The following is a 57671-nucleotide window of genomic DNA, read 5'->3' as shown; positions in this document are numbered from 1 at the left end:
GAACTAGGAATTTGCAAATTTGATTATACCAAAACGTCATGCTTTCACATGATGAGTAATCTTAAAAAAAAAATAAACGTATTCGGTTTCTTTTACAAAAGATGTTTCTCTTGTTGGTCAACGTAAATTTAATGAATTTTTTTAAAAATGCAAATTTATTTTTTATCTCTATAAAAAACATTCCAGGCGACCTGATCTGTTTTAAAAGTTAGGCTCATTTCTTGTAAATCATCGATTTTTACCCAACGGAACGATTGTGCTTTACCGTCTTCATATTCCTGTCCTTCAAAATCAAATTCTTGGCTTGTCGTTCGGATCGCGATGGGGCTGGTATTCTTAATTAAATAGTAAATGGATATAATTTGACTTTCATTGAAACTTGATTTTTCGTAAAAATCGGTCGTATAAATATGTGATATGACTTCAATATCAAAGTTACACTCTTCTTGATACTCTCTTTTTAAAGCATCAAGTAATCCTTCTCCATATTCTAAACCTCCTCCGGGAAATTTGGTAAAAGATACGTTTTCAGTTTTCTCATCGCTGATGAGCACTTCATTATTATCATTGATCAAAATTCCGTACACTCTTACATTAAAAGGAAACATGCGTTATTGTTTTATTTTTTTGATAAATCTTTCAGGTAAATATTTCTAAACTCGACAGGTTGGCCTTCACTTTGCAATGCGATAAAGCCTTGCTTCAGCTTTTTGCCGTCTATTTTTATTCTAGGGTCGTATCGGTTTGCCACTCCACCTCCTATGGTCGGTTCGCTATATTGAAGTACAGTATCGCCATTGATGATATGGGTAATCAACGAATCACCAAGGACAATTAATTCAGCCTTCACCCATTGATCTCCATCATATGTTTTAGATGATGAATCGAGGCAATGTGATTCCAGTTTTTTGCCTTGATACACAATATCTGTCCCTGGGGAACACATATTGCCCGTTGGCCTTGGCTGACCGTCACTTAGCCCTCCTAGAAATTGCATTTCAACCGATATTGGCCAATCCTGCTCTTTGGGCATAGTCTTTGGATCTTGTGAATGAAACATCAGACCACTATTGCGCAAGGTGTAAGAGGGTGCTCCTTTTTGCAGATCGCCGTAAAACCTATATTCCAATTTGACATGATAATGGGAGTAGGGGGTATCGTAATAAAGATGACCATACTGCTCATTGAAATCGCCATAACCATCGTAATTGACTTGGATGACCTTGTCTTTTACACGAAAAGTATGGGCAAAGTTTTCTCCGACCTCATGATGATGGATTTTGACTGTCCAGTTATCCAGATTTTTGCCATTAAATAAACTGATCCACTCCTTCTTTTGCTGTTTTGCGGGACTTGACTGTGTCGTACATGCAGCAGTGAACATGCAGAGGCCAATGGGTAATATATGTTTTAGTTTCATTGTTATAAAGGCATAAAACCATTTTCTACGGTATGTTCATCGATCCCCATATAAGAGTAATGTCTCGGTAAAAACCAAGATATAGACGACATAATCTGTTTAAAATCTTGTTCGGTTTGAAACATATCGGGCGTAATATTGAACACTAAATCTTGGCTTACCAAATTTTCATCTTCATAATTTCTAGCAATCAGCATCACCTTAGGATCTTTTATCCCCATGTTGACTAAATATTCCCTGAGGTTATGACGTAAGTCTTGGGGAAGAATGGTATCCGATGGTTGACCGACTAAGATTTTTTCATCTTTATCAATATGTGGCTCTTCCGTTTTTTGGGAGAATATCGTCTCATCGGTATAAAATTCTTCATTTAAGAAATAATTGACAAGGTCGCCATAGGAGAAGATCCAATCGGGCTGTTCTTGATGCGTATTGATGGCAAGTCCCATTCCTTTTTTCAACAGGAAGCTTTTCAATTTATGTTTGATCACAAATGCTTGGAAATTTTGATCTTTAGGTGCATTTTCCAATTGGAAGTATGGATAGCCATCGGGACCAATAATCAATTCTGATGGGGCCAATTGGAAGGTTGCTTCATCAATGTTCGCTAAGAAGTCCGCCACCCATTTTTCATCACGCTCTTGAAAAGGAACTTCTAGTAAAGAGTTAATGTTAATCGTCTTTGACAAGTTTCCCAATAGATTTTCGTTGGAATCCTCACTGTCGTTAAATAAATGTATCGTGCTCATATAAAATTTGAATCCTTGTAATGGTGAGTAAAAATAGTCAATTTATTAGGAATGGGGTACACGGAATGCTTAACAATTTGAATTTCTTATTTTTTTCGTCTATTTCCTTTTTTCAGTTCACTGGTTGAAATCATTTGATCCCAGCTTAATACGTACGGATGTTGGTCGTCGATTTTGATTTGTTTATGCAATGCCAATTGAAGTTGAATCCATTTATGATTATCCTCGGCATCACAAAAGGTGTAAGCTTTACCTGAAACCCCATTTCGGCCAGTTCGCCCGATGCGATGTAGGTATAGGGCCCCTTGGTCTGGGACTTCATAATTGATCACCATGGGGAGATTTTCAATATCGACTCCGCGAGCCAGCAGGTCGGTTGCCACCAAGACCTGAATGTCCTTGGCTTTGAAGGCATTCAATACGTGGGTTCTATTTTTTTGTGACTTATCGCCATATAGTGCTTCTGCCAGGATACCGTCTTTTCTTAACTCTTGAACAATGCGCTCTACGCCATGAGTAGTGCGGCTGAAAATCAACATCTGCTCCTGCGGATTTAAGTCAATTAAATATTTGATCAACTTTTTTTTATTGCTTTTATCCACATAAAATACCCGTTCTTCGATAGCTGTATTTTTGATTTCTTTTTTGATCTCAATTTTAAGCGGATTTTTGAGTGTTTTATTTGCGATGCGTAAAATATCGTTTGGAAGCGTGGCTGAGAAAAAGAGGTTTTGTCTTTCGCTTGGTAATGCTTGCAGAATTTGATTGACTTCTTTCATAAAACCGAGTTCCAGCATTTGATCAAATTCATCAATAACAAGGGTCTTGATCGAATGAAAGGAAATGATGCCTTGAGCGAATAGATCCAACAGGCGACCGGGTGTAGCTATGATCAGGGTTGGATGCTGTGATAGCGCTTCGATCTGCTGATCATAAGCTTGACCGCCACAGATGGAGACGGTGGAGATGTGGTTTCCTTGGGTGAGTGCTGTTATTCTTGCTTGTGTCTGTAGGGCCAGTTCGCGTGTAGGGTTTAAAATTAAGGTTTGATCTTGAAGCGATGCTTCCTGTGTGTGATACCGATGTAAGATCGGTATGGCAAAAGCTTCGGTTTTCCCTGTGCCGGTGGGGGCGATACTGATGAGATCTTGTCGACGTAATATCTGTGGAATAGCAAGCTCCTGAATGGGGGTCAGATCGGTAAAACCCGACTGCGTTAAAATAGATAAAAGATGGGAGTGAATGTGAAGATCTTGAAATTTCAATTTTTTATGCGTTGATTTTATCAAAGATATGATTTCGAGATTAAATTATTAAAAATCTTTAGAAGAGTAACTACAAGCGAATTGTAAGTGCTAATTCGTTAATACAAATATTTATATGGTATAAATAGATATCTTCAATTTTTTATTAAAGTTAATAATGATTATTTTAGAATATTATTTTTATTAAATTTGTTGGAAACTGAAAATATAATATGTTGGAAACCACATTAGACCAAGGCAGTGATTTAAGTTCGAAACTAAGTTTTGATGACTTTAGAAAGATCATTGTTGAAGATTATAGGGTTGCAGTAGAGAGCAGATATGTTAGTCTATTGGGGCGTAAGGAAGTCTTAACCGGGAAAGCAAAATTTGGCATTTTTGGAGATGGCAAAGAGCTGGCACAGATTGCCGTTTCTAAAGTCTTTCAAAAAGGCGATTGGCGCTCGGGGTATTATCGAGATCAGACACTCGCTTTTGCAAGTGGGATGACCACTATCTACCAGTTTTTCTCTCAATTGTATGCACATCCAGATGTCGAGAAGGATCCTTCTTCTGCTGGCCGTCAGATGAATTGCCATTTTTCAGTTCGTGTGATCGATGAAGATGGTAATTGGCTGGATCAAACGCAGCAAAAAAATACCTTTTCGGATATTTCAACGACTGGTGGTCAAATGGCGCGTATCCTAGGGCTTGGGCTGGCTTCAAAATTATATCGCGAAAATCCGAATCTATCTTATTTGAAGTATTTTTCAAATGGAGGAAATGAAGTGGTTTTTTGTTCTATCGGAAATGCGTCCACTTCTGAAGGTGTATTCTTCGAAGTGGTCAATGCAGTAGGAGTAAAACAAATACCTGTCGTGATCTCCGTATGGGATGATGGATATGGGATTTCAGTTCCTAATGAGGTACAAACGACCAAAGGTGATATATCTGAAATATTAAAAGGATTTCAAAAAGAAAATGGATCTAATGGTTTTGAAATATTTAAGGTAAAGGGCTGGGACTATCCTGGACTTTGCCAAACCTATGAACGTGCTGCAAAATATGCGCGTGAAAATCATACGCCTTGTATCGTACACGTGATCGAATTGACCCAACCGCAAGGTCATTCTTCTTCAGGCTCGCATGAGCGCTATAAATCAAAAGAACGTCTGGATTGGGAATTGGAAAACGATTGTATTGTAAAAATGCAAAAGTGGTTGATCGATTCGGATATTGCCACGGCAGAACAATTGAAAGTGATCGAAGAAGAGGCGAAGGAATTTGTTCGCAAGGAGCAGCGCCGTGCCTGGTCGGATTACAATAAGGCCTTGGCCGTAGATGCTTCTCAGGCGATCGCATTATTGAGTCAAATCGATGATGAAGCGGTCGAATTGCCGCTCAAGCAATTGCAGTCTCTAACCGAACCTTCGCTAAAAGAGGTGTACAGCACTGTACGTAAGGTGATTCGCGAATTGAAAGGGAAAGATATTGATGGTAAGGCGACTTTGTTGGCTTGGTATAAGCAGCAGCAGCAGGTCAATGAAAAAAGATATAACTCAAAATTGTTTACCACTGGTCATCAGGGACCGGACCACGTTGAAGTGGTCGAACCGTTTTATTCGGACGACGCCAAGATCATCGATGGACGGGAGATCCTGAACATTTGTTTTGAACAGAATTTTCTTCGTGATGAACGATTGATCGCCTTTGGTGAGGATGTGGGTAAAATTGGTGATGTGAACCAAGGTTTTGCAGGGCTACAAGAAAAGTTTGGTGAACATCGGGTATTTGATACCGGAATTAGGGAGAATTCGATTATTGGGAAAGGAATAGGATTGGCTATTAGAGGTCTTAAACCTATTGCTGAGATTCAGTATTTAGATTACCTGCTATACGGCATTACGGTAGCGAGTGATGATCTCGCGAGCTTAAGTTACCGCACGTTTGGTGGTCAAAAAGCACCTGTGATCATTCGTACACGTGGCCATCGTTTGGAAGGTATCTGGCATTCGGGATCACCGATGTCCATGATCTTGGGCACATTGAGAGGTCTGCATATCTGTGTGCCACGCAATATGACGCAAGCGGCAGGGATGTACAATACCTTATTTAGATCGGATGAACCTGCATTGGTGATCGAGTGTTTAAATGGATACCGATTAAAAGAACGTTTACCTCATAATATCGGTGATTTTACGGTACCCATCGGTTATGCTGAACGTATTAGAGAGGGGCAGGATATCACCATCGTATCTTATGGGTCTACTTTGCGTGTGGTGGAAGAAGCAGCGATGGAACTGGATCGATTGGGGATAAGTGTGGAAATCATTGACGCACAAACTTTGCAACCTTTTGATCGAGCGCATTTAAGTGCAGAATCTTTAAAAAAGACAAATAAATTATTGGTTGTAGATGAGGATGTACCTGGTGGTGCGTCGGCGTTTATAATGCAACAGATATTGGAAGAACAAAATGGCTATTATTTATTAGATAGCCAACCTCGTACATTAAGTGCCCGAGCACATCGTCCTCCGTATGGTTCTGATGGAGATTATTTTACGAAACCTTCGAGCGATGATATTGTAGAAGTGGTTTTTGAAATGATGAATGAGGGTAATCCAGATAAATATCCCGCACTGTTTTAAACAGCGTGGGATATTTAGTTTTTAGGAGAACTGTGCTGCTGCTCCAATAATAGCAGCTTCTTCTCCTAGAATTGCTGTCTTGATATGGAATGCTTCAATTTCATTTTTCTTGCTTGCCATTAATAGAGGCAAGGCTTTGGCAATATTTCCTCCGATGACAAAATCGGTACAATGATATTTTTTACTAAAAAAATCAAGAAAATCAATCAAATGGGTGCTGTATTCATCACATATGATGTTGAATGCAGGTTTATCTTGATGTTCGGTGATTATTTGTTTTAGACCTGTGACTTCAATATTGGTCAGTTCTTTAAATCTTCTTATAAACCATCTGGTCACCAAGAATTCTTCAAAGATCAAACCCTGATACGGTGTATTCCAAAGATCTGCATCAAATGATTTTTCTCCCTTATTCCAAACGGCTGAACCTAATCCTGTTCCTAGGGTGATCCCCAGTACTCTTTCTTTTGTATGGAGATGTTGAGCAAAAACTTCTCCTTGGAGAAATGCAGCGGCATCGTTGATAAAGTGTATGTTTTGTTCCGGTATTCCGATCAATGTGGATAGAGGTGCTTTGATATTCATGTTGTACAGGTCGTCGTATTTACTCTGTCCTGTCATCATAGAAACGCCATTTTCATAATCAAAAGGTCCTGGCATAGCAATACCAATATGTTTGACATTTGAACCACCTGCTGCCACACAACTGTTGATTGTGTTTGCCCAAGTAAGGAAAATCGATTTAGCATTTTCTTGTGAAAAAACGTGGTTTCTAACCACGTTTTCTGAAATAATTTTCCAATCTAATTTATTCACTATGGCGACGCTGATGTGTGTGCCGCCAATATCCACTCCTAAAATGAATTCACTTTTATCTGACATTTTTGTAACTAGATTGTTTTAATAAATGATCAGCAATAACCAATGCAGCCATTGCTTCAACAATAATAACGGCACGTGAGACGACACAAGGATCATGTCTTCCTTTTCCTTGTACTGTAGCTTCATTACCATTTGAGTCTATGGTTTGTTGATCTCTCATGATGGTCGCAACAGGCTTGAATGCGGTTTTAAACGTGATATCCATTCCATTTGAAATACCACCTTGTATTCCTCCGGAAAAATTAGTGTGCGTTTTAGTCTGATTAATATCGTGCTCGTCGGAAATAAAAAGATCGTTATGTTGTGATCCTAATAATTCTGAACCTGCAAAACCAGACCCATATTCGAATCCGTGGACGGCATTGATGCTCATCATGGCTTTTGCCAGGTCTGCATGTAGTTTATCAAATACAGGTTCACCCAGTCCAACGGGCACATTTCTGATAATCGTCGAGATGCGGCCACCTACTGTATCACCTGATTTACGGACAGCATCGATGTATTCAATCATTTCTTTTGCTGTTGCGGGATCAGCACATCGTGCAATATTAGATTCTCTCAGATCTAACAAGGCGTTTAAGTCTTTTGTATCGAGATTTGGAGATTCAATTTTGCCGACGCCAGACACGTGTGCAAAAATTTCTATTCCATGCTGCTTTAAGAAAGATTTTGCAATGGCACCGGCCGCTACTCGAGCAGCGGTTTCTCTTGCCGAAGAACGTCCTCCACCTCTATAGTCACGATGACCATATTTCATCTGGTAGGTGTAATCTGCATGTGAGGGTCTAAAAATATCTTTTATATGTGAGTAATCTTTCGATCGTTGATCTTCATTCGGAATGAGTATGGCAATGGGTGTTCCTGTTGACTTTCCCTCAAATACACCTGAAAGAATTTGAGCGGTATCACTCTCTTTTCTTTGTGTTGTTATTTTGGATTGACCAGGCTTGCGTTTATCCAGTTCTGATTGTATAAACTCCTCATCAATAGCGATATTTGGAGGACAACCATCTAAAATAACACCAATCGCTTTTCCGTGAGATTCCCCAAACGTGCTTATTCTAAATAAATCGCCAAATGAATTTCCTGCCATGATTTAATATAATTTCTATAAATATAGGTAAAACCGCAATAATAGGAGCATTATTGCGGTTTTTTTTGCTAAGTAATGATAAATTTATGCTCAGCTAAATGTTTCCAAAAATCTGGATAAGATTTTTCCACAACATGCGGCTCCTCAATTTGAATGCTTTTGAAAATTAAAGCAAGAGGGGCAAATGCCATTGCCATTCTATGATCTTCATAGGTGGCAAAAGAAACCGCTGTGGGTTCGAAGACTCCATCCGTTTTGATGTGATACGTTGTTCCGTCTTCTATTAATTTTGCACCGAATTTAGCAATTTCAGTTTTCAGAGCTAAAATACGATCTGTTTCTTTGATTTTTAACGTTTCAAGACCAGTTAAAGAGATGTCGCGTCGTAATGCCGCAGCGACCACCACTACGGTCTGGGCCAAATCTGGACATTCTTTCATATCGAAAAATGTCTTTCCAGAAGGTTCACTTATTTTGGTGAGGTGCAATCCATCTTTTTCAAATGCGGATGCCACACCAAAATGGCTCATGATTTCTACGATAGCGATATCGCCTTGTAGACTATTTTTTTTGAGACCAGGAAGCCTGATCGATCCAGAATTGGACAGAGCTACGATCGCATACCAATAAGATGCGGCACTCCAATCTGGTTCCACATATATCGTTGCCTCTTTTGTTTCTTGATGAGGGATGTGAATGGTATTGTTGATCCATTCGTTTTTAATGCCAACTTCTTTGAGCATATTTAAGGTCATCGTCACATAAGGTCTTGAAGTCAGCTCGCCTTCAATTTCTAGCGTTAGACCTTTTTTCAAGGATGCTGCGATGAGTAGTAAAGCCGATAGGTATTGACTACTGATATTTCCTTTGATCGCAATTTTATCCTTACCTTGAAACATGCCACCTTCTATTTTAAGAGGAGGGAAGCCTGATTTTGCTTCATAGTGGACATCAGCACCAATGGTTTTTAACGCATCTACCAAAATTCCAATGGGTCTTTGCTGCATGCGTTCGGAACCTGTTAGAATAAAATTTCCTTTGATCAAATTGAGGTAAGCCGTCAAGAAACGCATCGCTGTTCCTGCAGGGCCAATATCGATTTTAGTTACACCAGATGTTGCATGAGCAGCGGTTTGAAGCGCCTCTCTTAATGTGACCGTATCAAAAGCCTGCGAAAGATTTTCTATTTGTACTTTCCCTTTTCCCAATGCTTGAATAATAAGGGCACGGTTGCTTTCTGATTTTGAACCAGTTAGTTGAACCGTACCATTAATACTTTTGGATGGGTGAGTAAGTGTAATCACCTGTTGACTCATTATGCCTCCGCAGTAGGTTGAGTATTCATAATTGCATTTTGCTTACGAATCGATTCGTTGTGTAGTAATTCTAAGAACTTTACTGCAAAATCATTGCTCAACGTTAATGCCTCAGCAAGCTGGGTACGTTTTTGAACGATTTCATCCCAACGGTTTACTTGTAGGATCGTGACACTATTATCACGTTTATATTCACCGATTTTTTCAGCGATTTTCATACGTTCACCAATTTTTTGAATGATGAGATCATCTAATTTATCAATATTGGTACGCAACTCTGCAAGTTTATCTTCAAAAGCTGGATTGTCTGAATCTGCTTTACGTAAGTTTAAATGATCGATCAAATCAGCAAGAGCAGCTGGTGTTACTTGTTGTTTGGCATCAGTCCAAGCTACTGAAGGATCGATATGCGATTCAATAATCAAACCTTGTAAGTCCATATCCATTGCTTTTTGAGAAATGTATGGCAACAGTTCACGGTTACCACAGATGTGACTTGGGTCATTGATAATAGGTAAATCTGGGCATAAAGATTTTAACTGGATGGCAAGATCCCACATCGGTTCATTACGGAAAGCCGATTTTTCGTAAGATGAGAAGCCTCTGTGAATAGCACCTAATCTTTTGATCCCCGCACGGTTGATACGCTCTAAAGCACCAAACCATAATGATAAATCAGGGTTGACTGGGTTTTTAACAAATACAGGGATATCAACTCCAACTAATGCATCAGCGATTTCTTGAACTGTAAAAGGATTTGCCGTAGAACGTGCACCGATCCATAATACATCTACACCAGCAGCTAAAGCTTCTTCTACGTGCTTGGCAGTCGCTACTTCTGTTGCTGTCAATAGACCAGTTTCAGCTTTTGCTCTTTTCAACCATTCTAAACCAATAGAACCAATACCTTCAAATTCTCCTGGACGAGTACGTGGTTTCCATATACCTGCACGTAAAATGTTTACTTTACCGGTATTTGCTAATAAATGTGCTGTTGATACCAATTGATCTTCTGTTTCAGCACTACAAGGGCCTGCGATAATTAATGGCTTGTCTCCTGTATCTAACCAAGATTTTAAAGGGACGATATCTAATGTGTTTTTCATTGCTATGTAATTTTATTTTTGAGTGGTTATGAAACGATCATAATCATTATTTCTTACTTTTCGAGAGCTTTTGATGATGATGGTTTCAGCGCTATTTTGAGTTTTACTTTTTTAATTTATTTACGATTTAGATGCGGTCATTTTTGACATATTCGCCCATAATATTAAAATTGATACTATGTTTTAATACTTTACGGATAGCGGCATCATAATCCGACTGTTTTTTCCATTCGACATCAACGAAAAAATCATATTCGTTTCTTTTCCCGATGACAGGCATGGACTGAATCTTGCTCAGATTAATATTTTGATCAGCAAAGCATTGTAGAATAGAGGCTAAAGACCCTACTGAATTGCCCGTCTGAAAAGATAATGATGCTTTATTGGCATTGGCCTGCTCCTCTACATCATTGGATAATACCAAAAATCGGGTACTATTCTTTTTGTTGGTTTCAATCTTGGCTTCTAATATATTGAGGCCATATGTTTTTGCGGCAAGAGTACCTGCAATAGCAGCTGTATCGGTCAATTTTTGATTGGCTACTTTGGCTGCCGAAGCGGCAGTATCTGAACTTTCTGAAATCTTTACATCTGGCAATTCTTGTAAGAACTCTTCGCATTGACGAATAGCCATTTGATGTGACTCGATAAATTTGATGTCAGCAAGTTTAACGCCGGGTAGGGCTAGTAAATTTTGATGAATACTTAAAGCAATTTCACCCACAATATTGAATTTATAATCTCTTAACAGATTATAATTGGGCAATATGCTTCCTGCAATTGAATTTTCAATGGCCATGACAACATAATCAACTTTTTTCTGCTTTAATAATTCGCAGGTCTTTTTGAAAGTATCGCATTCTATCGTTTCGATGTCTTCACCAAAATACTTCAGTGATGCTTCCTCATGAAAGGAAGCTTTTACTCCCTGTATTGCAATTTTTAAACCCATTGTCTGTTTTATATGTTCTTAGAAAAAGCAAAAGTTCCGATTGTTGACCGGAACTTTTGCTTTTTAATATCTTGTGATGATTACAAATTCGTTCCAGCTCTTATTGTCTAAAATAAAAGTAATTAAAAAAATATGTAGTCGTCATTTTCATTATTTGTTCGTTTCGATGTTTCAAATATACGCATGTTTTTTAATAATACAAGAGAAAAAACAAATATTTTTCATCTATTTATTTTATTCAATTTTTGATATAAAAATACGTTTTATTTTAATCGAATTTTAGGTTAATTTTTTAATCATTTATTTTGTTAAATAATGTGTTTAAATATATTTAAACACATTATCGATGGTTTTTTAACCTTTAAAAAACATTATTTTTACCATTTTTATATGGCATTTTTTATTAATTTTTTAGTTGTTTTTACCATTAAAAATGGTATATTTTTAAGGTTATTATATCTGTTTTAAGTCAAAAATTGTTATCATAATTCGTATTTTTGTCTACTATATATCGCAATTTATACAACAATGTTTAAGCTCATAATCGCTCATTTCCTAATTTTTATCTTTTCATACAGCTTCGTAATCGGAAGCGTTAAGGATGATCCCCGCTATTTTAAAGTAAAAAGAGTCATCGATGGCGACACTTTTGTCATTGTCGATCGGCAGCATCAGGATGTAAAAGTTCGTTTAATTGGTGTAGATGCTCCTGAAACACGTAAAACGAGAAAAAAGCCCGTAGGCTACTATGGTCAAGAGTCAAAAGCATACCTTAAAAAACTGATTGATCAAAAAACTGTCCAATTGGTATTTGACGTGGGTAAAAAGGATCAATACGGCAGATGGCTTGCTTATGTGTATGTCAATCGCACATTTGTCAATGCTGATCTGGTGAAAAAAGGTTATGCGGTGACGTATACGGTGCCGCCTAATGTGAAATATGCGGAATATTTCGTAAAATTGGAACAAAAGGCCCGAATACAGGAAATGGGGCTTTGGAAATATAAGAATTTATGATTTTTGTCCTTTTAAGTGTTCTGTGTAGTGTTGCTGTTGCCGTACTGCTCAAGTATGCAAAACTCCAGCAGATCAGTACAAAGCAAATGATTGTCTGGAACTATCCGGTAGCAGCAATACTGACGTATTTTGTGTTGCAACCCAGGCTCGCAGATATTCACGTCGAGCAGATGCCTTGGCAGTTGTATATTCCTCTAGCGATTTTATTGCCGACTCTTTTTATTTTTATAGCACTGACTATTCAGTATACAGGATTGGTCAAGGCAGAGATCGCACAGCGGCTGTCTTTGTTTATTCCTTTAATGGCTTCTTTTATTCTTTTTTCTGAAGTGATTTCGTGGAATAAAGGAATCGGTATTTTAGTCGGTTTAGCAGCCATTGTCTGTTCCATTGGCTGGCAAAAGGGGAATGTAAAGCAAAGGAATAAAGTGGGAAGTATAGCCTATCCTTTACTTGTTTTTGTTGGGATGGGTGTTATCGATATTCTTTTTAAACAGATCGCGCTTCATCAATCTGTACCTTATATTACGGCGATGTTTATGGTGTTTCTAATCGCGATGTTTGTCGCCTTTTTATTCATGATTTATTTTTTGGCAGTTGAAAAGCAAGCATTTTCTGTTAAATCTCTGGTTTTGGGAATTGTACTCGGTTTTTTCAACTTTGGGAATATTTTATTTTATATGAAAGCACACCGCGCAATTCCAGAAAATCCTTCTATTGTATTTACAGGTATGAATATTGGCGTGATTTCAGTAGGAGCGGTAGTCGGTGTTTTATTATTTAAAGAAAGGCTAAGTGTGATCAATAAAATTGGTTTGGCACTGGCTATTATATCGGTTTTAATTATAACATATTTGTGAGTTTATTTGAAGATACATATCGTACTATTGAAAAAAGTACAGAGGGAATATTTCGGGATAAGGGAAGTAAATTTATTGCTTATGCATATCCTTTCACCCATGAAGAGCAGCTCAAGGAAATTATTGTGGAGTTGAAAGCGCTGCATCCTAAGGCGCGCCACCATTGCTGGGCATACCGGATGAGCCCGGATCGTACGGTCTTTCGATTGAATGATGATGGTGAACCTTCGGGGACAGCAGGCAGGCCTATTTTAAATGTGCTGCTCTCACAGGATGTAACCAATATTATTGTGGTGGTCGTCCGTTATTTTGGAGGAACACTCTTGGGGGTACCTGGTTTGATCAATGCTTATAAAACAGCGACACAGGAGGTCTTGTCCGTGGCCGAAATTGTAGAGAAAACAGTCAACGATATTTATAAGATTGAGTTCGATTATTTAGCGATGAATGATGTGATGCGTGTGGTCAAAGAAGAAAATATCGATATCAGTAAACAAGTTTTTGATAATACCTGTTATATGGAGGTGGAAGTGCGAAAAATGCAGGTCAATTCGGTCGTTTCACGTTTTGATAAAATTGAAAATTGTAAACTCTCTTATTTGCGAACGATATGATAAATGATTCAGAATTAATATTGAACAAAGATGGTAGTATCTACCACCTCAATCTGATGCCGGAAGACATTGCCGATACGATTATTACAGTCGGCGATCCCGATCGTGTGGCGAAAGTATCTCAGTATTTTGACCGTATCGAATTGCAAAAAGGGAAGCGGGAGTTTATCACCCATACCGGATATATTGGTCATAAACGTATTTCTGTGATCTCGACAGGGATAGGGACCGATAATATTGACATTGTCTTTAATGAGCTCGATGCCTTGGTCAATATAGATTTTGTTTCTAAAGGATTGAAATCAAAATTAACCAGTCTAAATATTATTCGGATCGGAACTTCTGGTGCCGTTCAGTCGGATATTGAGATGGGAACAATTTTGGCTTCTTCGTTTGGGGTAGGTTTTGATGCGCTTATGCAATATTATATCAAACCTTATTCGGCTTCGGAGAAAAAACTGGAAAAGGCCGTATGGGATGCTTTTCCTAATTTATACCTCAAACCTTATGTTGCAGAGGCCAGCGCATCTTTATTAGCGCAGTATGCGCATGATTTACCTCAAGGTGTGACGATGACCGCTCCGGGATTTTATGCACCTCAGGGGCGGAATGTACGTTCGGAAAATACCTTTCCCAATTTAATTCAATTGGCAAATACATTCCAGTCTGAAGATTTACGGATTACAAATTTAGAAATGGAGACCGCAGGAATCTATGCGTTGTCGCGTATGTTTGGACATCATGCCTTATCCATTAATGCCATTTTAGCGAGCCGAGTGGCGGGACATTTTAGTGCTGAACCCGAAAAAGTAGTCGATCGCGCCATAAAATTGGTCTTGGAACGCTTTTAATCCAATAGAAAAGGAGTGGTTTTAAACGACTCCTTTTCTATTGGAATCAAATTTTAGCATAATGAAGAGCAAGATGGTGAAACTCCATAAGGACGATCCTCCATAGCTAATGAACGGTAAAGGAATACCAATAACAGGTACTATCCCGATGGTCATGCCGATATTGATAAAGAAGTGGAAAAAGAGGATGGAAGCCACACCATATGCATAAATACGGGCAAAGGCCGAACGCTGTCGTTCTGCAATATGAATGATGCGGAGCAACAATGTCAGATAAATGCCGATCAGAAATAAGGAGCCTACAAATCCCCATTCCTCGCCCACCGTACAGAAAATAAAATCAGTACTCTGCTCGGGAACGAAGTTATATTTGGTCTGTGTACCTTGCAGATATCCTTTTCCCCAAAGCTGACCGGAACCAATTGCTATCTTAGATTGATTTAAATTATAACCCTGTCCTCTTGGATCATCCATTTTTCCCAGGATGATATCGATACGATTTCTTTGATGTGACTGTAAAACATGATTATAGACCAGATCCACGGATAATATAAATACCGCAGACGCAGCAAAAATAATCCCGATATTGATTAAGTTTTTCCGCTTTTTTCTAAATGTCCACATAAAGAATCCTGCCAGTACAGCGAGTATGCCAATTAAGATCCAGGCATTGACCAAAAGCGCCATGACAAACAACACAATACACAGGCCTCCGAAAATAAGCAAACTGTTATTGACATATCCTTCGCGATAGAATACAAAGATAAGGGAAAAGAAGGCGAGGGCAGAACCTGTATCGGGCTGGAGCATAACCAGGAATACCGGAAATAATACAATACCAGCACCAATGGCTAACGTATGCATATTTGGATTTTTATTGCTCTGAGAACTCAAATAATTGGCCAGCAATAGACAGGTCGCTAGTTTTCCAAATTCGGAGGGTTGAAGCCTGAAACTCCCGATAGGGATCCATGCTTGATTTCCTCCAACATTTCTACCGATGACCAGTACGGCAATTAGGAGTAAAACAACTACTGCATAGATAACTGGAGATGCAGAACTGAAAAATTTGGCATCTATAATTAATATGGTAATGCCAATGATCAATGCAGAAGCAATATACATGGATTGCTTACCATAGTTGGTGGCCATATTAAACAAGCCCGGATTTTCTGGATCATATACTGCTGCATGAATATTGAACCAACCGATCAAACATAAAGCCAACCAGAGCGAAATGGTTAACCAGTCTATTTTTCCGAAAAAACTGTTTTTTTGGTTATTCATGACTTCTATTTACGGCACTATGATGAACGATTGTCTCCCTTGTTGTTACTGCAGCAATGCGGTTGACACTTTTTGTGGTATCTTTTTTGGATTTAGTTGAATCCGTTGTTTTTTTTATTTCCGCTTTTTTAGGATCTGCTTTTGGAGCAGGCATAAAATTAGCATTGTAAATACGGTCTTGTATATGTTTCGGCATCGTAATGGTATCCTTGATGTATTTTTCAACCATCATACTGGCGATGGGGCCTGCCCATACACCACCATAGCCTGCATTTTCAACAAATACCGCAATGGCTATTTTAGGATTATCGCGTGGAGCGAAAGCGAAAAATACAGCGTGATCTTTACCATGTGGGTTTTGTGCTGTCCCTGTCTTTCCACACATTTCAAGACCTGCAATTCGATTGGCAAAAGCAGTTCCCTCGCCCATGTTGACAGCTCGGCTCAATCCTTCGATTACCGGCGTATAATATTTAGCATCGACGCCTGCTGATATTTTTTCTGTAAACTCTTTTTTGACGATCTTTTTATCCCCGATAGCTTTAATGAGATGCGGACGGTAATAAAACCCTCTGTTGGCTACAATAGCCATGATATTGGCCATTTGAAGAGGAGTGACACCCATTTCACCTTGGCCGATGGATAGGGAGATATTAAATGCCGAACGCCATTTGTCATTTCTGTAGCTTTTAGTGAAATGATCAGATTTATATAACAAACCTGCGTTTTCTCCCGGTAAATCAATGCCTAAGCGATGACCGATACCAAATTTGGAAATGGCTTCATACCAAAGATCGTAAGCCTTTGGTCCTGATAAACCTCTGGAATCTATCATTTTAGCGTAAGTATACCCATAATAGGTATTACAAGACACTTGTATGGATCTGATCAAAGAAGTCGCTCCGTGGTAATGGGTACAACGCATAAAACCTCTTCCGCCGCCATAGCTATAACCGTGAGGACAAAAGAACGTGGTGTTTTCATCAATCACGCCAGCCTGTTGAGCCGTTAGGGCAGCGACGACTTTAAATACGGACCCAGGAGGGTAGGATGCCTGAATAGGACGATTAAATAAAGGTTTACTTTCATCGTTTAATAATTTCATGTAATTATTGCCTGTTTCACGCCCCACCATATCATTCGGGTTGTAACTTGGGCTGCTGACATAGGTAAGGACTTCACCCGTTGAAGGTTCTATGGCCACAATGGATCCTAACTTATTTTTCATCAGTTTCTCACCCAAGATCTGCAGTTCTTTGTCCAATGAAGAAACCAATCCTTCTCCCGAAACAGCTAAGGTATCGTACCGGCCCTCCATAAATACGCCTTTGGGTCTATTGAGCGCATCGACCATCAGATTTTTGACGCCTCTTTTTCCTCTTAAGAGGTCTTCATACGAGCGCTCGACACCACTTCTGCCTATATAATCTCCAGGACGGTAAAAACCGTTTGATTTTTCAATATCTTTTTCTGTTACTTCATTGACATAACCCAAAAACTGGGCAGCAATACTATCCGGATAACTACGGACGGTTCTATTTTGCACATAAAATCCTCTAAAGCGGTAGAGGTATTCTTGCAAATGTGCATAGGTACGGGAAGATAATTGTTTTTCAAATATAGAAGCACGATAAGGCGAATGGGCTCGTGCTTTATCCATGCGTTTAATAAAACCTTCCTTATCAATTTCGATGAGTTGACATAATAATGCCGTATCTATATCTTTTGCTTCTCTCGGCGTAACCATGAGGTCATATACGGGTTCATTTTGCACCAGAACTTGTCCGGTACGATCTAAAATAACTCCGCGAGCCGGATAGACAACAACCTTACGCATAACATTGCTATTGGCCGAATGAATGTAAGAATCGTCAATGATCTGGAGATAAAATAGTCGAGCGATTATTAATAATGCAATACTAATAATAATGCCTTGAATGACAAATTTACGTGCGAAAAAACTGTTCATAGACTCTTTATCCTTTGTTTAGCAATGGAACTCTTAAATTCTGCTCTTTCTTTTATAGAAAAGAAAACTGAAAATGAGCAGAATAGCCATTGTAAAGATACAACTTAAACCAATAGTTGCTAATGTGTATTGAAACTGTTTGAAACTAAATGTTTCTAATAAAACCAGAACAAAGTGGTGAATCAGTGTTCCAAAAAAGGTATAGGATAGGAACCATTTAAAATTCATTTCACCCAATAATGGGGTAATGAATGTATCCATATCATTTTCAATCGTAATTTTCATGAAGAATACCCGATAAGCTGCCAGTGCTACACAAGCTGCGGCATTGACACCAAGTGTATCATAAAAAGCATCAACTGTCAAACCCGTTAAAAATGCAATTGTAAAGAGTAGAAAATTGGATATTCCAGTAGGAAGCAAAAAAATAAATAGAATGTACGGGAAAGGGCTTGCCAGATTATAATAGCCTATATTTTTGAATAAAAATACTTGCATGGCAATAAGTACCAAAAATCGAATGATATTAAATAGTAATATTCTAGCCATTATCCTGATTCGTTTCTTCTAATTGTTTTAATTCTTTTGCAAATAAATCTTTTACTACGTAGACATGGTGTAGGTTGGAGAAATTGGTACTTAACAGGATGCGTAAATCCAGAAAAGAATCTCCTGATGATATTCCAGTCTCGACCACAGCTCCAACAAGAATGCCTTTTGGAAAGTGCCCCGAATAGCCTGATGTATAAACTTTTTCAGCTGTCTTCACTTTGACATGATTGGGGATTTCTTTGACCATTGCAAAACGATAATCGACATTACTTCCCCACACCAAAGAACCAAACACCTCGGTGTTGGCTAATGTTACAGATATTTTGGTGTCCGGATGTAAGAGTGACTGTACTGTTGAAAAGTGTGGGGTCACATTGAGCACAATGCCGACTACGCCATTTGGAGCCAGTACACCCATTCCTTTTTCGATGCCGGCTAGGGAACCTTTGTTGATAGTCAGGTAATTGCTTTTTTGATGAATACTATTGTTCGTTACACTTGCAATGATAAATTCATATCGACCAAATTCGCTACTGTCAATAACAGGGCTTTTTGCCATCGCGACGGTATCTGTGGTTAAGTAATTCTCCAGCTGCGTTCTTAGACTTGCATTTTCTTTGACCAATTGATCATTGGTTTCGGTAAGTGATAAGTAGCTTTTCCATGAATTTACTTTTTCATAGATATGCCCAATAATATGATTGGATGAATTGAGCGCACTAGCACGCTGGAAAGTATTGTTAGTAACAACCAGAAACACTGAAAATCCAAAAAATAGGATAAACCAAAAAAATGCGTTATAACGTCTCAGAAATAACCAGAGGTTTCTCATTGTTTATTAATTATTACTTTGCTATTTAATAAAGAAGCGATATAGTGAAAAATCAACTATATCGCATATAAAATTTTATGTTGTGGCAATTATGATTGCATTAAGAATTTAAATCTTCCGATATTCTTTAATGCGATGCCTGTACCGCGGACTACTGCACGAAGAGGATCTTCTGCAATATGAACTGGTAATTTTGTTTTGGCTTGAATTCTACGATCTAATCCTCTTAAAAGTGCTCCACCACCTGTCAGGTAAATACCTGTCTGGTAAATATCTGCGGACAATTCCGGAGGAGTGATTTCTAAAGCTTTTAAAATTGCTTCTTCAATTTTCGAAATGGATTTATCTAAACAATGGGCAATTTCTGTATAGGAAACTGTAATTTGTTTGGGGATACCAGTCATCAGATCACGACCTTGAACGGCGAAATCTTCAGGTGGATCTTGCAATTCTGGAAGTGCGGCTCCAACTTCGATTTTAATCTTCTCAGCTGTACGCTCACCGATCATGATATTGTGCTGTCTACGGATATATTGTACGATATCAGAATCGAAGTTATCTCCTGCAACGCGGATCGACTGGTCACAAACAATACCGGAAAGGGCAATCACGGCAATCTCTGTGGTTCCACCACCGATATCAATAATCATGTTACCCATGGGCTCTTCCACATCAATCCCAATACCTACTGCGGCTGCCATCGGTTCGTGGATCAGATATACTTCTTTTGCTCCTGCAATTTCTGCAGAATCGCGTACGGCACGTTTCTCTACTTCAGTAATTCCTGAGGGGATACAGACCACCATTCTTAGAGAAGGAAAGAACCAGCTTTTTCCATTATTGACCAATTTTACCATTCCGCGAATCAAGTGCTCTGCGGCTGTAAAATCTGCAATAACACCATCACGAAGCGGACGTACTGTTTTTATATTATCGTGTGTCTTTCCCTCCATTTGCATTGCCTGACGTCCGATTGCAATTACTTTGTTTGTCGTACGATCAAAAGCCACAATTGAAGGTTCATCAACTACTACTTTGTCATTATAAATGATTAAGGTATTTGCGGTACCTAAATCGATGGCAACTTCTTGTGTAAACCAGTTAAATAAACCCATTTGCTGTATTGTAAACTACTTTTTATGAATATGCAAACCTACTAAAAATTATTAGTTTTTGAAGGTAAGTCTTGATTTTTTTTATTGATAAATTAGAACTCTTTTGAGGAGCTGTAAGATGATAACAAGTAAACGTTTAATAAGGCATTTTCTTATGTTTTTACTTCGAAATTAATTTTTCTGTACGTCAATGTAGTAATTAAAAGTGTCAATCTTTACATTTTTTTTTGTTAGATTGGGAATATCTAATGTTTGATCGTCGTTAGTGATATTAATTGCTTTTAAAGTATTATCTGAAGTCCCGATATAGATCGGCATCTGAAAATTGGCGACTGTATTTTTCCATTTAGCTTGAACTTTTCCATCTTTTGTCTCTGAAATGTACAGCACAGGAATGGAAGTAGTCTTGACATATTGCTCAAAAATAGAACTGAAATTTATACCCGATTCTTGATTGATGTAATGCACAATATCATCATAATTAACTTGTTGATGATAAAACTTAGCGTTTAATCCTCTCAGAATAGCTCGCCATTTATCATCATCTGCTATGATGGTTCTAATCATGTTGTGCAGGACACCGCCTTTATTGTACATATCTCCGGAGCCTTCGTTATTGACATGATATTGACCTTGTATGGGTTTATCATTTTGAATGGCTCTTCGATTGCCATAAATATATTGCTGCCCCGCTTTTTTACCGAAATAATAATCGATATACAGGGATTCGGAATAATTGGTGAAACTTTCATGAATCCACATATCAGCAATATCTGCTGCTGTTATATTATTGCCAAACCACTCGTGCCCAGCTTCATGGATAATGATAAAATCCCATTTCAACCCCCATCCTGTACCCGAACCATCTCTGCCCAGATAACCATTCAAAAATCGGTTGCCGTAGGCAATGCCGCTTTGGTGCTCCATGCCGAGGTGCGATGTTTCGATCAGTTTGAAGCTGTCTTCATAAAAAGGGTAGGGGCCAAACCAGTATTCAAATGCTTTTAACATCGGTTTTACATTGGCCTCAAAATGCGGTTTTGCCCGATCTATATTTTCGCGCAATACATAATAATCGATATCCAATTTTCCCTTTTCGCCCTGATAGCTATCTTGAAAATGAACATAGTCACCGATATTGATGGCGATATTGTAATTGTTAATGGGGTTGGAAACAAACCAGTTGAATTTAGATTTTTTCTTACCGATGCTTTCCATATTTCGTAATCGACCATTAGAGATATTCATCAGTCCTTTGGGTACTGTTACCGAGATCAACACGCTATCCGGTTCATCCGACTGATGATCTTTATTGGGCCACCATAGACTCGCTCCAATACCTTGGTTTGCGCTCGCTACCCAAGGCTTATTATTGCTGTCTTTCTTCCAATCAAATCCGCCGTCCCATGGGGCACGATTGGCTTGATGTGGCGTGCCCGAGAAATATACTTGGATAGAATCTAAGGTATTGGCTTTTATGGGCATAGGGAAATCGATAAACACGGCATTAAATTCGCGGGAATACCTTAACTTTTTGCCCCGATAAATAATTTTTTCAATGGCCATATTATCAAAGAGATCAATCTGTATGCGATTGAAATCCTGTATGGTTTTAAATTTAATGAGATTGCTGCCAGAAATGCTTCGTGTGGGGATGTCGACATCAACATCGAGGTGATAATAGGTGACATCATAGCAGGTCCTTAAAGGGGTCAATTGGCCTCTTAAAGAATCTTTACGAGAAAATTCAGTTTTGTTTGATAATAATTGCCCGTTGACTAGACAAGGATAGAAAAAAAATAGTGCAATTAAATAGAATAGATTTTTCAACGCTTTTGATATTGATATAAACGTTAAATATAAGAGAATTTACCTAGTTTAAAAAATACGAACACTTTTTAAACCTAGGTATCGTCTATCTTTTTTTGTTAAAAAAGCTTTCAATTTCGGCTAAAGTAAAGCTATTAAGACAGTTTTTGGCGCTTAATCCACCTTTTCTTGCCACAAATATTCCATAATGCATATCCAATAAACCTTCGGTACGGTGCGCATCTGGATTGATGGATAATAGTACGCCTTTTTCTAAGGCATAGCGATGCCATCGCCAATCTAAATCCAGGCGTAATGGATTGGCATTGATTTCAATCACAACGTTGTGGGCAGCACAGGCATCAATTATTTTTTTATAATCCAATGGATAGCCTGATCTGCTTAATAAAAGGCGTCCGGTAGGATGTCCCAATATCGTGGTATAGGGATTTTCTATGGCTTTTAACAAACGGGCGGTTGCTTTTTCTTCGTCCATTTTGAGATTGGAGTGGACAGAAGCGACGACAAAATCAAAACCGGCAAGAATCTCATCGGGATAATCTAAGGAACCATCGGCTAAAATATCGGACTCAATGCCTTTAAATATTTTAAAGGGCGCCAGTTGCTGATTGAGCTGATCAATTTCTTCCCATTGTTTTTGTACACGGTCTATCGGCAGACCATTGGCATATACAGCAGTTTTGGAGTGGTCACAGATTCCGAAATAGCTAAGCCCTAATTCTTCTTTCGCGTAACGAGCCATTTCAGCTAAGGTATGTACCCCGTCGCTGTAGGTAGAGTGGTTATGCAAAGTGCCTTTCAGATCATCGAAATTGATCAATCTGGGTAGTTGATGGTTTTTGGCCAAAAACACCTCATCCAGACCTTCTCGAAGTTCGGGTTCAATATAATCCAAGCCTTGTACCGCATAGAGCTCTTCTTCCGAATTTAAAGCCGTTATCAACTTTTCATCTAATAGTTCCAAGTGTTTTTTGGAACCTGTAGTTAAGATCAGATGTTGGTAAAATTCTGTTGTTGTGGAGAGGTAGAGGTGAAAGGAAAACCCAAGTTCATCTCGGAATGAGATATACTCCAGCTCTTCATTTACCTGATCAGGATAATGCGCATGTAGATAGGCCAAGGTGCTATCTCGATCTGCGCTTAATAGGATATCGACCGAACTTAATACTTCACATTTTCTACGGAATTCTCCAGTAAAGGAAATGAGGGCAGGAGATAGGCTGTTTTCAAGTGCTGTAATGACGGCTTCTGCACTCTTCAGCACTCTTGCATATAAAAACCATCCTTGGTTGGATATGGAAAATTCAATGGATTTTTTAATATCCTCTTGTGTTTTCAGTCCAAAACCTTTGGCTTCTATCAGTCGATTTTCGTTGCAGGCATATAAAAGCTCACCCACACTCTCAATCTGAAGGTCTGTCCAGATAATTTGTATTTTTTTGGGACCTAAGCCTTTTATGTTAAGCATTTCCAGAATTCCTTCTGGGGTAATGCTTAACATCGCATCTAACTCATCGAATGAGCCAGTTTCGGCTAATTTTTTAACCTTTTCTGCCGTGCTTTTTCCGATTCCGGGTTGGCTGCTGATCTCTTCTAAAGAAGCGGTTTCAAGCAGAAAGGGTAGCTTATCTAACTTAAAGGATGCACTGGCAATTGCTTTTATTCGGAAAGGATTTTCATTATGCAATTCCATCAGCTGGCTACATAATTTGAATTTTTTAGCAATTGTCTTGTTATCCATTTTAGTTGTTTTCTATGACTTGATTATCGTTTTTTACTTCTGGAGCAGGTTGATTGTACTTGTAAAAGATTAATCGAACACCTGAGTTTTTAGTGAAAAATTTCACTGTCCAGTTGATAAAGGTAATGACTTTGTTTCTAAAACCAAAAATAGACATTAAGTGAACAAACATCCAAACGATCCAGCCGAAGAATCCGTTAAAATGGATTTTACCCATATCCACCACCGCTTTGGCACGGCCAATAGTCGCCATGGAACCTTTGTCGAAGTAGGAGAATTTCTCATTTGAACGTTGGCCCATCACATTGCTAATGTGCTGTGCAACGTATTTACCTTGTTGCTGTGCTACAGGGGCTACACCTGGCAATCCACGAGGTAGATCATCGGTAATAAATGCGGATACGTCGCCAATTGCATAAACATTTTCCATATCTAAGACACGGCATTGATCATCTGTCTGGATACGATTACCACGTTGGATATTTTCTTTTTTGAAGCCTTCTGGAAATTGACCTGCAACTCCAGCACCCCAGATCACTGTCTTTGTCTCGATCGCGCTACCATCACCAAAAGAGATTGCAGTGCCATCAAATCCTGTTACAGAAACATTTAATAATATTTTAACACCTAATGCTTTTAGGTATTTTTCCGAATCTTCGGAAGATTTTTCAGACAAATTAGCTAAAACTTTACTTTGGCCTTCGACCAAGTAAACGTTCATTTCTTCTTTGCGTAATTCGGGATAATCTTTTTCTAAGATGTTATTTCTGATCTCAGCAATTGCACCGGAAAGCTCAACACCTGTGGGACCTCCACCGACAATGACAAAGTTTAAAAATGGTTTACGCTCCTCTGGATTTGAAATTTGAACTGCTTTTTCCAGATTTTGTAACACATAGCTACGGATATTCAATGCTTCCTGAATGCTTTTCATCGGTAAGGCATATTTTGCGATTTGCTGATTACCAAAGAAATTGGTCGTAGCTCCTGTGGCAACGACTAAAAAATCATATTCAAAATCACCAATATTGGTTTGAACCGTTTTGTTGATCGCATCGATATGATTGACTTCTGCAATTCGGAAACTAAAATTCTCCTGAGATTTGAACATCTTACGGATAGGGAATGAGATCGAATCTGCAGACAATGTACCTGTAGCTACTTGATACATTAAGGGTTGGAAAGTATGAAAATTATTTCGATCTAATAATAGTACTTCTACTTCCTTATTTTTTAACTTTTTAGCAACTTCAATTCCACCAAAACCAGCACCAATAATGACCACTCTTGGGAATTTTCTATCTGAACGATTGCTTAGCATATTATTTGAAATTTATATAAAATATTCGGAAACGTGTAATCCTTCTGCAAATATCTTAATTTTTCATTCAAAAAACTAAAATATCTTTATATATACTTGCTTTTTATTGTCATATTTATGGAGAACAAGCTGTTTTTTTATTTTGTTTATTTTATTACTACTTGTTAATCAGTGTCTTGCAAACAGAATTAATTGCATAGTTCATTAATTCTGTTTGCGTGGATATTTTAAAAATTGGGTGTAAAAAGTACACTTTGAATAATTTCTTATTGTAATGCGCCTTTTATTTTAATACTTAAGCCTTCATTTTCGTTGGTTAATCTCAGTTGGCAAGCGAGTCGGCTATCGTCGTCGGCATCTGGTAAAGTATCTAGCATATCGAGCTCCTGGTCTTGGGGTTCTGATAAATGTTCTCCTCCTGATTTGATCTGTACATGGCAGGTGGCGCAAAGAGCCATTCCTCCACAAGTGGCTAACACCTCATACTCGGATGCTTTTAACAATTCCATTAAAGATAAGTTGACATCTGTAGGAACTTCAATTTTTTGAACGGTACCATCCCGATCTTCAATTTCTATTTCAATAATATTGTCCATAACTAAAAAGTATTGATGCCATTTACAGTGGTATATTTGAAACTTAGTTTTTGTTCGGGATACACATATTTAAAAGCACTTTGTGCCATTAATGCCGCTTCATGGTATCCGCATAAAATCAATTTTAATTTACCTGGATAGGTATTGATATCTCCAATGGCATAGATACGTTCGATATTGGTTGAGTAATCATATGTATTGACCTCAATCGCATTTTTTTCAATCTGTAGACCCCAGTCCGCAATCGGTCCCAGTTTTGGTGTTAAACCAAATAACGGTATAAAATAATCGGCCTCCATGCGGACTTCTTCTTTCTGTTTATTGATCGCGATTACATGCGATAGACGATCTGAGCCATGCACATCTGCCAGATTGTGGGACAATAACAGATTGATCGCTCCTTTTTGAGCAAGCTCGAAAACCTTGTCGGCAGAGTCTGGTGCTCCTCGGAAAGAATCACTGCGATGTATTAATGTCAATTCTTTTGCGATATCAGCTAAATAGATCGCCCAGTCTAAGGCAGAGTCTCCACCACCGGCGATGATAATCTTTTTATCGCGATAAGTCTCTGGATTTTTGACCATATAATCAACACCTTTTCTTTCGTATTGGGCTAAATGGGGCAACTCGGGCTTACGAGGCTCAAAACATCCTAAACCACCTGCTATAACGACAACTTGACAATGTATGCGTGTTCCTTCGGAGCTAATAACGATATATGAACCATCATCTTGTTTTTCGAGACCTTCCACACGTTCTCCAAGTGTAAATGTGGGATGGAATGGCTCGATTTGTTTCATTTGATTGTCAATCAGTTCCTGTGCTCGTATCGTGGGATACCCCGGTATATCGTATATCGGCTTATGTGGATAGATTTCGGAGAGCTGACCACCGACTTGAGGTAAAACATCAATAAGATGACATCTCATCTTTAACAAACCTGCTTCAAATACAGCAAATAGACCTACTGGTCCAGCTCCTATAATACAAATGTCCGTTGTAATCATATCAAATTTTATTACTTAAGTTGTTATAAATTTTATCCAGTATACGCGTGAATGCAGTAAAGTCATCATCGGTTAAATTTTCCCAAGCCTTCATGCGGATGTTTGCAACGATTGGAGAGTAGGCTTCTACTTTTTTTCGACCTTCATCTGTCAAATGCAAATAGATACTGCGGCGATCAGAGGGATGAATGACACGTTCTGTCAATCCTTTTTTTATTAATAGGTCAACAATACGGGTCAGGGTAGGCTGATCTTTACAACACTTTTCAGCGAGTTCTTTTTGCAATAGATCATCATTTTCATAAAGTGTTTTCATGATGGTCCATTGATCTACCGTGATGTCAAAGTCATTTTCAGTAAAAGAATTTTGTGCAAATTGTTTTACTTTTTTTGCTGTTCTTTCTAAAATGAAAGAGTATCGGTTGAATTTTTCGTCTTGCATTTAAATATTTGTATACTAATATTTAGTACAACAAATATAATCAATAAATACTTCGTGCAACAAGTATTATGTGAATATATTGTAAAATAAAAAAGGCTTTCAGTTATATCTGAAAGCCTTTTACAATTTATGATAAATTTAAATTATGGAGTCACCGGTTCAGCTTTTTTAGGAGCGTCTGCCAAGTGTTTTCCTTTACTCAAATCGTATACTGCTGGTGCAGCTAAGAATATCGATGAATAAGTACCTACAATAATACCAATTAAGATAGCGAAAGAGAATCCTCTGATCACTTCACCACCGAAAATGAATAATACGGCTAATACGAATACAATAGTCAACGACGTAATCACTGTTCTACTTAATGTGGTATTGATCGCGTGGTTGATCGTTTCACCAAAATCTTTATTTAAAGCATTTGGTTTATTCAAATCTTCACGGATACGGTCAAATACAACTACTGTATCATTGACAGAATACCCTAATACCGTTAAAATAGCGGCAATAAAATGCTGGTCAATATCTAATGAAAATGGAACGATACCATCTAAAATAGAGAACAAGCCCAATACAATAATGGCATCATGAATGGTTGCGATAGCAGCCCCTGCTGAATATTGCCATTTACGGAAACGTACTAAAATATAGACTGCGATGATCAATAAGGCAAAGATAGTGGCATAAATTGATCTTGCTTTCATATCTGTAGCGATACTCGGTCCAACTTTCTGAGAAGAAAGAATCTCATGTTTGTTGCTCGCATCTACTTTAGATAATCCTTGATTCAATTTAGTCAATACTTCTTTATCTGCTTCGTCAGAGGTCTCATCAATATGATAAGTCGTGGTGATACGAAGTTGGTTTGCTGCTCCAAATACTTTAACCTCAGTTGTTTTTTGGAAGATATTATCTAAGTTTTCACGTACAGCTTCTAGATCTACAGGTTTGTCGTAACGAATGGTATAGGTACGTCCTCCTTGGAAATCGACCCCTTGACTAAATCCTTTAATGAAGATCGATGCAAAACAAGCGATAACGACAACAATAGAAACGATGTAAAGTCCTTTTCTTTTCTTGATGAATTGGAAATTGGCATTTTGCAATGTTTTCGCAGACCAAGGGAAGGAAACTTTAATTTTCATGTCACGCTCCAACATCCACTCAAAAATAATACGAGTCAGGAAGATGCCGGTGAATAATGAGGTGATGATACCCACCATTAATGTGGTTGCAAATCCTAAAATCGGACCTGTTCCGAAGAAGAATAATACTAAACCAACTAAGAAGGTTGTAATCTGTGAATCTAAGATCGAAGGTAATGCGTGTTTGTAACCATCGGCAACAGCTTGACGGATTGACTTGCCGCCCGCTAATTCCTCACGTATACGTTCGTAAATCAGTACGTTGGCATCCACCGCGGTACCCATTGTCAATACGATACCCGCGATACCAGGTAACGTCAGTACAGCATTTAATGATGCTAATACCCCCATGATAAAGAATACGTTTACAAGAACAGCAACGTTTGCTACCAAACCTGCAGTATTGTAATAGGCGATCATGAATACAAGAACCAATACGATACCGATCACTGCTGAATTTACACCCGAATCAATTGCCGACTGTCCTAAAGTTGGACCTACAATTGCCTCTTCAACGATTTTAGCAGTTGTTGGTAAACGACCAGCCTTTAATACGTTTGCTAAATCTTTTGTGTCTTCAACGGTAAATGAACCTGAGATGGATGAATTACCACCAGCGATCTCTTCATTCACACCGGGTGCTGAATATACGACATTATCAAGCACGATAGCGATCGATTGGTGACCTTGTGCTGCTTTAGCGGTAATTTTTTTCCATTCACGAGCACCTTCGCTGTTCATTTGCATGGAAACAACAGGTTCGTTTCTTTCATTAAATTCGTCACGAGCATTGGTAATAACGTCACCTGTTAAAACAGGGCCATTATCCGCACCTGCAGGTCTGATGGCATATAAAGAAAGGATATTGGGTGTTTTAGCTTCTGGTTTTACCGACCATAGCAATTTTAAATTTCCTGGAATAATCGATTTAACCTCAGGTCTGTTTAAAAAAGCATTTACTTTTGCGGTATCTTTTAGATCTGCACTACCCACCATTGCTCCAGGCATCAAAGCCATTTGTTGATTCTCGCCCATGTAAACAGCAGGTCTCAACACATCAAACAATGGGTTATCTTGCGATAATTTTGTCGTAGCACTATCTTTCGTGTTTTTATTTGCACCTAAGTTCGCCAATAAATCATCTGATTTTTTAGTCGAATCTGTTGTTGCTTTATCCTCCGTAGGAGCTACTTTTTAAAGTTGCAGATAAGGTTTTGTTGATGTTTTCCAACAAAGGATACACCTCCTGATTAGCGTGAGTTTCGTAAAACTCTAACTTGGCCGATCCCTGTAATAATTTACGGACACGCTGCTCATCATTCACACCTGGTAATTCAATTAAAATACGGTTTGTACCTTGTTGAATCTGGATGTTAGGAGAAGCAACTCCAAACTTATCAATACGTGTACGAAGTACTTTGTATGAATTTTGGATAGCATTGTCAGCTTCTTTTTGTAAAAAAGATTCCAATTGTCTATCAGAGTCCCCCGCTTTGATTAAAGATGCATTATCTTTAGTCGCGAAATAAGTTGAGAGTGGAGTCGTACTACCCGTAGCTTTATATTCTTCAATGAATAAATTTACTAGAGATTTTTGACTTGTTTTACTTTTCGAAATTGCAGCTGTAAGTGCCGCATTGAATTTCTCGTCTTTAGGATTATCTGCTAAGTTACGAATCAACTCATCGATTGAGATTTCCATCGTCACGTTCATACCTCCTTTTAGATCCAGTCCTAAAGCCAATTCTTGTGCTTTAGCTTCTCTGTAGGTGTATTTTGCAAAACCTAAATTGTAAACAACCTCGCCAGCGATAGAGTCTAGGTACGATTTTTCACGTGCCATATCTCCTTGTGCATAATTCTCAGCATCACGCTCAACTTTGCGGGTTACAAAAGTGAATGATAGGGCGTATAGACATGCTATAGATACCGCTATCACCAAAAATTTAATCAGCCCTTTACCTTGCATCGTCTGTTTTTAGTGTATTAGTTTGATATTATATGATATAATTGATAACTCATTCTTGTTTGAAAATTACAATTCTCCAAGAATGCCAAAGGTATAAAAATTTTGTAAAATGAAAAGCTTTATTTGATTAAGCTTATGATAAAAAGCGATTAATTTACAATCAATAGGTTACGCTATTTACTTTAAATAGAAAAAGCCTCCCTTTTGGGGAGGCTTTTTTATGCATCATGCAATTCTACCTATCTTAATGTATATTTAATACCGAAAGAAAAAGTGGATGCATCAAAATCATTACCGTGATTTAATCTCCAATCTGGTTTCCAATCTGCGTGAAGACCGATAGGTGCTGCAGGAATTTTAAATTCCAAACCTAATTGTGGACGTAAAGCTACCCAAGTTTGGTTATCGCCAGCATCAATAAATGATAACTGTGCACCAATACCTGCATACCAACCTAAACCGTTAGTGCCTGAGAATGGTCTTGCATATTGGTAATCAGCTCCAACTGCAACAACATGGTCATCAAACATAATTTGTGCTTGACCATTATTTGCACCACCCATAGATTGTTTGTATTGAACACCCCATAAATCACCTACTGTACCATCAAATACAACACCGATAGCCGCGCGTTGTGGTGATTGAGCTTTAGCCTCTTGTGCTCCTAATGCTAATATGGCAACTGCAGCCATTGATAGTAATACTTTTTTCATAATATGTGTTTTTAAATTCAATTCAGACTTAGTGTGCAAATAGCTTGCCAAAAGTTGTAAGTAGAGATTGAGGACAAGAAAAAATAAGGGAATGCAAAAGAATGTTGAAGGATGCCGTTAACGATCTTGATTAAGGTAATATTTTGACAATGAGTTATTAAGTTGTTTTTTTTGAGGTAAGATCATTGCGATAATCGGCATGATGTCACCAACTATATTCATTTTTTTTCTTTATAAAAATTGATCCATTGTTATTGGAACACAACAAGAAGTCTATAGATATACCTAATAAATACACAGGATCAGCGGTGCGGATCCCTGGAGTGCGGCTATAGATAGAGCAATATTCATCTAAAAACACAGGGTCGTTTGATATGGATGATCTAGACCATAAAATATGAGCGATTTGCTCGCTTATATAATTACGATATTAAAAAGCCATGGATGGTCTACAGAATTATGTAGAAGTGGTATCAGGTTGAAAAAATGTTGTGGTAGATCTTGTTTGTCTTTTTAAAATGTGATCATTTTATCTAGCCAGCTATGTTAAGCTTAAGTTATATTAATCATTTCAATGTAATTAGTCAAAATAATTTTCGTTTTTCATGAATTATTCTTAATTTTGCCTGGCAAATAGAAAACCCAATACATATTTGCCATGCAATTAGATCCACAAAAATTCGTAGCAGAAGGACTTACCTACGACGACGTATTATTAATTCCAGCTTATTCTGAAGTTTTACCACGTGATGTCGATACAAGTACTTTCTTGACAAAAAAAATCAAATTAAATATTCCATTAGTTTCTGCGGCAATGGATACGGTGACGGGTGCTGATCTAGCGATTGCGATTGCACAAGCGGGCGGTATTGGTATGTTGCATAAAAACATGACGATCGCAGAGCAGGCGGCAGAAGTACGTAAAGTAAAGCGTTCGGAAAGCGGCATGATCCAAGATCCGGTTACGTTATTGGAAACAGCAACAGTGGGTGATGCTTTCAAAATTATGAAAGATCATAAAATTGGTGGTATTCCGGTAATCGATGTTGAGGGTAGGTTAGTTGGAATCGTGACTAATCGTGACTTACGTTTCCAAAAAGTCATGAGTCAGCCGATCGCCTCATTGATGACGAAAGATAATCTGGTAACCGCTCCTGAGGGTACCGATCTAGTAAGAGCAGAAGAGATCTTGCAAGACCATAAAATCGAAAAACTTCCAGTTGTGAATCATGAAGGTATCCTGAAAGGGTTGATTACTTTTAAAGATATTCAAAAATACAAGCATTATCCTAATGCTGCTAAAGATACGCACGGACGTTTATTAGTCGGTGGGGCAGTTGGAGTCACTCCTGATACATTAGATCGTGTAGAAGCTTTAGTAAAGGCTGGTGTGGACGTAATTACGATAGATACTGCTCATGGTCACTCAAAAGGTGTTATCGATAAATTGAAATTGGTAAAGGCAACATTCCCTGATCTACAGGTAATCGTTGGAAATATTGCTACTGGTGCAGCTGCAACAGCGTTAGCTGAAGCGGGTGCAGACGCGGTAAAAGTTGGTATCGGACCTGGATCAATCTGTACCACACGTATCATCGCAGGTGTTGGTGTACCTCAACTGTACGCGATCTATGAAGTAGCACAGGCACTAAAAGGCACTGGAGTTCCTTTGATCGCAGATGGTGGTATCAAACAAACTGGTGATATCGCTAAAGCAATTGCTGCTGGCGCTTATACCATCATGGCTGGTTCATTATTTGCAGGAGTGGAAGAAGCTCCGGGAGAGACGATCATTTATGAAGGACGTAAATTTAAGTCATACCGCGGGATGGGATCTATCGAGGCCATGGAAAAAGGATCTAAAGATCGTTACTTCCAAGATGTTGAAGATGATATCAAGAAATTAGTTCCAGAAGGTATCGTTGGTCGAGTTCCATACAAAGGAACCTTAGCTGAGGTGGTATACCAATACATGGGCGGATTGAAGGCTTCAATGGGCTACTGTGGAGCTGCAACTATCTCGAAGTTGCAAGAAGCACAATTTGTACGTATCACAGGTGCGGGATTGCGCGAATCGCATCCACATAATATTTCGATTACAAAAGAAGCTCCTAACTACAACAGTAGAGGTTAATACCGAATAAACAAAAAAAGGTCAGCAAATATAAGCTGACCTTTTTTTGTTTATACTTCATCTGTTTTTCTTCTCAGGTAGTTATAGATTTCAATTTGTGAACGACAAGGTTCCTTGTCATTTGTAACGTATCGGTTGTTCAGTTCATTGTTTAAAATACGGGCCTTTACATTATCACGCAGCTGGATCTGCAACATATCTTTGATTTCATCCCTGATTTTTTTACTGCTGATTTTGACGGCTGCTTCTATGCGGTGATCCAAATTTCTAGTCATCCAATCTGCCGAAGAGATATAGGTCACTTCTTTGCCCGCGGCATAGAAATACATGACCCGAGCATGCTCTAAAAATTCGTCAACAATACTGATCGCGTTGATTGGTTTTTTAAATTTTGTCTGATTGGTTGCGCAGTAAATCCCTCGTACGATCAGATCAATCTGTACCCCAGCTTCTGCAGCATCGTATAATTTTTTGATCAGAATACGGTCGCTGAGCGAATTTACTTTTAAGATGATACGTGCTTTTCGTCCCGCTTTCACTTCCTCGATTTCTTTATCGATATAGTGAATGATTCCATTGCGCATATCTGTCGGACAGATGAGCAGGCTATTGCAATTTTTAATGACCTCAGCGGGATTGCTTTTTGGTTTTTTTAGGAAATGAAAGACTTTGTTAATATCTGCCATGACGCTTCTATTGCTGGTCAGTAAACAGTAATCGCCATAGAGCTTGGCTGTCTTTTCATTAATGTTGCCCGTACTTACAAAACCATATTGAATCGTTTTGGCACCTACTCTCTTTTTAATGATACAGAGTTTGGCATGTACCTTTTTATTAGGAACACCTGTTAAAACTCGAATACCTTCAAGTTCTAGTTTTTCTTTCCAATACAGATTGTTCTCTTCGTCAAACCGTGCTTGAAGTTCAAGCATAACGGTGACGTCTTTACCATTTCTAGCGGCATTGATCAGTGCGTTGACGATTTTACTATTGGAGGCAAGTCGATAGGCAGTGATTTGAATGGTCTTGACATCTGGATCCATTGCTGCCTCGCGCAGTAGATCGATCACGGGGCGGAAAGTATGGTATGGAAACGAAAGCAAGATATCTTTTTTGATGATAATATCTGTAATCCGCTGTGTTTTGTTCAGTTGAGGATGTGTAAATCCAGGATTTGTAATGGGCAGGTTGGGTTGCTTAAAAACATTTGGAAAGTCCATAAAATGTTTGAAATTATGAATTTTCTGACCCGGTATAATATTATCTTTTTTTGTTAACTGTAATTTCTTGATTAAAAATTCCACCAGCTTTGGATCCATTTCTTTATCAAAAATAAAGCGGGTCGTTTTACCTTTTCTCCTATTTTTGATGCCTTTGGATATTTTTTCAGCCAGTGTGGTATTGATATCATTGTCTAGGTCAAACTCTGCATCTTTAGTGATTTTAAAGACATGTGCATGAAATTCATCGAATCCAAAATAAGAAAAGATATAGGGAAGATTGAATTTGATGATATCCTCTAATAAGATAATATGTTTTTCCTTTGCCGATGCAGGCAGGATTACAAAACGCCCGTTTAAGGTCGTCGGGATTTCGATAATTGCAAATTTTGTTTCATATTCCCATTCTCGTTTGCGCATGGAGATACCCAGATAAAGACTTTTATCTCGAAGATAGGGCATAGGGCGGCTATCATCCAGCAATAATGGGATGACGTTAGATTCGACTTCTTCCGAGTAAAAGTTACGAACAAATTCTTCCTGTTTGAGGTTGAGTTGGCTGGCATCTTTGATGTAAACATGCTGTTGTGCCATTTCTTTTTGTATCAACGCCCAAAAATTATCAAATTTTTTCTGCTGTTTAATGACAATGGTATTGACCTCATCGAGTATGATCTGTGGATCTTCAAAAAAGGAGGTGTTCGCTTCCTTGTCTTTGATATCGATTGCGCGTTTTAAGCCCGGTATGCGTACTCTAAAAAATTCGTCCAGGTTATTGGAAAAGATTCCTAAGAATTTGATTTTCGAAGGTAGAGGGACTGTTTCATCAGCAGCTTCTTGTAGCACTCTGCTATTAAAACTTAACCAGCTTACATCTCTAGGAATGAATTTTCTTGCCATATTTTTTTAATACTTCTTTTTATTCGATTAGCCTCAAATGTAAATTTACTTAATTAATGTAGTATTTTAATAGTATTAAATAATTGTTAAATCTACGTGTAGTAACAACTCTTTAATACTATTAATGGGTCTATTGATCTGTTATACGGACCTGAATTCCCGTTGAATGGGATGACATTTCTGGTGCATATAGATTTTGGATACTGGTGATTCCATTTGAAAATATACCCGCATTATTTGCTCTCAATTCGTATTCAAATACATAGCTTCCCTGTGGTAAATAGTCGATAAAGAAATTCGTTGCGGCATCTTTTGTGCTTTCATAATAACCAAAACCTTGTTTGTATTGATAGGTTGACGTGACATTGGTGGGTTCAAATCCGGATGCGCGCATATCTTTTAGATGGATGAATGACAGACTTCTATCGGTCTTTATCGTAATACGTACTTTGACAATATCTCCCAGTTGAATGGGTGTTGCAGCTGTTATGGGTACGAGTACTTCTTTCAACTGTACAATTTTCTTGAGATATAAATCTTTTTGTAAGTTAATGGTGGAAGAGGCGGACTGTATCTGATCTAATTGCTCAAAATACTGATAATATAAACCTCCCAGTGCAATACCTGGACTTGTTTTTGAAATCTCTACGTGACCAAGTGCTGGTTTAATTTCTTTTTTCAGCCAACTTTCTTTTATATAACCAGAACCAATCTGTTTTGATATCTGAATGTTATCTAATGGCTTTCCTGCTACTTTTATCGTCATTGCTTCTGGAGCATCTAACCAGTTTTCACCATAGTTGATTAAGGCATCAACAGCTGCAACCGTCGCTTTGGTTGAATTCCAGTGACGTACTTGCTTATTTTTGATCAGCCAGATCTTCATGTTTTCAATGGCTTTTTTATCTTGGCTTACTTCGTCAAACGCTTGTATCAATTGGGACTGTGTCTCGATTGGTGCTTCGTACCAAGACCAGCCGGCCTGATTTTGATTCCAGTACATGCCTTTTTCGACTGATTCAACAGATTTTTGTTGCAATTGTTTGATGACCAGTGCAGCGGATTCTTTTAAGTTGTAGCGGTTTAAAATTAGGGCTACTTTGGCTTGTGTAGCTATACTATAGTTAAGCTTGTCCTTATCGATCTCCTTTATAAAATAGGCAATAGCTGCTTCCAATGGTGCATTTTTCTCCACAGCAGGAGAGCTGCTTCTGACCAGTAGATATTCGATACCTTGATCAATACTCGGTTTCAGCTTATTGTCTTGCTGGTAACGAGACCAATGATATAAAATCTCATTGTCTAAAAATGCGATGCCTTTTGTCATAATCGGTTTAACAGTATTTGTTAAATCAAATTCGGCAATGATTCCTTTGGCATGCAATTTATTGATCCCATTAAGAATATAGGTCGAGATGTGGAAACTTTCATTGCCTCCGGGGTACCATGAAAAACCACCGCGTGCTGACTGTAAGGCCGCCAGTTTGGCTATATCGGTAGTCAAGGTGTTTTTAAGCGTATTTTGATCAAACAGAAGCGCAATATTCTTCATGGTTTCTTCTTCATTAATTGCTTCTTGTAACCAAGGTGTTTCTTGGATCAGGATCGCTTTCAATTCTTCATTGATGCGTAATTTTGATTGCAGCTGCTGCTGATCTTTCCATCGGTCAAACACAAGCTTTATTTTTGGATGCTGATTGACCAGATGGGCAGAAAATGAGTTGAGATAGAATTTGCTAAAAATAGATTCCGATGATTCATATGGGTATTCATTGACATAGGGTAGAGCAAATAAGGCATGGTAGATCGGATTGCTGGTTAACTCCAATGTATAGCGATAGGGTTGGGCTGTGGTCGAAGTATGTTGTAAATTTTTCATTTCAAATGACTTCGACTGCCCTTCTCTGACAGCTATAGGAAGTGTTTCTGTAACCAGCATGCTGTTTTTTAAAACCGGGATAGTCGACTCTTCACCATCAGAGAAATTACCGCCTTGTGCCACGATACGATAGGTGATTGCTTCCATATTTTTAGGAACCGTTATTTCCCAACTGGTACGCTCACTTCCTTTGGCGGTGACCATAATTTGTTTTACGGGTATTTTTACCGTTAATGGAGTCATCGTCATGGCATCAAACAGTTCTAGGGTAACGGATGTTTTTAAATCATGTGTAGATAAGTTATTGACTTGAGCTTTGATTGTTATCTGATCGGCTTCTCTGAAGAATCGGGGCATATTGGGTACGATCATCAGATCTTTTTGTGTTTCGACAAAATCTGTATAGTTGCCGATAGCCAGTTCTTTACTGTGCGCGATTGCCGTAAACTTCCAACGGGTTAAACTTTCTGGAGAATCAAAGCTGAATGCAGCATGTCCATCTTTATCTGTGCGAAGTTGAGGTAAGAAAAATACAGTCTCCTGTAGATTTTTACGGATCTGAATGGGGTTTTCGTCTTTATTTGTATTGATCTGCTGTTGACCGCCTGCTGCTACTACCACTACTTCTTCCAGCAAAGGAGATGCTGCATCCGATTGGTCGGCACTCTGTGTGATGGCCTTATCGGCACGCATTTTAGCTTCTGGCACGATGCCCATTGCTTTGTTAGATAATGCTCCTCTGATCATAATCGATCCTGTAGAGGACATGCGTCTGGTACGGCTAAAATCATCGTTATTGATATTGAATCCAAAATTCTTAAATCGATCGTAATCCAATGCCGTACTAAAATTAAACTCTGCAAAATTTTGGATTGCAGTACTTCTACTCAGATTATTGTAATACGACCAACCTCGATAGGATGGATAAGAATAGGGGTTCAGATAAAATGAAAAATCATTGCTTGTCACATCTTTAAGCTTATCCAGGGATGCATCGTACATATTGACCAACAGTTCCGAAGCAATCTGCTCGCCTTTTTTTCCTTTAATGACCAATTCCCAAGTCTCTTTTTGTCCGGGATAGAGTTTGTTTCTAAAGGTCTTTGTTTCAATGACAAGCGCAGGGATATCTTGCTTTACAGGCAATACAACAGTTTTGCTGAAGAGCTGACCATTTTTAAGTCCTGTGAAATTTAAAATCAAGCTATTCTTATTTGTTTTAGGGATCTTAATTTGAAAACTTGTTTTCGTTTTTGAAATGACTTTAAAGTCTATTTGTTCATCTTCGGAAGAAGTCATGTTCAGCTGCAGGAAATCAAAATCCGTCTTGAGCGTTATTTTAGCCAGATCTGAGATTTGATAATTCGGCTTATCAGCTGCAACCATCAACGGAGATTTTTCATCTGACTGCAGGTTATCGTTGGTAATTTCCATAAAACGTTCACTGCGGATCGTATCTTCAGCAACAATTGAAATTGCCTCCAATTTATATTTACCGACTAGATCAGTCTGATTAGGAAGTTTGATCTTATTGGATCTTGCGAGATCAAACTCCGTTTCATAAACAACGGTATAGCTGTCTTCCTTTTTATATTCGCTACCATAGGGTTCATATGGAAATTTTGCTAGAAATTCGTTCTCAGGTATACTATTGTAGTAACTAAAATCATGCGTGATATAAAATGATGGCGACACGATAAGACGTGGGTTTTCTATTCTTTTTTTCAGCATAAATTTACCCGATGCTGGAACTTTTTGTCCAGATAGATTAAGTGCAGTGATGGTGATCGAATCCAGAGCACGAGCATCACTTTGCTCAGGACCATCTATCAAAAGTGTAAAGGGAATATTTCCAATCGTTAGGCTGGTTGTACTTTCGTTGGTTTCACCACTAGCATCCATAATGGAAGCTTCGATATGGAAGGATTGTGTATATCTCAACTTACTGTCAAACTCTTCGGGTATCTCACTTTTAAAATTAATCTTAAAGTTTCCTTCATTATCCGTTTTTATGGTATCGACTTGGATGATCTCACTCAGCGTACGGTTTATTATTCGATCGTAAACATCATAAGGTCTCATTCTATTTTCTATTTTGTTGATGGAATAAGCAACAGTAGCATTGGATACTGCAACTCCGCTAAAAGTTTTCGCCTTTCCTGTGATGGATATGGAGTCGCCCAATGATTTTTTATCTTTAAACTCGTCAAAAGTTACTTCAAATTTTGGACGTTTGTACTCCTCCACGCTGAAGTTATAGTTTTGATTGATCCCATCGCCTGTAATTCGGATATCATATTGACCGGTGATATTTCCTGTGTTTAGGACAAAGGAACCTGCTACTGAACCAAATTCATTGGTAACCAGTGTCTTTTCGTCAACACGTTGATTGTTGGTATCGTAAAGTCCTACGATGATGCGTTTGTCTGGTGTAGTGGCGTATTTCGTCTTGTCGTAATTCTTGTATACAATCGTTTTGAAATAGACAATCTGACCAGGTCTATAGATGGATCGGTCGGTGAATACTTTTGCATCGTAACGGGTCTCTTCATGGTCCTTCACTGTCGGATAATAATACGAATTGAAAGGAATGAACACCGGTTCATCATTAATTCTTAAAAATAAATTTCTATTTTGGTTTTTATTGTTAAAAATACCATTCTTGTCCGTGCTTTCAGCTACTTGTAGATCAAATTTATCTTGACGTAGGTTGTAAAATTTTAAAGAGGCATTTGCTTGCTGCGCACCTGTCTCGCGATCCACGATCAGTACAATTTGATCCTCTTGCAGCATCGCATACTTACTGTAATTTAACTTTAAGTAACCGTAGCAGTCCTGTGCGTTATAGCCCTTTTCTAGTGGAGAAGAGGCGTAGACAATGGTATAAGTACCTGCTTCTAGTGCTGGAAGCAGCAAAGTTGTTTCGTGACCTACCTGATCTTTAAAATCTTTGACTTCAAAAATGCCTTCTTTTACGGTGATATTATGCTGGATGAAGGTGTTGATATTGTCCCACAGTGTACTGTCATTAGCTCGACGTATGTCCGACTGAAATTGATCTAAAATATTTTTTGGACGTATTATTTTATAGTAGATTTTATTGGTGTTCTGGTGTGTGACCTTCATCAAAGCTTCTTTATTTGCGGTAGTAGTTGCTTTAGATTCGAGTGTGATAACGGGTTTAAAGATGTTTTGACGAATCGAGGTGAGGTAATCTTTTGTGCTTACACTGTCGGCAAGAGGTAAGTATGTTTCTATCTTTTTTAATAAGATATCGATATGTTGCTGCTGATTGACTGCGACGGTATTTGCCTTATTTTTGTAGATGTTGATGTTATCTACGATCATGATTTCTTTAAGTGCCGTATGATTATAGGTTGCGATCCAATTTTCTAAAACCTGTACTCTAGAAGAATCTTGGGTGTTTTTCCTCCGTAATAATTGGTATTTATTGAATAGATAAGCATCCGTATTTTTACCTTCATGGATGTTGACTAGATCTTGGTATAAGCTATCCACTTTTTGGGTATTGCGATCTGCTTTATTACGAGATAAAGAAATTTGGTAGGGTTGATTTTCTTGCAGTAGATCAATATAATCGTAGACAGCAATGTCATATAGCGTCGGTAGGTAAGAGGGATTTGGCGACTCAATGAGTTTGATCCATTTACCTTTAGGCTCCTGCAAGAGCATGTCTTTTTCTATTAGGGCATTTTTATACAAAGATTTGATCTTCTCTTCAAATTGTTTACTTGTCCAAAAAGTAAAATCTTCTTTCGTACCGCCTTGTACTTCCGTACGTTGATTGATGCTGTAATAATTAGTGATAAAATAATCGTTATAATTACGAGCTTGTTGAATGGTTAAAATAGCTTGCGCAGTTTTATTCTTAAGCTGTTTAATTTTGAGATCAAATTCTTGAATGACTTTTAACTTGATATCCGAATCATCTGAGGTTTGTATGTTTACCTTTTGGCGATATAAAAAAGCTTTTACTTGCTCATCATACCAATCTTTTTTCACAGCCTCGGCTTCGATTTTAGTCAGGATAGGGGATATTTCTTTCCAAAATTGATTGTCAGCTAAACTATCTATCTGCTTCCAGAGTAGTGATAGATTATGTTTCTTTTGTGCGTCTGCGTGTGATATGCACAATAATGTGAGGATGAAAAGGAGTATTTTTCTCATGATAAAGCCTATAGAAAATAAAAAAAGAGAATACGATCTGTATTCTCTTTAAACTTAGATAAATTTACTTGGATATACAATACAATTGCATGGATATCAATACCAGTAATTTTGGATGAAATAGTACTCGTCGATATTTCACGATCCGATCTGCGTATGAGGCATCTCGTGAGCTGTTTAGTTTCTTTCTGAGGATTACTCAATTTAAATCCTCATGTTGTTTGTTATTTATTTGTTCCTGATTTTTTGGAGATCTGAATGGCTTGAAACTGCTTTCCATCATAGTGTGGAGCCTCTACCGTAAGGGAAGTAGGATAGGGGGCGTTTTTATCAAAAAAGTAAGCCGTTGTGGAACTTCCATAATCGTTTACAGGGAGCAGATCAATACATGCCTGATAGTCTGCTTGCGCTGGATTACCGACTGAAATCGCATATATGCGAATGATGCCACCTTTATTTTGCTCATTTCTGACAAATGCCACTTCCTTAAAATCACCAGGAAGATCTTCAATTCTTTTTTGTGTAAAGGAATCCTTGAGCATAAATGCTAAGATTGCTAGAATGGGTATGATGATTAACCATACCCTTTTATTTTTTTTCATTAAACGGAATGTAGTTATAGTGATATGGTAATTCCTAATAGTTTGTAAAACTCCTTTAGGATAGCTTGGTGACCTGGCCACGCTGGTGAAGTAACCAAATTGCCATCAACGATGGCTTGATCTGCAGGGATATTTTTCCATGTTCCTCCTGCCAGTTCAATATCTGGTCCTACTGCGACGTAGGCTGTCAGTGTACGACCTTGAAGTACTTTGGCTGCTGTCAATACTTGGATACCGTGACAGATCGCAGCTACTGGCTTATTGTGGTCAAAGAAATATTTCGTTATTTCTAAGACGCGTTTGTTTAAACGGATATACTCTGCCGAACGACCGCCCGCGATATAAAGACCATCATATTCTTCCAATTGTATCCCATCAAAATCTTTATTGATTGCAAAATTGTGTCCACGCAACTCTTTATAGGTTTGATCTCCTGTAAAATCATGGACAGCAGTAGGTACTACATCACCTTTTTTGCGATCTGGCGCAACGGCATCGACATGAATACCCACTGCACCCATCGCCTGAAAAGGAACCATCGCTTCGTAGTCTTCTACGAAATCACCGACAAGTAATAATATTTTCTTTGCCATAAATTTATATTTTAATACTTCCAAGATACAAAAAAAGTCACAGATGACTATGACTTTTTCTGTTAAGTTTTGATTAATCTAAAGAAGCTGCTTTCTCTTTAAGCGCACGTTTGGTCGCTCGTACTTTAGCCTCCAATTTGCTTCTATACTCGATATTGGTCACGCCTTTACCGGCCTCAAAATTACTTCCAAAATGAGGTAATGAAAAGGAGTCTAAGTACTTCTGCGCCATCCCATGCAATTCTATTAACCGCTGTGGTCAGGACAGTAGATCCACCCATCGGCCCAGGACTGGTAGCCAGTAAAAAAACAGGCTTGCCATTGAATGTTTTGCGATCTGAAATGCGTGAAACCCAATCAATGATATTTTTATAGCCCACATTATAGGATCCATTATATTCTGCTATTGATATGAGCAAGAAATCGGCTTCATCGATTTTAGCAGCAAAATCAAGTGCTAACTGCGGAATCCCAGATTCGATTTCCCTATCGATCGAATATAAGGGCATCTCGTAATCATTTAAATCTAAAATATCGATGACATCGTCTACTTCTTTGTAGTATTTGGAAACTGAAGTAACAAATGTTTTGTTAATGGAATTTCTGCTATTACTAGCAGCAAATGCTAATATTTTCATGCTATAGTTAAATTTTGATGTTCAAACGTACAGTATTATTTTTATGATTTTGTCAAATCAATGTTGAAACGTTTAAAATGATGTATTTATTGACCTAGATCAAGATTAAAGCGTTCGTACATCCCTAAGAAACCGGTCAGACCTCCCGTGTGGATGACCAGTATGCGGTCATCTGTTTTAAAATAATCTTGTGCGATTAAATCATCGAGAGCAAAGAAAAGTTTACCGGTATACGTAGGTTCAATCATGATACCTGTACGCGAGACAAAGTGTTCAACAAATTGGATCAGCTGCGGTTTGGTTTTTGCATATCCTCCAAAATGATAATCGGTATGTAAGGTTACGGGAGAGGCGTGGGGATGTATTTTTTGAATTTCATCTTGAATAAAATCTCCTCCTTTCAAAACTGGAATGCCATGCACCTGTGTTGGCAAGCCTGCTGTGGATACGGCATGTTGAATGCCTGCAATTGTTGTTCCTGTTCCGCAGGCACAGAAGATATGATCGTAGGTGTCCTGTAGGGAAGATACAATTTCTTCACATCCCTGTGAACCAAGGGGACCATGTCCACCTTCGTCAATGAAATAAGCTTGGGGATCTTGATGGAAATGTGTCTCGAAAAGTGCGGATTTGTGTTTATAATCGGAGCGATCGGTATAGATGAGCTCCATCCCGAATAATCTGCACATGGCAAGGACTGGATTATTTATTCCAATATCGGCACGTAAGAAAGCTGTTGTTTTGAAACCAAAGGTGGCACCTGCACAAGCTGTTGCCAAAATATGATTAGACCATGCACCTCCAAAGGTGACCAAATGATTTTTATTTTGTGCTAATGCAGCCTGAATATTGAACTTTAATTTTCGCCATTTATTACCAGATATAAAGGGATGAATCAGATCATCGCGCTTTATGCTGACCTCTATAGACTTTTTTTGCCAGTCTGGAAGGCTTATTTTCTGCTCGGGGCTATAAAAATTAAAAGATATCATACACTATTATGTACAAAGTTAGTAGATTTTGTATGAATTAGGTTATTTTTGTACGATGGCTGAAAATTTAGAGTTACAAGAGCAAGATGATCAAGAGTTATTTGAGCATTTGCGTATAGAGGTAGATAAAGGACAAGCGTTACTGCGCATCGATAAATTTCTGATGAATAGAGTAGAGAATGCATCTCGAAATAAAATTCAGGCTGCTATTGAAGCGGAGTCCGTATTAGTAAACGAAAAGCCTGTAAAGGCAAGTTATAAAGTGAGACCGCTTGATGTCATCACTGTAGTCTTGCCAGATCCCCCAAGGGATACCGAAGTTTATCCAGAAGATATTCCTTTGGATATTATTCATGAAGATAATGATGTTTTGATTGTCAATAAAGAGTCGGGTATGGTCGTTCATCCTGGTTTTAATAATTATACTGGAACATTGGTCAATGCTTTAACGCATCATATTCAACAATTACCACAGTTGCCCGGCAATTCGGATCGTCCAGGCTTAGTGCATCGGATCGATAAAGATACTTCAGGATTATTGGTGATCGCTAAGAACGAAAAATCAATGACGCACCTAGCGAAACAATTTTTTGATCACAGCATCACCCGAAAATATATCGCGTTGGTCTGGGGAGATATTAAAGAAGATGGTACTATAACGGGCTATATCGGACGTCATCAAAAAGATAGACGTATCATGGCAATGTATGATAACGAAGCCAACGGACGCTGGTCGGTGACTCATTATCGGGTGCTGGAACGTTTGGGATATGTGACGTTGATCGAATGTCAATTGGAGACTGGAAGAACACACCAGATCCGTGCACACATGCAGTCGATTGGACATCCTTTATTTAACGATGCTATGTATGGAGGTGACAAGATTATTAAAGGAACAGTCTTTACAAAATATAAGCAGTTTGTAGAAAATTGTTTTAAAATATTACCTCGTCAAGCTCTTCATGCACAGGTAATTGGATTTGTGCATCCAAGTACGAAAGAAAATGTTAAATTTGAAGTACCATTGCCAGAAGATTTTCGTTTAGGATTAGAGAAATGGCGCAATTATGCAGCTTTATCAAAACCAACTGAGGAATAATAATACGTATACTTACGATGCCAACAACATATATCAATTTTAACGGTAACATAGTACCAGAAGAACAAGAAATTTTCTCTATCGAAAATAGAGCAGCACGTTATGGCGATGGCTTGTTTGAAACGATGCTGTTTAAAGATGGTGAAATTAGGTTCTTAAACTTTCATGTGGAAAGATTACAAAAAGGAATGACGGCTTTGCATCTTGAAGATGCCAATCTGTTTGATGAATTTTTCTTTCGCTCAAAAGTTGAAGAACTGATACGTAAAAATAATATGGTCGGTCAGCTCGTTCGTATCCGCTTGACCGTGTTTCGGAATGGTGGTGGTTTATACAGTCCCACTACGAATAAACCTTCCTATGTCTTTCAAGTGTCCAGACCTGAGCCCAATCTAAAGGATAAAAAGGTAGGCTTGATCGTCGATTTATATACGGAATATAAAAAACCATTTAGTGATTTATCGAAAATTAAATCCCTAAATTCTCAGATTTATGTTTTAGCTGGTATCCACAAGAAAAAGATGGGTTTTGACGATGTGCTGTTGTTGAACCAAGAAGGATTTCTTTGTGAAGCGCTGAGTTCAAATATATTTGTACATTATGAGAAGACGCTCTATACGCCTGCTCTATCTGAAGGATGTATTGAAGGGGTGATGAGACGTGTTGTGATCGATATGGCGATAGATGAGGGGATAGAAGTGGTAGAGGCTCAAATAAGTCCACAGATCATGAAGGAAGCTGAAGAGATTTTCTTGACGAATGCTGTTCAAGGTGTACAGTGGGTAATGGGATATAAGCAAAAAAGATATTTTAATAAGATATCCAGAATATTGCAAAATAAATTGCAAAGCTGGAATTATAATGATGCGGAATAGCAGTATATAATAGCTGTTTTTTAAACAATTAAGCTCCTAAAATAATCTATATTTTAGGAGCTTAATTGTTTTATGGATCTAAAGGTATGGCTATTTTATTTATCGTGCTCGCATCTATTGGCGGCGATAGATCACAATAGACTATTTTTTAGATTTATTTCTCTTGACCAAGAGGTAAGAGAAATAGAGAAGGACCATCCAGATGGGGATCAATTCTACCGGAACTTTCATCCCTGTGATCCACATAATAAAAAGCACTGCGATTAAAAACAGGATGCAGATGTAATTGCTAAGGGGATATAGAAAGGATGGAAATTTGGTCTTGATGCTTCGCTGTATTTTATCTTTCTTAAAGTAAAAATGCGTGATGGTAATCATCACCCAATTGATAATTAATGAGGATACTACTAATGACATTAAAATTTCCAGAGCATCTTGCGGCATGATTTTATTGATCACCACGCAGATGGCGGCAAATAATGCTGAAACAAGGATCGCATTGACAGGAACATGATTTTTACTTAACTTATTTAGAAACTTTGGCGCATTTCCCTGACTTGCTAAACCATAAAGCATTCTACTATTGCTGTAAACACTGCTGTTATAGACAGATAAAGCAGCCGTTAATACAATTAAATTCAATACATTGGCTATTAAACTTGTTGCATACACCGTTTTTCCAAATATGGAAAATTGAAAACTTTTTAACGAGTCAAATACGGTCACAAAGGGGCTTGTGTCGGCAGTGATCTGTTGCCATGGCGATAGTGCAAATAAGATAATCAGGGCTCCGACATAAAAGATCAAAATCCTGTAGATCACCTGATTGGTTGCTTTTGGAATATTCTTCTCTGGATTTTCAGCCTCTGCAGCGGTTATACCGACTAATTCTAGACCTCCAAATGAAAACATGATCAACGCTATTGCTGCCAGTAGTCCTTCATAGGTACCTTCACTATTTTGAGATAGCCATCCTTTTGGAAAAAAGCCACCATCATTATACAAGTTGCTGATCGAGGATTGTGGGCTTCCTGTACCACTGATCAGTAGGTAAGATCCGAATACGATCATCGCAATGATGGCAATGACTTTGACGATGGAAAACCAAAATTCGGCTTCTCCGTACACCTTGACAGAAGCGAGGTTGAGCGCATTAATAATAAAGAAGAAGAATAGGCTAGAAGTCCAGAGTGGTATTTCGGGCCACCAAAATTGGATGTATACACCTATAGCGGTCAATTCAGCCATGCTGACCAATATATACAGTACCCAATAATTCCAGCCAGAAGCATATCCAGCAAATGATCCCAGATATTTATTGGCGAAAAAGCTAAAACTTCCAGAGACAGGTTCTTCAACAACCATTTCACCAAGTTGACGCATAATGAAAAATGCGATAATACCTGCTAATGCATAACCTAAGATGACAGAAGGACCGGCTAGTATAGCAGCCTTACCAATACCTAGGAATAGTCCCGTTCCAATTGCACCGCCTAAGGCGATCAGTTGAATGTGTCGATTTTGGAGACCTCTTTTTAATTCGTTATTTTCTTTTGGAGTTTGATCCACGTATTTGTTTTTTTATAAAGTGAATATACGGGCTAATTTTTAGATAAGCTAATATAGTATTTATCTAGAAATAATAAGACATGAAGTGTGTATGTTGACACGTGATCAGATCAATTATGGCCTATTATTATTCAAAATTGATGATGTACCGATCTAAAAGTAGGGTTGTTAGGGAGACCATATGGAATGCAAAAACCGTTGACATCTGATATGAACAACGGTTTTTGCTGATTGACAAATATCTTATTGCAAGGTGTAAAACCCAGGCAATATTGACGTTATGAATTATTTTTTTTCTTGAACATCGGGTTGCTTCATATCGCAACCACAACCTTTTCCACAGCTTTTCTTACCACTAAATGAAGCACGCATGGATTTTGAAAAATAGATTACTGCCGCAATAATAATTGCTCCAACGATGATATATTGAATAATTAAATTTGTCATAATATATTATTTTAATGCCTGATAGGCGATCAAAGCTGCGATATAAGCCAAGCCTGTCATAAAACCCAGTTGTATCAAGGTCCATTTCCATGATGCGGTTTCTTTTTTTACAATTGCAATTGTACTCATACATTGCATGGCGAAAGCGTAAAATAGTAACAGGGAAACTCCTGATGCAAGATTATATGCCGGTAGGCCTGTATTTCTGTTTACCTCAGCTCGCATTTTACTTAATATGGTTCTTTTAGAAGCGTCGTCTTCAATATCTGCATCATCACCGATACTATACACTGTAGCCATGGTCCCAACAAACACCTCACGTGCTGCAAATGACGATATCAGACCAATTCCCATTTTCCAATCATAGCCCAATGGCTCTACAATAGGCTCAATTACCATGCCCAGATAACCTAAATAGGAGTGTTCTACTTTGTAAGAGGAGATTTCATGATCGAGGTCTTCATCGGATAGGTTAGGGTTATTTTGCGTGACGATCTCTTCTGCATTTTTAAATTTGTCGCCAGGCCCAAAACTTCCGAGCGCCCATAAGATGACTGAAATGGCTAAAATAATTTTACCGGCACCAAAAACAAAACTGGATGATTTGTCCCAAACGTTTAAGAACAGATTCTTCCAATCCGGGAATTTATAGGTCGGCAATTCAAAAATCAAAAATGACTTATGTTTTGTTTTAATGATTTTATTGAGCAACCATGCTGATCCCAATGCAGCTAAAATACCTAAGATATAAAGCGCAAAAAGAATCATTCCCTGAATATTAAAACCTAAAAATTTGGTATCAGGGATCACTAATCCAATGATCACGATATAGATCGGTAGTCGTGCAGAACAGGTCATAAACGGTGTCACAAGCATCGTTACCAAACGTTCTTTACTGTTTTCAATATTACGTGCAGACATCACTGCTGGCACAGCACAGGCAACACCTGAAATCAAAGGGATGACAGATTTTCCGTTTAGTCCAAAAGGTCTCAACCAACGATCCATCAAGAATACGACACGGCTCATATAACCTGTTTCTTCCATTAGGGAGATAAAGATGTAGAGGATGACGATCTGAGGAACAAAAATAACAATCCCACCGATACCCTTAATAATACCATTGGACAGCAAATCAGGAAGAGGTCCTGCAGGCAATGTGCTCTGTACATATGCTGCCAAATCCGCAAATTGAGTATCAATGAAATCCATCGCTGGACCCGACCAGTTATAGATCCCCTGGAAGATCAAAAATAGGACTCCAAAGAAAATCAGGTAGCCCAAAACCGGGTGTAGGAGAATTTTGTCAATACCATTGGTTACGCTTTTTGAATCTAGATCTTTTAAAACGATGGTACTTAAAGCCTGTTCCAGATTTTTGTTTCGCTGTACAGATTCTTGTTTTTGAAGTACTTGTGGACTGACGTTGTGATTTTTTCTAATATTTGCTAATGCTGCATTTTTTTCATCCGAGAGAAACTCTACATTGCCTTTGGCTAAATATTGCCATGTGCTGTATTCGTTTTCCAGTGGAAACAGTTTTTTTGCTTCGTCTACCGCTAAAGTGTATTCGGTAGGGATATCAAAATTGCCAATATATAATGGGGGTACAGCATCAAAAGCAGCGATCAGTTTGTCAATCCCTGCGCCGGTTCGCGCATTGGTCTGAAAAACCTTAGTTTTTAACAATAGTTCCAGTTTAGCAATATCAATCTGAATTCCTTTTGTCTTTGCCTCATCGATCATGTTGATGACGAAGATGGCAGGTAGGCCCAGTTCTCGTGCTTGTTGATAAAGTATGATCGATCTTTTTAAATTGGAAGGTTCTCCAACGACAACGATTAAATTTGGTTTTAATTTGTTGTTTTGATCGACAAGAATATTAAAGACTACCTCTTCATCCAACGAGTTTGGAAATAAAGTGTAGGTACCCGGTAAATCAATGATTTTATATGTTTTGTTGTTCGCAGTTAATGAGCCTTCGCGTTTTTCAACAGTAATACCAGGATAGTTTCCAACTTTCTGATTGAGTTTTGTAATACGATTAAACAGGGATGTTTTACCCACATTCGGATTCCCCAAAAGTGCAATAATAGGATTGTTCATTTATTTTGGATCGATAATGATTACCTTGGCTTCAGATTTTCTGATAGCAATCAATGAGTTACTAGCAATTATGTTTAGACACATTGGACCATTTAATGGGGCAATATGTTTGACTTCAATTTCGGTCCCAGGGAGGAATCCCATTTCATAAAACTTAGCGGGAATGTCATTCGAATTCAAATCAACTATGATCGCTCTTTGTCCCTTTTTTAGCTTGTCTAAACTAGATTTATCGCGCATTATTTCTGTGAATATGTAATTTTCAAATATAAGAATTTAATCTGATTTAGAATGATTCTAATATAATTCTTATACATTTATGATAAATATGTGATATATTTAAAATATGAAAATTGATGAAGCCATACAAGTGAATAAATTTAGTACGGAGTGGCAACGCGCCACTGTTAACCTATTGTACACAAGTAACTGGGTAACTGCGCTTTTAGAGAAGCGGGCGGAACAGAAGCAAATTACATTACGTCAATTCAACGTCTTACGGATATTACGAGGGCAATTTCCGACTCCTGTTACTAATAATTTGATAAAATCAAGGATGTTGACCAATACGCCTGATATATCCAGATTGATAGATCGATTGGTTATTAAAGGATTGGTCGATCGCTGTAAGTCCAATGCCGATAAGCGTGCTGTCAATCTGTTGATCACAGAGGCTGGGCTCAACGTTTTGGAAGAATTGGAACAAGATATGCTCTTGAATGATATATTGCCTAATCATCTTTCAGAATCGGAATGTCTCCAATTGAACGAACTTTTAGATAAATTTAGAGGAAGCCCAGATCCTGAAATAAAAAATATTTAATGATGATGATCATCATGATCATGACTGTGATCATGATCATGGTTTATTTCTTGTGGATGATCGCCAGATGAATGACTGTGGTCATGTCCATCAAATAGAAAATTCATCAGTGCTATTGCAACTCCAACAAAAACAGCGATCATTTTCTTCTTATTGAATTTATGGTGATCTGCAGATCCCGATTCAAATAATATCGTTGTTGATATATGTAAAAATATACCAATGACGACAGCCATGATTTTATCAAAATACTGTTGAATATTGCCAATTTCTCCTGTACTGATCGCTTTGCTGAAGGAGAAACCCAGTGGGGTCATCGCCGCAAAAACAATTAAAAGTGTCGTAATACTCCTTTTGGAAAGATGTGTGCTGATGAGCAAACTCCCCAATGCGAATGCTGCTGGAATATGGTGGATCGCGATACCAAAAACCAACTCTGTTTGATGAGTTGCCGCCAATGGCATACCTTCTAAGAAAGCATGTAGACATAAACTGATCATAATGCCCATGGGGAAAGCATGATGATGTCCTTCTTCATGATGCAAATGGCCATGCTCGATACCTTGAGAAAACTGCTCTAAGATGAGTTGAAACAAAAAACCACCTAAGACATATATCCCTAATATTTCTGCATCCGTAGTACGTGTCTGATATACATGAGGTATCAGGTGCAAAACGGTGATTGCAAATAGATATGCACCACTAAAGGATAGTATTAATTTAAGTAAATTCGTATTATTTCTTTTGACAAAGAAGACCGCCAAACCACTCGCTAATGCGGAGAAAAATAGAATACTGACTAAGATGATTGCGCTCATTTGGCTATTACAGGATTAAAGAATTCTGGTTTTATTTTTTTAAAGATATATCCCATTGCTAAACCGATCAATATCCCTAAAATGGCTCCACATAAAATATCAAATGGATAGTGAACACCCACATAAATCTGCGATATGGAAATTAATGTCGCCCATGTGATACATAACCACATCGCATGTTTCCATTTTCTTCTGAATAATACGATCCAGAAAAATGCTAGAGCAAAATGATTGGTCGCATGTGAAGACGTGAAACTAAAACCTGAACCACATCTCACCCGAATATTGACCTCTTGTTTAAATACAATATCATTGCATGGTCTTACGCGCTTAATTGATTTTTTAATCAAATGGGATGATACTGCATCCGATGCTCCAAATGTAGCCAATGTCATGACGACAATCAGGATACCTGTCTTACCGTAGGTCTTGATGAAGAAAATAACCAAAAACAAGTATAAAGGTGCCCAAGTATATGGATTTCTTAAAATAGGAAGTAGCCAATCGAAAATCGGATTACTTAATCCTTGATTGATGGCTAAAAAAATTTCTTGATCTATATGTACTATTTGGTCAATCATGTTGATGTATTAAAATTGAAATTATTTTGATAACAGTTCGTCGCGATCTGAATTCAAATGTATAAATAATTTCAATTTGATGCCGATATATATGTAAAAGAAACAATGTTGCAACAAAAGTAGTATAATTATTTTACAAAAGGAAACGCTTTATTATAAATATTAGGACTATTGTTTTATTTTTACAGAATAAACGTAATTTAACATGACTTTAATTAAATCAATATCTGGTATTAGAGGTACCATTGGTGGTCGTTCTGGAGAAGGGTTGACACCTATCGATATCGTGAAATTCACCGCAGCATATGGTAAAATCATCGTGAATCAAACTGGGATCAACAAAATTGTTGTCGGTCGTGATGCACGAGTTTCTGGTGAAATGGTCAGTAATTTGGTTATCGGTACCTTACAGAGTATTGGTGTAGATGTGATCGATTTGGGTCTTTCGACAACTCCGACAGTAGAGATTGCTGTTCCTAAAGAAAATGCAGGAGGAGGAATCATCTTAACGGCTTCCCATAATCCTGGTCAGTGGAATGCTTTAAAACTGTTAAATGCAAAAGGAGAATTTATCAATGATGCAGAAGGTAAGGAAGTATTGGCTTTAGGTGAAAGCTTAGACTTTGATTTTGCAGGATTTGAAGAGCTTGGTCAAGTGACTAAAGATAACAGCTATATGCAAAAACATATTGATGATGTATTAGCATTGGATTTGGTCGATGCGGAGGCTGTGAAAAACGCACATTTTAAAATTGCGGTAGATGCTGTTAATAGTACAGGTGGACTGTTTATCCCAGCTTTGTTAGAAGCACTGGGTGTGGAGACTATCTATAAAATACATTGTGAGCCTGATGGAAAATTTCAGCATAATCCAGAGCCATTGAAAGAAAATCTGACGGATCTTTCTAAAGCGGTATTGGAAAATGGTGCCGATCTGGGTATTGCTGTGGATCCAGACGTAGATCGTTTGGTATTTATGATGGAAGACGGTGATTTATTTGGAGAAGAATACACGTTGGTAGCTGTCTCAGACTATATTTTACAACATACAAAAGGAAATACAGTTTCTAATTTATCTTCAACAAGAGCGTTGCGTGATGTCACTGTGAAACATGGTGGGCAATATTTTGCTGCTGCTGTTGGTGAGGTAAATGTCGTGACTAAGATGAAAGAAGTACATGCTGTGATTGGTGGAGAGGGCAACGGTGGTGTGATCTATCCTGCATCGCACTATGGCCGCGATTCGCTAGTAGGTGTAGCGATCTTTTTAACACACTTAGCAAAATTGGGTAAAAAAGTATCTGAATACCGAGCAGAATTACCACAGTATTTCATGTCGAAAAATAAGATTACATTAACTCCTGAATTGGATATTGATGGTCTTTTGGCGAAAATGGAAGAAAAATATAAGCATGAAGAGCACTCTACGATTGATGGATTAAAAATAGATTTTGAGAACGAGTGGGTGCATTTGCGTAAATCCAATACAGAGCCGATCATTCGTATCTATTCTGAAGGCCCAACAGCAGAGGCTGCAGAATCGATCGCTCAAAAAATCATAGCGGAGATCGAAGAAATCATTAAATAAAGTAATTTACACTAAAAGCAGAGAGCCTTTTTATTGATCATAAAAAGGCTCTCTGCTTTTAGTGTATGCCACTATTTCCACATTCGTTAAAACAGTAAGGGAAGGAGTTTATTTTATTTTTGGAGCGTTTATTTTAAGAATTTCTTGAGGTCTTCGTTGTTTCCATATAACGCCAATATATCACCGTCTTGAATGATTGTTTTAGGATCTGGTATACCGTGTAAGACAGTGGAAACCATTTTATTTTCTCCGAATATATTTTTTTGTTCGGTTTTCTTAATAATGGTCAGGACCAGTATACTGAACTTTTCTCTAAATCCAATTTCCAAAATATTTCTACCTACATATTTTTTAGGCGCCACCGCTTCAATGATACTATAATTTGCATTCAGCTCAAAGGATTCGATAAGTCCATTCAAACATAATTTTTTTGCCCATCGTTCGGCGGTTTCTTCTTCTGGATGCACAATTTCGCTAACGCCAATAGCGGTAAGAACTTTTTCATGAAGTGGATTGATCGCTCTACTAATAAGGCGTTTTACAAAATGATTTTTACATAGTGCAGTTACCATTATATTAGCCCCTTCGTTTTCCCCAATTGCCACGATTACTATATCCGTATTTTTCAGCGGGAGACTTGTAAATGCAGTTTCGTCTGTTGCATCAATACAGATGGTATTGGTGATCTTATCTTTTAGCATATTGACCTTTTCCATACGGTTGTCAACACCCATGACCTCATTGCCTTGTATTGTTAATTTCTCTGCTAGAGATGCGCCAAAACTTCCTAATCCGATTACGATAAATTTCATATATTATATAATAGTCATTTCTTCCGTTGGATAACGGTAATTTGTAAATTTAATCTTTTTGAATACTGATACCAGTATCGACAGCATGGTTACTCTTCCGATAAACATAATCGTAATGATGACCAACTTACTTGCTGTACTTAGCCCCGCTGTGATCCCCAAAGTTAGACCGACGGTACTATAAGCTGAAAAACATTCAAAAGCAATATCTAAAAGATTCAGTTTAGGATCGAAAGTTGCAATTAGAAATACGCCAATACCAATGACCAATAAAGAAAGCGTCATGGCAGCAAAAGCTCTTCTAATAGTTCTTTCTGATATTTCGCGTTGAAATACCTCAATTCTATCTCTGCCTTTTGCTAATGATATAAAGTTAAAGATTGCCAATGCAAAGGTACTTGTTTTGATACCACCTCCCGTAGAATTTGGAGAAGCTCCGATCCACATTAACAAAATGATCAATAGGGTGGAAGAAAAGTACAGCTCATGAAAATTAATGGAATTGTAGCCAGCTGTCCGTGGAGTCGTTGCGGTAAAAAGGGCCGTTACGATTTTGCCCACTCCATGATGTGCAGCTAGTACATGATCATATTCTTTAATATATAGAATTAAAGTACCAATTACGATAAGTAAAAAAGTAGTAATCAGATTCACTTTACTATTAATCGTTAGTACCCGAGGAATGTAATGATCTTGTTTTTTTGTGATCCACATGATCATTCGGTTAAGAAGATGTTTTAAGTATTTGACTACATTAATAACGATCGGAAACCCAAGACCACCAAATACGAATAATAGGATTATAATTACTTGTAGTGGATAGTTATAGAGATAAGGAGTTTCCATCATCCCCAATGGTAATGTCGAAAAGCCTGCATTGCAGAAAGATGAAATGGAGTGAAATACCGCAAAGAAAATACGGTGCTCCCATTGTGGTATCAGCGTACTATCCAATGTTGTATAAATCAATAGAGCTCCAACTCCTTCCACGATAAAGGTGATCAATAATATTCGTTTTAGCATCGTAAATACTTCTCCGACTCGCTCGGCATTCATAAAGTCTTTGGTTGCTAATTGATTTTCATAAGAAGAACCCCCTTTGAAAAAAAAACTGAAATAACTGGAAAAAGTAAGTATACCCAATCCTCCAGCCTGTATGAGCATCAAGATAATGATCTGTCCAAATAGCGTAAAATGACTGCTGGTGTCCACAACAATTAGTCCTGTAACACACATTGCGCTAGTAGATGTAAATAGGGCATCTATGAAAGAAAGATCCTTATTGAGTGAAATGGGCAGCATTAACAATATTGTTCCACCAAGGATTAACATCATAAAACTTAATATAAAAAGCTGGGTAGGGGTTAAAGTGGATCGTTTCAAATAAGAGTGCTTCATTTCAAGAATTTGGAGGAAATCAGTCACAAATCTATAAAATTATGTCCAATTATACTTTTCTTTTTTAGAATATAAAGAGTTGCTGTAAAGTGAATACTTTTATTTCTATTTACATGGTTATAAAGTTTACAGAATATGTTATATTGTATTCAAAATAATCCTTTTTATAAGGTACGTAAGGTCATAAAAAACATATATTTTGAATAAATTACAAGAGTTTTTAAATCTGCATCAAGGAGAGGATCAGAAGGATAAGGTGTTAGAGAATGTAACGGCTAATATTTCTTTTCGTGGAGCTAATTTATGGATATTGGCATGTGCTATTGTGATTGCATCAGTAGGGTTAAATGTCAATTCTACAGCGGTTATTATTGGAGCAATGTTGATATCACCGCTCATGGGACCTATAGTTGGTGCCGGTTTTGCTTTGGGAACATATGATTTTGGATTATTAAAAAAATCCTTAAAAAACTTAATCATAGCGACGCTAGTTAGTTTAATAGTGTCGTTTATATATTTTTCTCTTAGTCCTTTTAAAGAAGCTCAATCCGAGTTACTTGCGCGGACATCTCCTAATATATACGATGTATTGATTGCATTTTTTGGAGGTATGGTGGGGGTTATCGCAATCACTAGGGTAGAGAAAGGAAATCCGATACCTGGCGTAGCTATTGCGACTGCATTGATGCCACCACTCTGTACAGCAGGTTATGGGCTGGCCATCGGCAGTCTATCTTATTTCGGAGGTGCTATGTATCTCTATATGATCAATTGCTTTTTTATCTGTATATCGACTTTTCTTATTGTCAAATTTCTAAAATACCCTAGCGTCAGTTTTTTAAATGAAGGGAAGAAAAAGCGTATTACAAGAACGATTACCTTGTTAATTTTGGTGATGATCATTCCTAGTTTTTATTTGGCATATGCTTTATTGCAACAGAAGAAGTTTACACAACAAGTCAATAGTTTTATCCAAAATGAACTTGTAGAAAAGGGATATACCTTGATTTATGAAAAAACACAGTTCAACAGTCGTCCCAAAAAAATCGAACTCGCTTTTTTGGATAAGAAATTTTCAAAATCTGAGCTAGTTGAACTCAAAAGTAAACTCGATCTATATCATATTAATAATACAGAATTG

49 protein-coding genes (1 of these 49 cut by a window edge) are annotated in these 57671 nt (G+C 38.0%); 11 read left to right on the top strand and 38 right to left on the bottom strand.

The genetic code is table 11. The annotated features are described in order from the left end of the window. Nucleotides 1-155: 155 nt before the first annotated feature. The 4 genes from AC06G9_RS14890 to AC06G9_RS14875 all read right to left on the bottom strand — a co-directional run bounded on the left by AC06G9_RS14890 (nt 156) and on the right by AC06G9_RS14875 (nt 3458). The gene (locus AC06G9_RS14890) at nt 156-608 is read right to left on the bottom strand and encodes an NUDIX domain-containing protein (RefSeq protein WP_108158941.1); all 453 of its coding nucleotides are present in this window, start codon (nt 606-608) and stop codon (nt 156-158) included. A gap of 11 nt (nt 609-619) precedes the next feature. Next, nucleotides 620-1420: a 3-keto-disaccharide hydrolase gene (locus AC06G9_RS14885; protein WP_084405338.1), complete on the bottom strand. Its 801-nt coding sequence runs from the start codon at nt 1418-1420 to the stop codon at nt 620-622. 2 nt (nt 1421-1422) lie between these two features. Continuing rightward, a complete protein-coding gene (locus AC06G9_RS14880) occupies nt 1423-2169 on the bottom strand; it encodes a hypothetical protein (RefSeq protein ID WP_480956590.1) in 747 nt (248 codons plus the stop codon). An 86-nt stretch (nt 2170-2255) separates the two neighbouring features. After that, nucleotides 2256-3458 (bottom strand): DEAD/DEAH box helicase, encoded by a 1203-nt coding sequence (locus AC06G9_RS14875; RefSeq protein ID WP_480956589.1) that lies wholly within the window; start codon nt 3456-3458, stop codon nt 2256-2258. A 188-nt stretch (nt 3459-3646) separates the two neighbouring features. On the opposite strand from AC06G9_RS14875, the gene AC06G9_RS14870 reads away from it, so the two are divergent. Further along, complete coding sequence (locus tag AC06G9_RS14870) at nt 3647-6061, top strand: alpha-ketoacid dehydrogenase subunit alpha/beta (protein WP_293927499.1); 2415 nt, start codon at nt 3647-3649, stop codon at nt 6059-6061. Nucleotides 6062-6082: 21 nt separating this feature from the next. Here the strand turns inward: AC06G9_RS14870 and AC06G9_RS14865 are convergent, their stop codons facing one another. From AC06G9_RS14865 to AC06G9_RS14845, 5 genes are all read right to left on the bottom strand, one after another. Next, nucleotides 6083-6943, bottom strand: a complete 861-nt coding sequence (locus AC06G9_RS14865) for an ROK family protein (protein WP_480956588.1) — start codon at nt 6941-6943, stop codon at nt 6083-6085. Next, entirely contained in the window at nt 6933-8036 is a 1104-nt protein-coding gene (aroC, locus tag AC06G9_RS14860; protein ID WP_480956587.1) for a chorismate synthase, read from the bottom strand. Before aroC ends, AC06G9_RS14865 begins: the two co-directional genes overlap by 11 nt. A 68-nt stretch (nt 8037-8104) precedes the next feature. Further along, nucleotides 8105-9352 carry a 3-phosphoshikimate 1-carboxyvinyltransferase gene (gene aroA, locus AC06G9_RS14855; protein ID WP_480956586.1) on the bottom strand — a complete coding sequence of 416 codons (1248 nt, stop codon included), beginning with the start codon at nt 9350-9352 and terminating at the stop codon, nt 8105-8107. Next, on the bottom strand, nt 9352-10458 hold the full coding sequence (locus tag AC06G9_RS14850; RefSeq protein ID WP_045753820.1) for a chorismate mutase: 1107 nt from the start codon (nt 10456-10458) through the stop codon (nt 9352-9354). The genes aroA and AC06G9_RS14850 overlap by 1 nt, the downstream gene beginning before the upstream one ends. A 127-nt stretch (nt 10459-10585) precedes the next feature. Then, on the bottom strand, nt 10586-11410 hold the full coding sequence (locus tag AC06G9_RS14845; protein ID WP_045753821.1) for a prephenate dehydratase: 825 nt from the start codon (nt 11408-11410) through the stop codon (nt 10586-10588). A gap of 528 nt (nt 11411-11938) precedes the next feature. Here AC06G9_RS14845 and AC06G9_RS14840 point away from each other — a divergent pair. Genes AC06G9_RS14840 through AC06G9_RS14825 form a run of 4 tightly spaced genes read left to right on the top strand, consistent with a single transcriptional unit; the run spans nt 11939 to nt 14752 of the window. Next, a complete protein-coding gene (locus AC06G9_RS14840) occupies nt 11939-12427 on the top strand; it encodes a thermonuclease family protein (protein ID WP_045753822.1) in 489 nt (162 codons plus the stop codon). Next, entirely contained in the window at nt 12424-13287 is an 864-nt protein-coding gene (locus tag AC06G9_RS14835; RefSeq protein ID WP_480956585.1) for an EamA family transporter, read from the top strand. The genes AC06G9_RS14840 and AC06G9_RS14835 overlap by 4 nt, the downstream gene beginning before the upstream one ends. Continuing rightward, nucleotides 13284-13901, top strand: a complete 618-nt coding sequence (locus tag AC06G9_RS14830; RefSeq protein ID WP_480956584.1) for an IMPACT family protein — start codon at nt 13284-13286, stop codon at nt 13899-13901. Before AC06G9_RS14835 ends, AC06G9_RS14830 begins: the two co-directional genes overlap by 4 nt. Beyond that, a complete protein-coding gene (locus tag AC06G9_RS14825; protein ID WP_480956583.1) occupies nt 13898-14752 on the top strand; it encodes a nucleoside phosphorylase in 855 nt (284 codons plus the stop codon). Before AC06G9_RS14830 ends, AC06G9_RS14825 begins: the two co-directional genes overlap by 4 nt. Nucleotides 14753-14773: 21 nt before the next feature. On the opposite strand, the gene rodA is transcribed toward AC06G9_RS14825, so the two are convergent. The 14 genes from rodA to AC06G9_RS14755 form a co-directional block, all read right to left on the bottom strand. Further along, the gene (gene rodA, locus AC06G9_RS14820; protein WP_045753826.1) at nt 14774-16039 is read right to left on the bottom strand and encodes a rod shape-determining protein RodA; all 1266 of its coding nucleotides are present in this window, start codon (nt 16037-16039) and stop codon (nt 14774-14776) included. Next, complete coding sequence (gene mrdA, locus AC06G9_RS14815; RefSeq protein ID WP_480956582.1) at nt 16032-18008, bottom strand: penicillin-binding protein 2; 1977 nt, start codon at nt 18006-18008, stop codon at nt 16032-16034. The genes rodA and mrdA overlap by 8 nt, the downstream gene beginning before the upstream one ends. A 33-nt stretch (nt 18009-18041) precedes the next feature. Continuing rightward, entirely contained in the window at nt 18042-18557 is a 516-nt protein-coding gene (locus AC06G9_RS14810) for a hypothetical protein (RefSeq protein WP_045753828.1), read from the bottom strand. Beyond that, entirely contained in the window at nt 18550-19392 is an 843-nt protein-coding gene (gene mreC, locus AC06G9_RS14805; protein ID WP_248753246.1) for a rod shape-determining protein MreC, read from the bottom strand. The genes AC06G9_RS14810 and mreC overlap by 8 nt, the downstream gene beginning before the upstream one ends. Before the next feature lie 89 nt (nt 19393-19481). Continuing rightward, entirely contained in the window at nt 19482-20507 is a 1026-nt protein-coding gene (locus AC06G9_RS14800) for a rod shape-determining protein (protein ID WP_021191193.1), read from the bottom strand. Nucleotides 20508-20678: 171 nt separating this feature from the next. Continuing rightward, nucleotides 20679-22337, bottom strand: coding sequence for a M1 family metallopeptidase (locus tag AC06G9_RS14795; RefSeq protein ID WP_480956581.1), 1659 nt, complete (start codon nt 22335-22337; stop codon nt 20679-20681). 85 nt (nt 22338-22422) lie between these two features. Then, the gene (locus AC06G9_RS14790) at nt 22423-24078 is read right to left on the bottom strand and encodes a DNA polymerase/3'-5' exonuclease PolX (protein WP_045753880.1); all 1656 of its coding nucleotides are present in this window, start codon (nt 24076-24078) and stop codon (nt 22423-22425) included. Nucleotide 24079: 1 nt separating this feature from the next. Further along, nucleotides 24080-25399, bottom strand: a complete 1320-nt coding sequence (locus AC06G9_RS14785) for an NAD(P)/FAD-dependent oxidoreductase (RefSeq protein WP_480956580.1) — start codon at nt 25397-25399, stop codon at nt 24080-24082. Nucleotides 25400-25665: 266 nt separating this feature from the next. Continuing rightward, nucleotides 25666-25995: a 2Fe-2S iron-sulfur cluster-binding protein gene (locus tag AC06G9_RS14780; protein WP_248753249.1), complete on the bottom strand. Its 330-nt coding sequence runs from the start codon at nt 25993-25995 to the stop codon at nt 25666-25668. 2 nt (nt 25996-25997) lie between these two features. Further along, nucleotides 25998-27002: an NAD(P)/FAD-dependent oxidoreductase gene (locus tag AC06G9_RS14775; protein WP_045753877.1), complete on the bottom strand. Its 1005-nt coding sequence runs from the start codon at nt 27000-27002 to the stop codon at nt 25998-26000. A 1-nt stretch (nt 27003) separates the two neighbouring features. Further along, on the bottom strand, nt 27004-27444 hold the full coding sequence (locus AC06G9_RS14770) for a MarR family winged helix-turn-helix transcriptional regulator (RefSeq protein WP_045753876.1): 441 nt from the start codon (nt 27442-27444) through the stop codon (nt 27004-27006). A gap of 143 nt (nt 27445-27587) precedes the next feature. Continuing rightward, nucleotides 27588-29720 carry a protein translocase subunit SecD gene (gene secD, locus AC06G9_RS14765; protein ID WP_480956579.1) on the bottom strand — a complete coding sequence of 711 codons (2133 nt, stop codon included), beginning with the start codon at nt 29718-29720 and terminating at the stop codon, nt 27588-27590. 37 nt (nt 29721-29757) lie between these two features. Continuing rightward, nucleotides 29758-30555: a hypothetical protein gene (locus AC06G9_RS14760; protein WP_480956578.1), complete on the bottom strand. Its 798-nt coding sequence runs from the start codon at nt 30553-30555 to the stop codon at nt 29758-29760. 239 nt (nt 30556-30794) lie between these two features. After that, the gene (locus AC06G9_RS14755) at nt 30795-31268 is read right to left on the bottom strand and encodes a hypothetical protein (protein ID WP_045753874.1); all 474 of its coding nucleotides are present in this window, start codon (nt 31266-31268) and stop codon (nt 30795-30797) included. A gap of 658 nt (nt 31269-31926) precedes the next feature. Between AC06G9_RS14755 and guaB the strand changes: the two genes are divergently transcribed. Next, nucleotides 31927-33402 (top strand): IMP dehydrogenase, encoded by a 1476-nt coding sequence (gene guaB / locus AC06G9_RS14750; protein ID WP_045753873.1) that lies wholly within the window; start codon nt 31927-31929, stop codon nt 33400-33402. Between the two features lie 50 nt (nt 33403-33452). On the opposite strand, the gene ppk1 is transcribed toward guaB, so the two are convergent. The 7 genes from ppk1 to AC06G9_RS14715 form a co-directional block, all read right to left on the bottom strand. Continuing rightward, entirely contained in the window at nt 33453-35522 is a 2070-nt protein-coding gene (gene ppk1, locus AC06G9_RS14745; protein WP_434440562.1) for a polyphosphate kinase 1, read from the bottom strand. 130 nt (nt 35523-35652) lie between these two features. Continuing rightward, nucleotides 35653-41589: an alpha-2-macroglobulin family protein gene (locus AC06G9_RS14740; RefSeq protein ID WP_480956577.1), complete on the bottom strand. Its 5937-nt coding sequence runs from the start codon at nt 41587-41589 to the stop codon at nt 35653-35655. 224 nt (nt 41590-41813) lie between these two features. Next, on the bottom strand, nt 41814-42191 hold the full coding sequence (locus AC06G9_RS14735; RefSeq protein WP_480956576.1) for a hypothetical protein: 378 nt from the start codon (nt 42189-42191) through the stop codon (nt 41814-41816). Nucleotides 42192-42205: 14 nt separating this feature from the next. Beyond that, nucleotides 42206-42784, bottom strand: coding sequence for a DJ-1/PfpI family protein (locus tag AC06G9_RS14730; RefSeq protein ID WP_045756135.1), 579 nt, complete (start codon nt 42782-42784; stop codon nt 42206-42208). A 73-nt stretch (nt 42785-42857) separates the two neighbouring features. Next, a complete protein-coding gene (locus tag AC06G9_RS14725) occupies nt 42858-43016 on the bottom strand; it encodes a hypothetical protein (RefSeq protein ID WP_480956575.1) in 159 nt (52 codons plus the stop codon). After that, on the bottom strand, nt 42967-43422 hold the full coding sequence (locus tag AC06G9_RS14720) for an NADPH-dependent FMN reductase (protein ID WP_480956574.1): 456 nt from the start codon (nt 43420-43422) through the stop codon (nt 42967-42969). Before AC06G9_RS14720 ends, AC06G9_RS14725 begins: the two co-directional genes overlap by 50 nt. 86 nt (nt 43423-43508) lie before the next feature. After that, nucleotides 43509-44414, bottom strand: a complete 906-nt coding sequence (locus AC06G9_RS14715; protein WP_293927548.1) for a 1-aminocyclopropane-1-carboxylate deaminase/D-cysteine desulfhydrase — start codon at nt 44412-44414, stop codon at nt 43509-43511. A 55-nt stretch (nt 44415-44469) separates the two neighbouring features. Between AC06G9_RS14715 and AC06G9_RS14710 the strand changes: the two genes are divergently transcribed. Both AC06G9_RS14710 and AC06G9_RS14705 read left to right on the top strand, forming a co-directional pair. Beyond that, entirely contained in the window at nt 44470-45513 is a 1044-nt protein-coding gene (locus AC06G9_RS14710) for an RluA family pseudouridine synthase (protein ID WP_094772498.1), read from the top strand. A 17-nt stretch (nt 45514-45530) separates the two neighbouring features. After that, entirely contained in the window at nt 45531-46388 is an 858-nt protein-coding gene (locus AC06G9_RS14705) for an aminotransferase class IV (RefSeq protein WP_045752983.1), read from the top strand. A gap of 141 nt (nt 46389-46529) precedes the next feature. Here the strand turns inward: AC06G9_RS14705 and AC06G9_RS14700 are convergent, their stop codons facing one another. The 4 genes from AC06G9_RS14700 to AC06G9_RS14685 form a co-directional block, all read right to left on the bottom strand. Then, nucleotides 46530-47957 (bottom strand): amino acid permease, encoded by a 1428-nt coding sequence (locus AC06G9_RS14700; RefSeq protein ID WP_045752982.1) that lies wholly within the window; start codon nt 47955-47957, stop codon nt 46530-46532. 285 nt (nt 47958-48242) lie between these two features. Then, nucleotides 48243-48404, bottom strand: a complete 162-nt coding sequence (locus tag AC06G9_RS14695) for a FeoB-associated Cys-rich membrane protein (RefSeq protein ID WP_248753255.1) — start codon at nt 48402-48404, stop codon at nt 48243-48245. A gap of 6 nt (nt 48405-48410) precedes the next feature. Next, entirely contained in the window at nt 48411-50510 is a 2100-nt protein-coding gene (gene feoB, locus AC06G9_RS14690) for a ferrous iron transport protein B (RefSeq protein ID WP_480956573.1), read from the bottom strand. Next, complete coding sequence (locus tag AC06G9_RS14685; RefSeq protein ID WP_045752980.1) at nt 50511-50750, bottom strand: FeoA family protein; 240 nt, start codon at nt 50748-50750, stop codon at nt 50511-50513. A gap of 106 nt (nt 50751-50856) precedes the next feature. On the opposite strand from AC06G9_RS14685, the gene AC06G9_RS14680 reads away from it, so the two are divergent. Next, nucleotides 50857-51333 (top strand): MarR family winged helix-turn-helix transcriptional regulator, encoded by a 477-nt coding sequence (locus AC06G9_RS14680; protein WP_045752979.1) that lies wholly within the window; start codon nt 50857-50859, stop codon nt 51331-51333. Here AC06G9_RS14680 and AC06G9_RS14675 read toward each other — a convergent pair. Then, nucleotides 51330-52151, bottom strand: a complete 822-nt coding sequence (locus AC06G9_RS14675) for a ZIP family metal transporter (protein ID WP_260948930.1) — start codon at nt 52149-52151, stop codon at nt 51330-51332. The two genes, AC06G9_RS14680 and AC06G9_RS14675, sit on opposite strands and share 4 nt — an antisense overlap. After that, a complete protein-coding gene (locus AC06G9_RS14670) occupies nt 52148-52732 on the bottom strand; it encodes a phosphatase PAP2 family protein (RefSeq protein ID WP_045752977.1) in 585 nt (194 codons plus the stop codon). The genes AC06G9_RS14675 and AC06G9_RS14670 overlap by 4 nt, the downstream gene beginning before the upstream one ends. A gap of 205 nt (nt 52733-52937) precedes the next feature. On the opposite strand from AC06G9_RS14670, the gene glmM reads away from it, so the two are divergent. Continuing rightward, nucleotides 52938-54320, top strand: coding sequence for a phosphoglucosamine mutase (gene glmM, locus AC06G9_RS14665; protein WP_045752976.1), 1383 nt, complete (start codon nt 52938-52940; stop codon nt 54318-54320). Nucleotides 54321-54448: 128 nt separating this feature from the next. Here the strand turns inward: glmM and AC06G9_RS14660 are convergent, their stop codons facing one another. Next, nucleotides 54449-55132, bottom strand: a complete 684-nt coding sequence (locus AC06G9_RS14660) for a potassium channel family protein (RefSeq protein ID WP_045752975.1) — start codon at nt 55130-55132, stop codon at nt 54449-54451. 3 nt (nt 55133-55135) lie between these two features. After that, on the bottom strand, nt 55136-56530 hold the full coding sequence (locus tag AC06G9_RS14655) for a TrkH family potassium uptake protein (protein WP_480956572.1): 1395 nt from the start codon (nt 56528-56530) through the stop codon (nt 55136-55138). 199 nt (nt 56531-56729) lie between these two features. Here AC06G9_RS14655 and AC06G9_RS14650 point away from each other — a divergent pair, with 199 nt between their 5' ends. Next, nucleotides 56730-57671 carry the 5' portion of a DUF389 domain-containing protein gene (locus tag AC06G9_RS14650; RefSeq protein ID WP_248753259.1) on the top strand. The gene runs 354 nt beyond the window's last position, so 942 of the gene's 1296 nt are visible here — the first part of the coding sequence; it begins with the start codon at nt 56730-56732; its stop codon lies off the right edge, out of view.

This window comes from Sphingobacterium sp. MAE (genome assembly GCF_056711605.1).
This window is presented reverse-complemented; position numbering and strand designations above follow the sequence as displayed.

Coding starts and splice junctions, on each gene's coding strand:
- AC06G9_RS14890 (WP_108158941.1), bottom strand. CDS start 608: ATGTTTCCTTTTAATGTAAGAGTGTACGGAATTTTGATCAATGATAAT.
- AC06G9_RS14885 (WP_084405338.1), bottom strand. CDS start 1,420: ATGAAACTAAAACATATATTACCCATTGGCCTCTGCATGTTCACTGCT.
- AC06G9_RS14880 (WP_480956590.1), bottom strand. CDS start 2,169: ATGAGCACGATACATTTATTTAACGACAGTGAGGATTCCAACGAAAAT.
- AC06G9_RS14870 (WP_293927499.1), top strand. CDS start 3,647: ATGTTGGAAACCACATTAGACCAAGGCAGTGATTTAAGTTCGAAACTA.
- AC06G9_RS14865 (WP_480956588.1), bottom strand. CDS start 6,943: ATGTCAGATAAAAGTGAATTCATTTTAGGAGTGGATATTGGCGGCACA.
- aroC (WP_480956587.1), bottom strand. CDS start 8,036: ATGGCAGGAAATTCATTTGGCGATTTATTTAGAATAAGCACGTTTGGG.
- aroA (WP_480956586.1), bottom strand. CDS start 9,352: ATGAGTCAACAGGTGATTACACTTACTCACCCATCCAAAAGTATTAAT.
- AC06G9_RS14850 (WP_045753820.1), bottom strand. CDS start 10,458: ATGAAAAACACATTAGATATCGTCCCTTTAAAATCTTGGTTAGATACA.
- AC06G9_RS14845 (WP_045753821.1), bottom strand. CDS start 11,410: ATGGGTTTAAAAATTGCAATACAGGGAGTAAAAGCTTCCTTTCATGAG.
- AC06G9_RS14840 (WP_045753822.1), top strand. CDS start 11,939: ATGTTTAAGCTCATAATCGCTCATTTCCTAATTTTTATCTTTTCATAC.
- AC06G9_RS14835 (WP_480956585.1), top strand. CDS start 12,424: ATGATTTTTGTCCTTTTAAGTGTTCTGTGTAGTGTTGCTGTTGCCGTA.
- AC06G9_RS14825 (WP_480956583.1), top strand. CDS start 13,898: ATGATAAATGATTCAGAATTAATATTGAACAAAGATGGTAGTATCTAC.
- rodA (WP_045753826.1), bottom strand. CDS start 16,039: ATGAATAACCAAAAAAACAGTTTTTTCGGAAAAATAGACTGGTTAACC.
- mrdA (WP_480956582.1), bottom strand. CDS start 18,008: ATGAACAGTTTTTTCGCACGTAAATTTGTCATTCAAGGCATTATTATT.
- AC06G9_RS14810 (WP_045753828.1), bottom strand. CDS start 18,557: ATGGCTAGAATATTACTATTTAATATCATTCGATTTTTGGTACTTATT.
- mreC (WP_248753246.1), bottom strand. CDS start 19,392: ATGAGAAACCTCTGGTTATTTCTGAGACGTTATAACGCATTTTTTTGG.
- AC06G9_RS14800 (WP_021191193.1), bottom strand. CDS start 20,507: ATGGGTTTATTTAACTGGTTTACACAAGAAGTTGCCATCGATTTAGGT.
- AC06G9_RS14790 (WP_045753880.1), bottom strand. CDS start 24,078: ATGGATAACAAGACAATTGCTAAAAAATTCAAATTATGTAGCCAGCTG.
- AC06G9_RS14785 (WP_480956580.1), bottom strand. CDS start 25,399: ATGCTAAGCAATCGTTCAGATAGAAAATTCCCAAGAGTGGTCATTATT.
- AC06G9_RS14780 (WP_248753249.1), bottom strand. CDS start 25,995: ATGGACAATATTATTGAAATAGAAATTGAAGATCGGGATGGTACCGTT.
- AC06G9_RS14775 (WP_045753877.1), bottom strand. CDS start 27,002: ATGATTACAACGGACATTTGTATTATAGGAGCTGGACCAGTAGGTCTA.
- AC06G9_RS14770 (WP_045753876.1), bottom strand. CDS start 27,444: ATGCAAGACGAAAAATTCAACCGATACTCTTTCATTTTAGAAAGAACA.
- AC06G9_RS14760 (WP_480956578.1), bottom strand. CDS start 30,555: ATGCAAGGTAAAGGGCTGATTAAATTTTTGGTGATAGCGGTATCTATA.
- AC06G9_RS14755 (WP_045753874.1), bottom strand. CDS start 31,268: ATGAAAAAAGTATTACTATCAATGGCTGCAGTTGCCATATTAGCATTA.
- guaB (WP_045753873.1), top strand. CDS start 31,927: ATGCAATTAGATCCACAAAAATTCGTAGCAGAAGGACTTACCTACGAC.
- ppk1 (WP_434440562.1), bottom strand. CDS start 35,522: ATGGCAAGAAAATTCATTCCTAGAGATGTAAGCTGGTTAAGTTTTAAT.
- AC06G9_RS14740 (WP_480956577.1), bottom strand. CDS start 41,589: ATGAGAAAAATACTCCTTTTCATCCTCACATTATTGTGCATATCACAC.
- AC06G9_RS14735 (WP_480956576.1), bottom strand. CDS start 42,191: ATGAAAAAAAATAAAAGGGTATGGTTAATCATCATACCCATTCTAGCA.
- AC06G9_RS14730 (WP_045756135.1), bottom strand. CDS start 42,784: ATGGCAAAGAAAATATTATTACTTGTCGGTGATTTCGTAGAAGACTAC.
- AC06G9_RS14725 (WP_480956575.1), bottom strand. CDS start 43,016: ATGGCGCAGAAGTACTTAGACTCCTTTTCATTACCTCATTTTGGAAGT.
- AC06G9_RS14720 (WP_480956574.1), bottom strand. CDS start 43,422: ATGAAAATATTAGCATTTGCTGCTAGTAATAGCAGAAATTCCATTAAC.
- AC06G9_RS14715 (WP_293927548.1), bottom strand. CDS start 44,414: ATGATATCTTTTAATTTTTATAGCCCCGAGCAGAAAATAAGCCTTCCA.
- AC06G9_RS14710 (WP_094772498.1), top strand. CDS start 44,470: ATGGCTGAAAATTTAGAGTTACAAGAGCAAGATGATCAAGAGTTATTT.
- AC06G9_RS14705 (WP_045752983.1), top strand. CDS start 45,531: ATGCCAACAACATATATCAATTTTAACGGTAACATAGTACCAGAAGAA.
- AC06G9_RS14695 (WP_248753255.1), bottom strand. CDS start 48,404: ATGACAAATTTAATTATTCAATATATCATCGTTGGAGCAATTATTATT.
- feoB (WP_480956573.1), bottom strand. CDS start 50,510: ATGAACAATCCTATTATTGCACTTTTGGGGAATCCGAATGTGGGTAAA.
- AC06G9_RS14685 (WP_045752980.1), bottom strand. CDS start 50,750: ATGCGCGATAAATCTAGTTTAGACAAGCTAAAAAAGGGACAAAGAGCG.
- AC06G9_RS14680 (WP_045752979.1), top strand. CDS start 50,857: ATGAAAATTGATGAAGCCATACAAGTGAATAAATTTAGTACGGAGTGG.
- AC06G9_RS14675 (WP_260948930.1), bottom strand. CDS start 52,151: ATGAGCGCAATCATCTTAGTCAGTATTCTATTTTTCTCCGCATTAGCG.
- AC06G9_RS14670 (WP_045752977.1), bottom strand. CDS start 52,732: ATGATTGACCAAATAGTACATATAGATCAAGAAATTTTTTTAGCCATC.
- glmM (WP_045752976.1), top strand. CDS start 52,938: ATGACTTTAATTAAATCAATATCTGGTATTAGAGGTACCATTGGTGGT.
- AC06G9_RS14660 (WP_045752975.1), bottom strand. CDS start 55,132: ATGAAATTTATCGTAATCGGATTAGGAAGTTTTGGCGCATCTCTAGCA.
- AC06G9_RS14655 (WP_480956572.1), bottom strand. CDS start 56,530: ATGAAGCACTCTTATTTGAAACGATCCACTTTAACCCCTACCCAGCTT.